Consider the following 57,671-nt stretch of genomic DNA (forward strand, 5'->3'; position numbering starts at 1 on the left):
TGAGTGAGCCGTGGCTCTCGATCGCGTCGAGTCCGCGGGCGGCGGAACCCATCGCGAGGCGCAGGAGCGACACCGGAAAGATCACCAGGTTCATGCCGACGTCTTCGAGCTGCTGCACGGTGTACAGCTCGCCCTTGCCGAATTCGGTCATGTTCGCCAGAATCGGCACCGACACGGCCGCCCGAATGGTCTCGAACTCGGCCAGGCTGCCCATCGCCTCGGGGAAGATCGCGTCGGCGCCGGCATCCTGCAGCGCCTTGGCGCGCGTGACCGCCGCATCCAGCCCGTCGACGGCACGGATGTCCGTGCGCGCCATCACGAGAAAGTTCGGGTCCCGCCGCGCGTCGACCGCCGCACGGATGCGTTTGATCGCGGTGTCGGTATCCACGACCTGCTTGCCATCGAGGTGACCGCAGCGTTTCGGGTTGATCTGGTCTTCGATGTGCATGCCGGCGAGGCCGGCATCCTCGAGGGTCTGGATGGTGCGCGCCACGTTCATCGGCTCGCCGAAACCGGTGTCGGCGTCGACGATCGCCGGCAGGTCGGTCATGCGGGCGATCTGCTGCGACCGGCCGGCCACCTCGGTCAGGGTGGTCAGGCCGATGTCGGGCAGGCCGAGGTCGGCCGAGAGCACTGCGCCCGAAATGTAGACCCCCTCGAACCCCTTCTGCTGGATCAGCTTGGCCGAGAGCGGGTTGAACGCGCCGGGGTAGCGCAGTATCCGGCCGCTCGACAGGCCGGCGCGCAGGGCGACGCGCTTGTCGGCGGCGCTGGCCTTGGCGTACAGCATTAGAAGATACCGTTCGGGGTGGCGATCGACTCGAGCAGTCCCGGCTTGGCCACGATGGTCAGGCCGCCGAGGTCGGCGGCAGTGAGCTCGGGCAGGCGCTGCGCGAGGGCGAGGAAGCGTTCGATCTCGGATTCCTCCATCACCGGCGCGGCGAGGGTGCGGAACTTGGTGATGTACTCGGCGCGGGCGAAGGGTCGAGCGCCCAGCGGATGCGCATCGGCCACGGCGATCTCGTCGACCAGGCGGGTTCCATCGGCCAGCTCGATTTCGACGCGACCGCCGAAGGCCTTCTCGGCCGGGTCGAGGGAGTGGTACCGACGCGTCCACTCCTGGTCTTCGGTCGTGGTGACGGTGTTCCACAGGGCGATCGTGTCGGGGCGGCCGGCACGCTCCGGGCTGTAGGAGTCGACGTGGTTCCAGCTGCCGTCCTGCAAGGCCACCGTGAAGATATAGGGAATGGAGTGGTCGAGGGTTTCGCGGCTCGCGGTGGGGTCGTACTTCTGCGGGTCGTTGGCGCCGGAACCGATCACGTAGTGCGTATGGTGGCTGGTGTGGAGACGTACGCTCTTAATGGCACCGGCCACCAGCAGTTCGGGGTGCTCGTTGTGCAGCTTGCGGGCCAGGTCGATCCAGGCCTGCGCCTGGTATTCGGCCGAATGCTCCTTGGTGTAGCTGTCGAGGATGGCGCGCTTGGCGCTGCCGGCCGCCGGCAGCGACACGTCGTACGAGCCGTCCGGGCCGTCGAGCAGCCAGGCAATGACGCCGTCTTCGCCCTCATAGATGGGGGTCGGGCTGGTCTCGCCGCGCAGCGCCCGGTCGACGGCTTCAACGGCCATCTTGCCGGCGAACGCCGGGGCGTGGGCCTTCCAACTGGAGATCTCGCCCTTGCGCGACTGGCGGGTGGCGGTCGTGGTGTGTAGCGCCTGGCCGACGGCCTGAAAGATGGTCTCCTTGTCGAGGCCGAGCAGGGTTCCGATGCCGGCGGCGACCGACGGGCCGAGGTGGGCGACGTGGTCGATCTTGTGCGCGTGCAGGCTGATCGATTTCACGAGGTCGATCTGAATTTCATAGCCGGTGGCGATACCGCGAATCAGGGCGCTGCCGGTCAGCCCGCGCGACGTGGCGAGGTGCTGGGCGACGGCGACGATCGGCGGAATGTTGTCGCCGGGGTGCGAGTACTCGGCGGCCAGAAAGGTGTCGTGGTAGTCCAGTTCACGCACGGCAACACCGTTGGCCCAGGCGGCCCACTCCGGGGACACCCGGCGGGCCGGCGCGAGGCCGAACACGGTCGAGCCGTCGCCACCGTTGGAACGCGGGTGGGCGAGCGCCTGCGAGCGGGCGGCAATCACCGGGCGACGGGTCAGGCTCGCCGCAGCCACAGAGGCATTGTCGATCACGCGGTTGATGACCATCTCGGTCACGTCCTCGGAGACTAGGGCTGGGTCCGCGGCGACCTCGGCGATCTTCCAGGCCAGCTGGTCCTCGCGGGCCAGATTCTCGTCGCTCTTGTGAACTCGAACGTGGTGAAGCTGCACTGTGGATCCCTTCGTTAGTCGGCCGCAGTCGCAGATCGACTACTGGCCGAGTCCTCATCGATCGCCGCGAGGACGCTCAGGAGGCTTTGGTGAAGATGAATATGGGTGGCGTGGGCTGCCAGCGACGGGTCGCCGGCAATGATGGCGTCGATAATCAGCAGATGCTCCGCCGCTGCAGCACGCAGTCGCAGCGGATTTCTACGAGCAAGCCGGCGGATACGGGCCAAGTGGGTGCGAACGGCGCGCAGGGCGCCGACGAGAAAGGGGTTTTCAACGGCAGCATCGACGGCGTCTTCCAGTTCGTCGATCAGCGCGTAGTAGCGGTGCACGCCGATGTCGCCCTGCTCCAGAAGCTCCGGCGCGGTGAGGAACGCGCCGCGCAGATCCACGAACGGCGCGGGATCACGTCGAGTCGCGGCCAGGCGGATGGCCTGCACCTCGAGCGCCTGACGCAACTCATACAGCTCGGAGATACTGTCGACGGAGATGTCGGTCACTTCGAAGCCCCGTCCACGACGGCCGACCACGAGGCCGTCGGCAATCAGTCGGGCCACCGCTTCCCGCAGCGGGGTGCGGGAGACGCCGATGCGTTCAGCCTGTTCTACTTCGAGCAGGGCAGCGCCCGGGGCGAGGAGTCCGTTGAGAATCTCCCCGCGCAGCTGGCGGTACGCCCGCTCACTGGCGCGAAGCGGTACGTCCAACCCCAACATTGCGGTTTCTGTATACACAAGAGCGATCCTATTCCACATTGTCGGGTTATATGCAATACTTCAACCACTCTTTGTATACAGAGGCTCTTCAATGGAGAAGGTAACTATGAATGGCGCATCAGGTGGGGCCTATCAGGAGGCTTGGCGACGCAGCATTTCGTCGCCGGACGACTTCTGGTTGGACGCCGCCGCGGGCATCGACTGGATCACGCCGCCATCGAAAGCCCTCGACGCCGACGGGCCGGTGACCGGAAGCTGGTTCCCCGGGGGGACGCTCAACACGAGCTATAACGCCCTCGACCGTCACGTCCTGGCCGGGCGCGGCTCCCACACGGCCCTGATCTACGACTCGGCCATGACCGGCACCCGGATTCGTTTGAGCTACCTCGATCTGCTCGGCCGAGTCGCCAAGTTCGCCGGCGCTCTGCGCGCCAACGGTGTCGGTACCGGCGACCGGGTCATCATCTACCTGCCGATGATTCCCGAAGCTGTCATCGCCATGCTCGCCTGCGCACGCATCGGCGCGGTGCACTCGGTAGTGTTCGGTGGTTTCGCGGCCACGGAACTGGCCGTGCGCATCGATGACGCACGGCCGAGTGTCATCGTCACGGCATCCGGCGGGCTGGAACCGGGCCGCGTGGTGGAATATCTGCCGCTGGTCGAGAAGGCACTGGCGCTCAGTCAGGGTTCGGTGCACACCGTCATCGCGCGAAGCCGGGAGAGCATTCCCGGTTCGGCGGCGGACTACCAGGACCGTTCCGGAACGACGGTGCACTGGCTGGACTGGGCCGACGAAGAAGCGAAGGCGGCACCGGCCGACCCGATTGCCCTCCGCTCCGACGATCCGCTGTACATTCTCTACACCTCCGGCACAACCGGTAAGCCCAAGGGCATCATCCGGGACAATGGCGGCCACGCCGTCGCCCTGAACTGGTCGATGCGCAACGTCTACAACGTCGGGCCGGGCGACGTTTTCTGGGCCGCCTCCGACGTCGGCTGGGTGGTCGGGCATTCCTATATCGTCTACGCACCGTTGTTGGCCGGGGCGACCACGGTTATCTACGAGGGCAAACCGATCGGAACCCCGAATGCCGGCGCATTCTGGCGCGTCGTCGACGACTACAAGGTCAAGGTGCTGTTCACCGCACCGACGGCCATCCGCGCAATCCGCCGCGTCGATCCTGACCTGCTCGAACTGAAAAATCACGACGTGTCGAGCCTGACCAGCCTGTTCCTGGCCGGTGAACGTCTCGACCCCGAAACCTTCCACTGGGCCAACAATGGGCTGCACTGCCCGGTGGTCGACCACTGGTGGCAGACCGAGACCGGCTGGGCGATCTGCGCCAACCTGCTCGGCATCGAAGAGCTGCCGACCAAGCCGGGCTCGGCCACGGTGCCGGTACCCGGCTACGACATCGCCATTCTGGATTCCAAGGGCAAGCCGATCGACAAGGTCGGCAAGGACGGCAACATCGCCATTCGGCTGCCATTGCCGCCCGGAACCCTGCTCGGCGTCTGGGGCAGCGCGGAACGTTTCGCGAGTTCGTACCTCACCGCGTTCCCCGGCTACTACGCCACCGGAGACTCCGGGCATTTCGATGCCGACGGCTACCTGTTCGTGATGGGCCGCACCGACGACGTCATCAACGTGGCCGGGCACCGATTGTCGACCGGCTCGCTCGAGGAGGTTCTCACGCTGCATCCGGCCGTCGCCGAATGCGCGGTTCTCGGCGTGCACGACCAGCTCAAGGGTCAGCGTGCCGCTGGTTTCGTCACGCTCAAGGCCGGCAGTACCATCGACCATGGCGTTCTCGCCGCAGAGCTCGTCGCCCTCGTCCGGGAGCATGTCGGCCCGGTCGCAGCGTTTCGCGACGTCACCATACTCGACCGACTGCCCAAAACGCGGTCGGGCAAGATTCTTCGCAAAACCATTCGACAAATCGTCGACGGTGAAGAATATTCCGTCCCTCCCACCATCGAAGATCCCACCGTTCTCGACGATCTGAAACGTGCGCTGTCAGCATCCGTTTCTTAGGCCGTCACGAGCACCCCACCGCGCACCCACAATTTTTCGACACCCACATTTTTCGTCCCTGAGGCAAGGAGGCCCCATGAGTGAAGCAGTGAAAGACGCCCCACCGAAGTCCACGATCGACTACGAGGCGTATGAGAAGACGCCGCAGTTTTTGCACATGAAGAAGACCCGCAACCGTTTCGTGGTGCCGCTGTCGATCTTCTTCCTGGTCTGGTACATCGCCTACGTGCTCGCGGCAGCCTACGCGCGTGATTTCATGGCAACGCCGGTGTTCGGCAGCATCAACATCGGTCTGCTCCTCGGCCTCGCGCAGTTCGTCACGACCTTCGCCATCACGATGAGCTACGTGACCTTCGCCAACCGCAAGATCGATCCCCTGACCGCAGAACTTCGCGGCGAACTTGAAGGGCTGGAACAGCGATGAACGCTTTGCAGATTCTGGCCTCGACGGTCAAACCGGTTGAGAACAACCCCGTTCTGAACATCTCGATCTTTCTCGCCTTCGTGGCGGTGACGCTGATCATCGTCATTCGCTCGGGCCGCAACAACAAGACTGCGGCGGATTATTACGCCGGTGGCCGCTCCTTCACCGGGCCGCAGAACGGGTTCGCCATCGCGGGCGACTATCTTTCGGCAGCGTCGTTCCTTGGCATTGTCGGCGCGATCGCCGTCACCGGCTATGACGGCTTCATGTATTCCATCGGCTTCCTCGTGGCCTGGCTCGTCGCCCTGCTGCTGGTTGCCGAGCTCATGCGCAACACGGCCAAGTTCACCATGGCCGATGTGCTCTCCTTCCGGCTGAAACAGGGCCCGGTGCGCATGGCAGCAGCCACGACCACACTGGCCGTCTGCTTCTTCTACCTGCTCGCCCAGATGGCCGGCGCCGGCGGACTCGTCTCGCTGCTCCTCGGCATCAACGACAAGCTCGGCCAGTCCATCGTGGTCACCGTCGTCGGCGGCCTGATGATCGTCTATGTACTCGTCGGCGGGATGAAGGGCACCACCTGGGTGCAGATCGTCAAGGCCTTCCTGCTGATCATCGGCGCGTTCGCGATGACCATCTGGGTCCTCGCGATCAACGGCTTCAGCTTGTCGAACCTGCTCGACAGCGCCGTCGCGATCTCCGCCTCCGGCGCCGACATCCTCGCTCCGGGACTGAAGTACGGCGCCAACCCGCTCGACTTCATCTCGCTCGCCCTGGCTCTGGTGCTCGGCACCGCCGGGCTGCCGCACGTGCTCATGCGTTTCTACACGGTTCCCACCGCCAAGGAAGCTCGTCGCTCGGTGGTCTGGGCTATCTGGCTGATCGGCGCGTTCTACATCTTCACCCTCGTGCTCGGCTTCGGTGCTGCCTCGCTCGTCGGTGCGGACACCATTGAGGCCGCTCCCGGCGGCGTGAACTCGGCGGCTCCGCTGCTCGCGCTCGCCCTCGGTGGTCCACTGCTGCTCGGCTTCATCTCCGCCATCGCCTTCGCGACGATCCTGGCAGTGGTAGCCGGAATCACCATCACGGCGGCCACGAGCTTCGCGCATGACATCTATGGCTCCGTAATCAAAAAGGGCAAGGGAAATCCGGACGACGAGGTCAAGGTTGCACGTCGCACCGTCGTCGTCATCGGAATCCTGGCCATCGCCGGTGGTATCGGTGTACAGGGTCAGAACATCGCCTTCCTGGTAGCACTGGCGTTCGCCGTCGCGGCGAGCGCCAACCTGCCGACCATTCTCTATTCCCTGTTCTGGCGTCGGTTCACGACCCGCGGCGCGGTCTGGAGCATGTACGGCGGCCTGTCCTCGGCTGTTCTCCTGATCATCTTCTCGCCGGTGTTCTCGGGCACCGACACGTCGATGTTCGGTGCCGGTGTCGACTTCGCGTTCTTCCCGCTGAGCAACCCCGGTATCGTCTCCATCCCGCTCGGCTTCTTCCTGGGCTGGCTCGGATCGGTCACCAGCACCGTGAAGGAGAGCCCGAAGCTCGCCGCCGAAATGGCCGTGCGCTCGCTCACCGGCCACGGCGCCGAAAAGGCCGTCGAGCACTAACCCTCGCAGTCCCACGAACGGGCCGGCCAGGAATTACATCCTGTCCGGCCCGTTCTGTATGCCAACACGAGGAGCGACGGGGGCGGGTTGTTCGCGGGGTTGCGAGTTTTGAGGTGTTTCAGGGGTCTTGCGCACGCTTTTCGCGCAAGGCCGCTGGAACGCCTCAATGTTTGAGCGAGGAGCGGATGACCCGTCCCAGACGCGGGCCGCGATTAGGGCTCGCGCACCGTCAGCTCGCCGCGGGCGATGCGGGTCGGCGCGGCCTGGGCGACCGGCTTGATCACGATCAGGTCGAGGTTCACGTGCGCCGGGCGCTCAACGCTCGACACGATCGTCTCGGCCACGTCCTCCGCCGACAGCGGATCTGGCACGTTGTCGTAGGCCGCGAATGCCTTGTCGGCGTCACCGTTGAAGCGAACCAGGCCGAACTCATCCGTTTTGACCATGCCCGGCGCGATCTCGATCACCCGGATCGGCTCCCCTGAAAGCTCGAGGCGCAGCACCTCGGTCATCGCGTGCGCGGCGAACTTGGCCGCGTTGTACCCGCCGCCGCCGAGGTAAGCGACGTGCCCGGCGATCGACGTGACGGTGACGATATCGGCCGACCCTGCCCCCGAGCGGATGCCGGCGCGCAGCAGCGGCAGCAGGGCCGTGGTGACCCGTTTGACGGCGAGCACGTTGATCTCGAACATCCAGGCCCAGTCTTCGATGCTGCCGGCCTCGACCGAATCGAGTCCCTTGGCGCCGCCGGCGTTGTTGACGAGGGCGTGCACCGGGCCGGTCTCGGCCAAATAGTCGCGCAGCGCGTCCACATCCGCTTGCACGGTGAGGTCGGCGGTGAAGACATCCGCTCCCGTTTCCGCCCGCAGTGCGGCCAGGCGATCGGCACGCCGGGCGACTCCCACCACATCCCAGCCTCGAAGCCGGAACAGACGAACGGTCGCCGCTCCAATTCCTGAACTTGCTCCGGTTACAACGACTCGTCGAGTACTCATTTCTCCATTGTGGCGGGAGAATGGATTGAATGAGCACCGCACCGACGAACTCAGTGGGAAACACCACCAGCCAACCAGTCAAGCGCCGCGTACCCCTCTGGGACAACGCACGCTGGATCGCGATCACCCTCATGGTGGTCGGCCACGCGATTCTCAAACTCATCGGCGAAGCGGATGTCGCGTACACGCTGTACCTGTTCATCTACGCGTTTCACGTACCGGTTTTCGTGGCGGTGAGCGGCTATTTTGCCAAGAGCGGGCCGCCCGACGCGCGGCAGATGCACCGGCTGCTCAGCGACATCATCATTCCGTACGTCATCTTCGAGACGATCTGGACCGGCCTGCGCTGGATTCTCGGCGGCAAGCTCCTGCTTGACTACTCCACCGCGAGCTGGACCCTGTGGTTTCTGCTCGCCCTGCTCGTTTGGCGCATCGCGCTGCCCTATCTCGTTCTGCTGCGCTACCCCCTGCTGATCAGCATCGTGATCTCCATCGGCGCCGGGTACCTGCCCAACATCGACGGAACCTTCACCCTTTCTCGTACCCTCGGCCTGCTGCCGTTCTTCGTGTTCGGCTGGAAACTGCGCCAGTGGCTGCTGACCGACACCTGGCTGGAACTGCGCGCCGGCCTCATCTGGCGCTGGCGGACCGGAGCGCTCGGGCTGTTCGCCGCGCTCTACCTGATCATCGCGCTGAACATCCAGACGCTGCGCGACCTGCAGGTGCGCCGGTTCCTGCTCTACGACGAGGCCTACGGGGTCTTCGACTATTCAGAGTTCTGGGCCGGCGGCATCCGTTTGGCGGTGATGCTGCTCGCTTTCACGCTGATCGTGGCCTTTTTGATGCTGATTCCCCGGCGTTCGACCTGGTTCACCCACCTGGGAGCGGCGACGATGTACATCTACCTGCTGCATACCTTCGTGCTGTACCCGCTGCGGGAGTCGGGAGTACTCGACGGGCCGCAGCCGGCATGGGTGCTGCCCGGCATGATCGTGCTGAGCGTGGCCATCTCGATCGTGCTGTCGATGCCCGTCGTTCGACGGGTGTTCCGGCCGCTCGTCGAGCCGCGGGCCCGGTGGCTGTTCCGGCCCGATGCTGCCACACCGACGGGAACGATCGTGCTGCCGCACGAGAATCGCACATTGCCGCCAGCGAGAAAATGACGCTGTGTTTCGCCCGTTGTTGCACGGCCATTCGGGCCTCTTTATGATCGGGGCCAGAGCGTTGGAGAGTCCGCGCTGTATGAGCCGGAGGCTATCGTGACCGACAATTCTTCATCGTGGAAGTTTGAAACCAAGCAGGTTCACTCCGGCGCTCGTCCCGACCCGGTCACCAACGCCCGGGCCACCCCGATCTACCAGACCACGTCGTACGTGTTCAACAGCGCCGAACACGCCCAGAACCTGTTCGCGCTGGCCGAATTCGGCAACATCTACACCCGCATCCAGAATCCCACCCAGGCGGTCGTCGAGGAGCGGGTCGCAGCGCTCGAGGGCGGCACGGCGGCGCTGCTGCTGTCCAGCGGCCAGTCGGCATCCACTTTTGCGGTGTTGAACATCGCCCAGGCCGGCGACCACATCGTGTCGTCGAGCTCGATCTACGGCGGCACCTACAACCTGTTCAAGTACACCCTGGCCAAGCTCGGCATCGAGGTCACCTTTGTGGAAGACCAGGATGACGTCGCCGAGTGGGAGCGCGCGGTGCGCCCCAACACCAAACTGTTCTTCGCCGAGACCATCGGCAACCCGCGCATCAACGTGCTCGATATCAGCCTGGTAGCGGATGTCGCCCACGCGAACGGTATTCCGTTGATCGTAGACAACACGATTGCGACGCCGTACCTCATTCGCCCGTTCGAGCACGGCGCCGATATCATCGTGCACTCGGCCACCAAATTTCTCGGCGGCCACGGCACCATCATCGGCGGCGTTCTCGTGGACGGCGGCAAATTCGAGTGGTCCAAGAACGTCGAGAAGTTTCCCGGTCTGACCGAACCCGACCCGTCGTACCATGGCGCGAGCTACACCACCGCGGTCGGCGACGGCATCGCCTACGTCATCAAAGCGCGCGTGCAGCTGCTGCGCGACCTCGGCAGTGCCATCGCCCCGGCGAGCGCCTGGCAGCTCATCCAGGGCATCGAAACGCTCAGCCTGCGCATCGAACGGCATGTGCAGAACGCCCAGGACATCGCAGAGTGGCTCGACAACCACGACGACATTGCCTCGGTGAACTACGCCGGCCTCCCGTCGAGCCCCTGGTACGCCACCGCCAACAAGTACGCCCCGCTCGGCGTCGGCGCGGTGCTCTCGTTCGAGCTCAAGGGCGGCGTCGCGGCCGGCCGCGCCCTCGTCGACAACCTGAGCCTGTTCAGCCACCTCGCCAACATCGGCGACGTGCGCTCCCTGGTGATTCACCCGGCCTCGACCACACACGCCCAGCTCACCCCCGAGCAGCAGCTGACCGCCGGCGTGACGCCCGGCCTGGTACGCCTCTCGGTGGGCATCGAGAACGTCACCGACCTGAAAGCCGACCTCGAGGCCGGCCTGGCCGCCGCCCGCGCCATCGTCAAGCGCGACCGCGCCGACGCCTGAGGTCGGTCATCGCCCGGGCGCACAACGTAACATGCGCCCGGGCCGGTCATTCCACCGACAGAATGGACGGGTATGGAATGGCAATCATCAGCGGACACGGTCCCGTCGAGCTTCATCACCGAAGCCCAGGCGCGCTCGGTCCTCGGCAAACCCCCGGCGACCGGCGCCTGGCGCGACGGCGACCCGGTCGGCCACCGACAGTTCCTGAATCTAGGCCCGCTCACCTTCGAGGCCGGCGGTCGCCTGCCGGCAGCCCGCCTCGCCTATGAGACCTGGGGAACCCTGAGCCCGGCCGGCGACAACGCCGTGCTCGTGCTGCACGCCCTCACCGGTGACAGTCACGTGGTCGGCGCGCCCGGCCCCGGGCACGAGACGGGCGGCTGGTGGGACGGCATCGTCGGTCCCGGCCTCGCCATCGACACCGATCGCTGGTTCGTCGTTGCACCGAACATGCTCGGCGGCTGTCAGGGCAGCACCGGGCCGGCCTCGCTCGCGCCCGATGCGCTGGAGTGGGGCATCCGCTTTCCCTATCTGACCATTCGAGACCAGGTCACCGCGCAGCGCGTGCTCAGCGACCGGCTCGGTATCGACCGCTGGGCGGCAGTCATCGGCGGGTCCATGGGCGGCATGCACGCCCTCGAATGGGCCATCGAGACCCCCGACCGGGTTGACCGCCTCATCATCCTGGCTGCGCCGCCCGTCACCACCGCTGACCAGATCGGCCTGAACTCGGTGCAGATCGAGGCCATCCGTACCGACCCGGCGTTTCGCGCCGGTGACTACTACGACGAAGCGGATGGCGACGGCCCGACCCGCGGTCTGGCCCTGGCCCGCCGCATGGCCCTGTTGAACTACCGCAGCCCGGCCGAACTGAACGCCCGCTTCGACCGGGGCTGGCAGAGCGGCATCAGTCCGCTCGGCGCCAACGGCCGCTTCGCCGTGGAATCCTACCTCGACTTTCACGGTAATAAATTCACCAGACGGTTCGACGCCAACAGCTACATCGTGCTCGTCGAAGCCATGAACTCCCACGACGTCGGTCGCGATCGCGGCGGCGTCGCGGCCGCTCTCGGGCGGGTCACCGCCCGCTCGGTCGTGGTCGGAATCGACAGCGACCGACTGTTTCCGGCCGACGGCCAGCGCACCATCGCCGCCCATCTGCCGAACAATATTGACGGCCCCACCGCGGTGGTGCTCGAATCCGGGTATGGTCACGATGGCTTCCTGATCGAGAACGAAGCGATCGGCGCCCAGATTCGGCGGGTATTGCACTAGGGGGGACCCGTGTCGGTGGCGCCCGGTATGGTGCTGTTAGACACGTTCATCTCCAATCGGACAGGCACCCATGCAACGCATTTTCAAGGAGCGCGACCGCCTCCTGCGAAGAGCGGTGCAGGCGGCCGGGCTCACCGGTTCGGCCACGACCTTCGCGTGCCTGCTGGTTCCGGGCGGTCTGGAGGCCGACGCACGTCTGTGGGCCGTCGTGCTCGTGCTGGTCATGGTGGCCGGCCAGTACCTGCTCGGCAGCACGGGGGCCCTGCGCTGGGCCGTCCTGATAGTGCTCTGCGGCCTGGCCATCATTCTGGTCGTCGGCTTCACCAGCCATCCCGGCGTGCCCCCGAACCTGATCGAGGAAAGTGTCATCGGCATGGTCTCGACCGCACCGATGTGCGCCGTCGCGGCCGTGCTGCTGACCAGCCCGCGCCGGCTGCTGCTGCTCGTGTTGTTCTTCGTGCTCACCGTCACGAGCGTGGCCGTCGTGACGGTCGATGCGCCCGACCGCACCGTGCTGCTGGCCCTGACCGTGAGCATGTGGCTGGCCTTCACTCTGGCCTCCTGGTGGATCGCGCAAAGCGTGCCCCGCGTCATGCACCGCATCGCCGCGATCGGCCGCGCCCACCGGGCCGAACGACACGCGAGCGAGCTCGAAGCCCAGCGCCGCCAGGACGCCCGCCTGCTGCACGACACCGTGCTGGCCACCCTCACCCTGCTCGCACACTCCGGTGTCGGGGTCAGCCCGACCGCCCTGCAGAAACAGGCCGGCGACGACGCCCGGCTGCTGCGCCAGCTGCGCCTCGGCGGCCTGCCGACCCCGCGCCGGTCCGGGGCGTACAGCCTCGAGCCGGCCACGGTACTCACCCTCGGCGACACCCTCGACGCGGTGCGCCAACGATTCGAACGCATGGGCCTCACCGTCAACTGGCACGGCTGCGGCCAGGTGCAGCTGCACAGCAACGTGCTCGACTCTTTCTTGCTGGCGCTCTCCGAATGCCTCGAGAACGTGCGCCGCCACTCCGGCGTCGACCACGCCGACGTGACCATAACGGATGACGCCACCACCGTTCGCGCGATGGTCACCGACACCGGGGTCGGCTTCGATCTCGGCCAGGTCGGCTCCGAGCGGCTCGGCGTCGCCGAATCGGTCATCGCCCGGCTGCGCGACGTGGGCGGCAACGCCCGCCTGTTCTCCTCACCGGGCGCCGGGACGACGGTCGTCCTGGAGGTTCCCAAGTGAGCCAGTTCAGCGATACAGCGCCAATCGCCACCCACCCGCGGGGTGTCGGTTCGCGTCTGCTCGGCGGCCCCGTTGAACGCAGCTGGCCGCCGGCATCCGCTGATCGACGCAGCCGCGCCGACCTCCTACCGCTGCGGTTTCCGCGCACAATTCTGCGTGGTGACGGCCGCATCACCGTGTTCCGGTCGGACCAGAACGGTTTGGGCGCCCGTCATCTGGGCATCGGCATGAGCGTCAGCGGTGCCTGCATCGTGCTGTTCCTCATGGTGCGACTGATCATCCAGGCGCAGCCGGGCCACCTTCCGGTGCTCAGCATTCTGGCCTGGGTGATTCTGCTGGCCACCGCCGTGACCGTGCACCTCGCCGTGCACAAGCTGGCCTCCCGCCTGCCGCTCTGGCTGTTTCTGGCGGCCCTGGGCGCCTGCTCGGTCGTGCTGGCCCTGGATCTGGCCGGGTCGTGGGGGCTGGCCGGGGCCGGCGACTTTCCCACCGCGGCCCCCGCCGTCGGCGCCTTTCTGCTCTCGATCGTGACACTGCGGGAGACCGGGGACATCACCATGGCCACCGTCGTCCTCGGCGTGGTTATGAGCGTGGTGACCCTGTTCGAAAAGCGCACTGACCTGCTCACCCTCGGCCCTGACATTCTGTCCATTGCCCTCGCGGTGGCGCCGCCGCTGGTCGGGGCGAGCATCGTGCAGGCGTTTCGGCGCATGGTGCAGCGCGAACTCGACCTGGTGCTGGTGCAAAGCACGGTCTCCCAGCCCCGGTTCGCGGTGGGCATGCTCGCTTCCGAGCAGCTGGCCCGGCTCGACCTCGACGCTGAGACTCTGCTCGACGATGTGGCCCAGGGCCGCACCGCCCTGCCGCTGGCACCGTCGACGGCGACAACGGCAGCGTCACTGGCCACCCAGTTGCGGTTGCACCTGATCGAGGGCCGCACCGAAACCTGGCTGCACCATGCCATCACCGAGAGCGAATTCCTCGGCCCGGTCGTCGCGCTGAGCGACCCGGCCGGCCTCGCCGGCCTACTGTCACCGCCGCAACGCGACGGGCTGCTGCTCACGATTTGGCTACTGATCGGGGATACGGCGCGGTCGGGGGCATCCGTTTCGCTGAGACTTGGACCGATTGCCCCCACACATGGGGCAGGTCCGCACCACAAGGTACGTTTTCCGATCGAACTGACCACAACGGGGGTCGCCCGGCGGCGTGTCGATCCGGAAACCTGGCAGGCGATTCGTGCCGTCGGCCCGCATGTGGACTCAAATCGGTCCGGAAGTCTGCGGGTAGACATCGAGTGCAGTGTGGACAATCCCGCGGATGCCTAATATTGGGGATTTTGACGATAAGGTGCAGGCAGTAGGAGGCAGAAAATGACGACAACAGACCGTCCCATTCGTTTGGCCCTGGTTGATGACCACAGAATGCTTCTGGGGGCACTCACCGAGTGGATCCGGAGCGCCGCTGATGACATCGAGATGGTAGCGGCGGTGACCACCTGGCCCGAGCTGCTCACGCATCCCGAGTTTCCGGTGGATGTCGTGCTGCTCGACCTCGATCTCAAAGACAACATCCCGGTGTCCCTGAAGATTTCCACGCTCAAGACGACCGGCGTCAAGACGGTGCTCATGAGCACCTATTCCGAGCCGGCCCTCGTGCGCGAGGCCCTCGCGGCCGGAGCGCTCGGCTACCTCGTGAAGAGCGAGGAGGCGAGCATGATCGTCGACGCCATTCGCGCCGCGTACAACGGCAAGTCGTATATCTCGGCTGAGCTCGACTACGCGCTCAACTCCACCGAGAACGTCGAAGGTCCCCGCCTCAGCGCGCAGGAACGCCGGGTCATGGCGCTCTACGGTGCCGGCGAGCCGGTCAAGGCCGTCGCCTACCAGCTTGGCATCTCCGAGGAGACCGCCAAGAGCTACCTCAAGCGCATTCGCGAGAAGTACCGCCTCGCCGGGTACGACGTGGGAACCAAGGTCGCGCTGCGTAAGCGCGCCATCCACGACGGCATCCTGCTGCAGACGGACTGACGCCCCCTCTGAAACCTGACCGGCCCACCCGGCGACAGGCGGGCCGGTCAGTGTGCGTTAACGTGAGCGTTCGACCGGGATGAGCGGGTCTCAATTGGTCAGGCCGAAACGGCACGCCCCGGGCTAACGGGAGCGTACGACGGGGATCAGCTGCGTGCCGTACGGAACGTGGTGGCCGGCGTGGCGGCGTCGCCGGTCGATGCTGAAGGTGAGCAGGGTCAGCAGCACGCCGATGACGCTGAGCCCCACACCGATCCAGACCGGCGCGAGATAGCCGAGCCCGGCAGCGATTGCGACGCCGCCGAGGGCTGCACCGAGCGCATTCCCGACGTTGAGCGAGGAATGATTGAGCGCCGCGGCGAGCGACTGGCTCTCGTGGGCGACGTCCATCAGGCGCGCCTGAATGGTCGGTGAGAGAGCGGATGCCGCCGCACCGACCAGGAACACGCCCACCAGCAGCCCGGCCAGGAACTGCGCCGACAGGCCGAGGGTGACGAGCGCGAGAATGAGCACGCCGAAGGCGATGTACATGGTGCGGCGCACGCTCCAGTCGGCCAGCGCTCCCCCGGCGAAGTTGCCCGCCGTCATGCCGAGGCCGATGACCACGAGGATGAGCGGTACCGCGGCCGCGGCCAGCCCGGTGATTTCGATCACGAGCGGCGCGACATAGGTGTAGACGGCGAACAGCCCGCCGAAGCCGATCGCGCCGATCGACAGGGTGATCCACACCTGCAGTGTGCGGAAGGCCCGCAGCTCGGCCCGCATGGTGGCCTTCGGGTTGCCGGCCTGGAACGGCACGAACACGGCGACCGCCACAAAGGTGAGCGCGAAAATGGCGGCGACGACGAGGTAGGCGACGCGCCATCCGCTCATCTGGCCGATCCAGGTGATCGTCGGCACCCCGATCACGTTGGAAATGGTCAGGCCGGAGAGCACGATGGCGATGCCGCGGGCTCGCTTGCCCGGTCCCATCAGGTGGGCGGCGACGAGCGAAGCGATGCCGAAGTAGGCGCCGTGCGGCAGCCCGGCCACGAAGCGGGCGGCGAGCACGGTCTCGAAGGTGGGTAGCGCGGCCGAGGCGATCGTGCCGAGGGTGAACGCGGTCAGCAGGCCGAGCAGCAACTGTTTGCGCGGCCAGCGGGCGGCGGCCGCTGCGACGGTCGGCGCGCCCACGACGACGCCGAGGGCGTAGGCGGAGATGAGCCAGCCGGCCTGCGCGTTGGCGGCATCCGGTGCGCTCGCGTACAAGCCGGGCAGCAGGTCGGCGGCGAGGTTCGGCAGCAGACCCATAGCGACGAATTCGGTCGCGCCGATGCCGAAGCCGCCCAGGGCGAGGGCGAGCAGGGCAAGACGAATACGGGTCGACGGCAGCGGCGTCGACCCGTCAGGTGTGAGGGGCATGCAATCAGCCTAATCGCCAGCCTGCTCGCGCGGGAGGTCTAACCGTCGAGTGCGGTCTCCAGGCGTTCGAGCTTGCCGGTGAGCTCGCCGGTGTGGCCGGGGCGGATATCCGCCTTCAACACCAGGGACACGCGCGGCCCGAACGCGCCCACCGCCTCGGTCGCCGCCTTGATGACGGCGAAGACTTCGTCCCAGTCGCCCTCGATGGTGGTGAACATGGAATCGGTGTGGTTGGGCAGGCCGGAGGCCCGAACGACACGCACGGCAGCGGCGACCGCGTCGTGCACGGATCCCTGCGAGTCGGCGGCGACGGACGGTGCGACAGAGAATGCTACGAGCATGGGTGACTCCTTCGGTGGGATGATCGGAAAGGTGACGATTATTTCTCGGCCGAGCCGAGCCGGCGGCGCACGGACGCCCGCACGACGGCCTTACCGGTTTCCTCGACCCAGAGGGCGGACGACCCCACCAGCACCGCCACACCCCACTGGGGCGCGGTGAGCGCTGTGGTGTCGAAGAGCCCCTGAAGCACCTCGAGCTGAACCACAGCGACCTGCAGCACGATGACCGCGACCAGGGCAACCCAGATGCTCCGGTTGGTCAGGGTCTGGGCGGAGAAGACGGAATGGGTGTCCGAGCGCACGTTGAGCAGGTTGAACACCTGATAGAAAACGAACGTCGTGAAGGCCAGGGTACTGGCGAAGGCGGCGTCATCGGCGCTGTCCGGGAACACCACCGGGGCCAGGGTCAGTACGGCCAGGGTTCCGGCGGCCATGACGAGACCCAGTCCGAGGATTCGGACGAGCCGGGCCCGGGTCAGCAGCCGTTCATTCGCCGGGCGAGGCTGTTGCTGCATCGTGCCCGGTTCGGCCGGATCCACGCCGAGGGCGAGGGCGGGCGGGCCGTCCATGATGATGTTGACCCAGAGGATCTGCAGGGCGGTGAACGGCGCCCCGCCGGCCAGCCCGGTCACGCCGGCGACCAGGAAAATCAGTACGAACCCCCAGGCCGTGGTGAGCTGGAACCTGACGAATTTCAGGATGTTGGCGTAGATGCCGCGGCCTTCCCTGACCGCGGCCACGATGGTGGCGAAGTTGTCGTCGGTGAGGATCATGTTCGCGGCGCCCTTGGCCACATCTGTGCCGGTGATACCCATGGCGATCCCGATGTCCGCCTGCTTCAGCGCCGGCGCATCGTTGACACCGTCCCCGGTCATCGCCACGACATTGCCCTCCCTTTGCAGAGCCTTCACCATGCGAATCTTGTGTGCGGGAGTGACCCGGGCGAGCACACCGAACCCGGCAGCACGTCGGCCGAGCTCGCCGTCGTCCAGCTCGTCGAGGTCAAGACCGGATGCGGCGGCGCCGGGAATGCCCAGGTCCTTGGCGATGGCCGATGCGGTGACCAGATGGTCGCCCGTGATCATGTGCACCTGGATTCCCGCTCCGCGCGCCTCCGCGATGGCCTGAGCCGCCTCGGTTCGGGCCGGATCGACGATTCCTACGATGGCGTAGATCGTCAAACCGGTGACCAGCGCCTGCAGCGATTTCTCGTCGTCGGGGAGAGCCGTGTGCAAACGCCGCCCGGCCAGCATGAGGGTGCGCAGGCCCTCGCCGGCCAATCCCTGGATGGCCTCATGAATATTGCGGCGATGCAGGTCATCGATCGGCCGGATGCCGTCCGCGGTGAGCACCGAGTCGGTCACCTGCATCAAGGCCACCGGGGCCCCCTTGGCCAGGCATCGGTAGCCGATGACCGGCGCGGACTGGCTCGCATCCGCCGTGGAATCTGTCAGCCGGTGGAAGGTGGCCATGTACTTGTAGTCCGCGTCGAACGGGACCTCCGCCAGGCGCGGGTGATCCCGCCGCGCTGCGGCAACATCCAGACCGCCCTTTTCGGCCAGTACGACCAGTGCGCCCTCCGTCGGATCGCCGACCAGCTTGCCGTCACCGATGACGGCATCGTTACACAGCGCCATCGTCAGCAGCGCCTCGGTCAGGTCGGGCAGCCCGCCCTCGCTCAAAATTTCCCCGTCGGTTGAGTACCCGGTGCCGGTGATCTGAAAGTCGTGTCCGTGGATGTTCAGGCGGTGGGCCGTCATCTCGTTCATCGTCAACGTGCCGGTCTTGTCCGTGGCGATGTGCGTGACGCTGCCGAGGGTCTCCACCGCCGAGAGCTGCTTGAGAATGGCCCCCCGGCCGGCCAACCGCGCGGCCCCCATCGCCAGCGTGAAGGCGACGACCGCCGTGAGCCCCTCGGGAATGGTCGCGACGGCCAGCGACACCGAGATGATCAGCAGATCGGACCACGACTGCCCGCGCAGCAGACCCAGTGCGAACACCACCGCGACCACGATCAGGGCAACCAGGGTCAGCGTCCGGGCCAGCTGGTCGATCCGTCGCTGCAGCGGGGTGCGTTCGCGTTTCACCTCACCGATCAACGCCGCAATGGCACCGACCTCCGTGCCCAGGCCGATCGCGGTGACGACCATGGTCGCCCGGCCACGGGTGACTTCGGTGTTCATGAAGAGCATATTGTCGCGGTCGCCGAGTGGCAGGTTCTCCGCGGCGAGCGGATGCGTCGACTTGCCGACGGGTTCGGATTCGCCGGTCAGCGTGGCCTCGGCCACCTGCAACCGCGATTCCTCCAGGACGCGACCGTCGGCCGGAATGGAATCTCCGGCATCGAGCAGAACGATGTCGCCGGGAACCAGGGCGCTCCGGGCCACCTCCTGCTCGCTGCCGTCACGGCGGACCACCGCCATGCCCGCCGACATGATCCGCAGCGCCTGGAGGCTGTTTTCGGCGCGGCGTTCCTGCAGATAGTTCAGGGCCGTGTTGAGCATGATCACCGCCAGGATGACAACCGGTGTCTCCCATTCCCGGGACACGACGGCACTGACCACCGCGGCGATCACCAGCACGAGCGTCATTTTCTCGGCCAGCAGGCCGATAATTTTACGCCAGGCTGCAACTTTCGCGGGCTCGGGGAGCAGATTGGGGCCATATTCCCCCTGCCGGGCCAAGGCCGTCCCGGCCGTCAGACCGATGGTCGGATCAACCTGCAGCCGGCTCGCGACGACCGTGGCGGCGAGGGTATGCCACGCCACGAGCGGGGCAGCGGGCTCAGCACCGACACCGGCGGCTGACGACGCGCGGGATCTGGCACTCACAAGGACACTCCGGGAGCTCGCCGGTACAGTGCCCAAAGCGCCCAGCCGAGCAGCACGAATTCGAGCAGATTGCGCAGGCTCAGCACGAGCACCATGAGGGGGTGTGCCTCGATCACCCAGTCATACAGGGACGGGTAGATCACCTGCGTGAGCGCGGCGAGCGCAAGGCCGAGCAGCGCGGGGGTGCGCCAGGCACGACCGTTCAGAACGAGTCCGAAAATGATCGGTGCGGCCAGCCAGCTGATGAACTGCGGCGAACCCACCTTGTTGAACGCGATCAGGGTCAGAGTCAGCGCGAGGGCCAGGGGCGGCAGTACTGCCAGCACGTCGGTTCCCCGGCGCCCTGCCCGCAGACCGAGCAGCAGCACCACGCCGGCGGCGAGCGCCAGCAGCGGGGTCATCGCGGCGCTCACGGCGGTGACGCCCGCGCCGGCCACCTGAAACGTGAGAATCTGCTGGTCGTAGTAGATGGCGCTGCCCGGCACGCCGAGGGCCGCCTGCCACAGCCACGGCACGGCCACGGGTGACTCGATCTGAATTCCCCGCCCCGTCTGCTCGGCGACGAAACTCAGCACGTGGATTCCGCTGCCCCGGCTCAGGCTGAGCAGCGCGGCCATCCCGATCACCGTCACGGTGACCGCGGCGGCGACTGCGAGCATCCGCCAGCGTAGTTTCGACGCCACGAACAGGGCGGCGAGCGCGGCGACCGGCCAGATCTTGATCCAGGCGATGATCGTGAGCAGCATGGTGCCCCAGAGCGGGCGGCGGCGCAGCCAGAGCAGGGCGACGATGACGAGCGGCACCGTGACCGCGTCGATGCGCAACACCGCGATCGGGCCGAGCAGCGTCAGAAAGGCCAGCCACCACCAGGCCGCCGCCCGGTGCGAGCACGCGAGCACCCGGAAGGCCGCGGCGTTCAGCCCGGTCACCAGCAGAAACCAGGTGGCGAGGTAGGCCGGGCCGCCCAGGGTGAAGGCCGCCAGGATCGGTACGAGGGCGAGCACCGGGTAGACGAAATTCTCGGTGATTCCCACGATGTTGCCGGTGGCCGCGCTCTCGGCCCAGCCGCGGTAGACGACCTCCACGTCGCCGAGCGGATACCCCGGCCCGAACAGGGCCAACAGAATCAGCAGCAGGTGCACGATCGCAAAAGCCGACCACAGCCCGGCGAGCGGATGCCGCAGTGCCGGCCGCGCAGGCCCGGTCACGGCCCTGCTCTCCTCATGAATGTGCACGCTTTACCTTTGCACGCTTTTACCTTGGCACAACCGGCCGGTTCTCGTACCGGTCAGCGGGTTGGGCGTGGCCCCGGATCGACCCCGTGGTCGAGCAGAGCGGCGACGGCCCGCGGCACGGCGTCGGCAATGTCGAGGGCCGCGATCGGGCCGCCGGCGGAGGCCAGATTCGCGGCCGCAGCGTGCAGGAGCGCGGCGGTGGCGGCGAGCGGGGCGAGGGAGGCCGCATCCGTTTCGAGCTGATCGCAATGGGTGGCCAGGAGTGCGCCCAGGATGCCGCCGAGCACGTCGCCCGAGCCGGCCGTGGCCAACCAGGCCGGCCCGGTGGAGACGGTCAGGCGGGCGCCAGCCGGCGAGGCCACGTGGGTGACGGCGCCCTTGAGCAGCACCGTCACGTCGAACAAGCGGGCGGCGCGAATGGCCCACTCCCCCGGGTTGGCGGCGATCTGCGAGGCGGAGCCCGGCTTGGCCTCGCCCTCGAGCATCGCCGCGAGCTCACCGGCGTGCGGGGTGATCACGGTGGGCCCGATCGCGCGCGACACGAGGTCAAGGGCGCCGGCGTCGATGACGGTGGGCAGGCCCTCGGCGAGTGCGTGCTGGAGGGCGGTGGTGACGGCATCCGTTCTCGTGGTGGTAGAGATGCCGGAGCCGAGCAGCCAGGCCTGCACCCGGCCGGGCCCAATCACGATCTCGGGGCGGCGCTGCAGCACGAGGGTGGCGGCGCGGCGCGGGCCGAGATAGCGCACCATGCCGAGGCCGGTGCGCACGGCCGCGTCGACGCCGAGCACCGCGGCGCCCGGGTAGTCCTTGGAACCGGTACGCACACCGAGCACGCCGCGCGAGTACTTGTCGTCGCCGGCCTGGGGCCGGGAGATCCAGTCGCGGGCCTGTTCGGCCTCCCATTCGAGCCAGCCGCGCGGTTTCACCATGTCTCCACGATAGGACGTTTCCGAACGGCGCGCGCCTGCGACGTGTACGCCTGGTCGCGCCCCCCGGTCGCGACCGCGTCCGGTACCGGCGCGCGCTACGGTAACGGTCGTAGCGGCCACCCGTCTCGGGCGCGGTCATCCGTTCGGACGTGTCGCGGCGGGTCAGTCACTGACCGTTGAGTTGGCGGTGCCCTCACGCTCGCGCGCTTCGCCGCGGCCGAAGGCGACGGTCTGCGACACGCAGATGATGTTGCCCTCGGTGTCCGTGAACCAGGCCGCACGATCCTCGTTGGTCGTCGCGATGCCGTTCTCGGTCTTCAACCCCGGAAAATCGTATTCCTCAAACGTGACGCCGCGCCCACGCAGCACCGCAACCTCGGCATCGATGTCGTCGGTGTCGAAGCCGATCGCAGTGTTCGTCGCGTTTCCGGCATTCTCGGTCTCGTAGACCATGATGGCGGCGCCCTTCGGGGTGCGGTAGAGCAGCCCCTCCACGCGTTCCTCCACCGGTTCCATACCGAGCACGTCCTTGTAGAAGCGCCGGGCGCGCGCGAGATCACGCGCGGGAAGCACGGAGTAGGTTTCCAATTGACTTAACATGAGCGTTCCCTTTCTGCACCGAATGTGCATTTTTCAGGAAGCATTTTACGCCCGTGTCGCCGCCTTGGCGAGGCGTGCAGCCGGGCGGGGCCCGGGCCCCGTCCAGAAACGTGAGGGGCTACTCGCGGCGGGTGGCGTCCTGCACTTCGCCGACGAGTTCCTCGATGATGTCCTCGAGAAAGAGCACCCCGGTGGTCTCGCCCTCCGCGGTGAACGACCGCGCCAGGTGCGCGCCGGAGCGGCGCATGGTGGCGAGGGCATCCTCGAGGTCGGTGTCTTCGAAGATTGAGATCAAGGCACGGATGCGCTTGGCCGGGATCTGCCCCGCGTAACTGTCCGGCGCGGCCAGCGTTGCTTCCCCGGCCGGAGCGACTTCGAGGTCGAGCACATCCTTCAAGTGCACATACCCGGTGAGGAAGCCCTCGGCGTCGGCGAGCACGTACCGCGAGAACCCGTGACGCGTGACGGCTTTCTCCACATCGGCCGGTGTGGCCGACTCCGGCAGGCTGACCAGCTTGCCGAGGCTGACGGCCACGTCGCGCACCTTGAGATTGGTGAACTCGAACGCCGCGCTGAGCGCGCCGGTTCCATCGCTCAGCACACCCTCCCGGGTGGACTGGGTGACGATCGTGGCGACCTCGTCGAGCGTGTACGCGCTCGTCGCCTCGTTCTTCGGCTGCACGCCGAACAGGCGCAGCACGCCGTTGGCGCAGGCGTTGAGGGTGACGATCAAGGGTTTGAAGACGCGGGCGACGAAGACGAGCGGCGGCGCGAGCAGCAGCACAGCGCGGTCCGGCACCGAGAACGACAGGTTCTTCGGCACCATCTCACCGAACACGACGTGCAGGTAGGAGACCAACAGCAGCGCGACGATGAACGCGATGGTGCCGATGTACCCGTCGGGCAGTCCGGTCAGGCCGAGCGGCACCTCGAGCAGATGATGGATCGCCGGCTCTGACACGTTGAGAATGAGCAGCGAGCACACCGTGATGCCCAGCTGGGAAGTCGCGAGCATGAGGGTCGCGTGTTCCATCGCCCACAGCGCGGTTTTTGCGCTGCGTTTTCCGGCTTCGGCGAGCGGTTCGATCTGCGAGCGGCGGGCCGAGATGACGGCGAATTCCGCTCCGACGAAGAAGGCGTTGGCGGCGAGGAGCACAACCAGCCAGGCAAGTCCGGCCCAGTCGCTCATTTGTCGCTCACCTTCTTTCGATCAGTCTTGGTGTCGGCCATCAGCGCGGGCTCCACAACGGCTTCGGGGGTGAAACGCAGCCGGTCGATGCGGCGTCCCTCAAGCCGCTCGACGGTGAGGAATCCGCCGCCCACCGGCACCCGGTCACCGATCACCGGCAGTCGACCCAGCTCGCTCATGACGAAACCGGCCACGGTCTCGTACGGGCCCTGCTCCGGCACGGTGACGCTCGTACGTTCGAGTAGTTCGTCGGGGCGCAGCATGCCGGGAAAGGTCAGCGAATCGGGGGAACGCACCACACCGGCGCGGGCCCGGTCATGCTCGTCGGCGACCTCGCCGACGAGCTCTTCGACCAGGTCTTCGAGGGTGACGACACCCGCCGTTCCGCCGTATTCGTCCACGACGATCGCCATCTGGTAGCCGCGGCCGCGCAGTTCGCCGAGCAGGTCGTCGAGCTTCATCGTCTCGGGGACGCGCACCGGGTCGGTCTGCAGGGCCGATACCGGCACATCCGCTCGTCGCCCGCGGGGCACGGCCACGGCCTGCTTGACGTGCACGACACCCACTACGTCGTCGGCGCTCTCGTCGACGACCGGAAACCGCGAGTAGCCGGTGGCGCGCGTGAGGTCGATGACGTCCTGCGCCGAGTCGGTGCGATGAATGCTCGCCACGCGCGGCCGGGGCGTCATCACGTCGGAGGCGTCGTGGCCGGAGAACAGCAGCGTGCGGTGCAGCAGGGTGGCAGTGTCCTTTTCGAGCAGCCCGGCGCTGGCCGATCGACGCACGAGGGAGGAGAGTTCTTCGGCGGTGCGGGCGCCGGACAGCTCCTCTTTCGGTTCAATGCCAATGGCGCGCAGCAGCCCGTTGGCGCTGTTGTTGAGTACCAGCACGGCCGGTTTGAACACGGTCGTGAACACGGTCTGGAACGGGATCACCAGGCGCGCGGTCTGAATCGGCAGGGCGAGGGCGAAGTTCTTCGGAACCAGTTCACCGATCACCATCGACACCAGGGTCGCCGTCACGATGGCGATGGTGGTGCCGAACGCCGGAATCAGGTCGACGGGCAGTCCGATCGAGGTGAGCGGGCCGCGCAGCAGCGACGACAGGGCCGGTTCGATCGTGTACCCGGTGAGCAGCGTCGTGAGGGTGATGCCCAGCTGCGCGCTCGACAGGTGCGTCGACGTGATCTTCAGCGCGGAGATGGTGAGGTGGAGGCGGGTTTCCCCACGATCGCGCCTGGCTTCGAGGTCGGCGCGATCGAGATTCACCAGGGCGAATTCACTGGCGACGAAGAGGCCCGTTCCGACGGTCAGGAGAAGTCCGAACCCGAGCATGATCAGCTCAGACAAGGAGGTCACCGCCAGCGGCTACGGGCGAAGGTTTGTGAGAAGCGGGTTCAGCGGTGGGAGGGTCGTCCATTATTCCTCCGAGTATACCGGGCGCACCTGGCCGCGCACCCGGCAGCAGCGCTACCAGGAAACCGGCAGCGCCTTGCCCTCTTCATAGCCGGCGGCCGACTGGATGCCCACGAGCGCCTTCTCGTGAAAATCGGCGACAGAGGTGGCCCCGGCGTAGGTGAACGAGGAACGTACCCCGGAGGTGATCATGTCGAGCAGGTCCTCGATCGACGGCCGCAGCGGGTCGAGGTAGATCTTCGAGCTTGAAATCCCCTCCGCAAACAGGGTTTTGCGGGCGAGGTCGTAGGCGTCGAGGCGCTCGAACCGTGCCTGAACGGCCTTGGTCGAGGCCATTCCCCAGCTTTCCTTGTACAGCGCGCCGCGGGCATCCGTATTGAGGGTGCCCGGAGCTTCGGCCGTTCCGGCGAACCAGGAACCGATCATGACGGATGCCGCGCCCGCAGCCAGCGCCAGCGCCACGTCCCGCGGGTAGCGCACCCCGCCGTCAGCCCAGACGTGTGCCCCCAGTTCGCGGGCGGCGGTGGCCGTTTCGAGCACCGCGGAGAACTGCGGCCGGCCGACGGCGGTCATCATGCGGGTGGTGCACATGGCGCCGGGGCCGACTCCGACCTTGACGATCGTGGCGCCGGCGCCGACCAGGTCGCGCACGGCGTCCTTCGTCACGACGTTGCCGGCCACGATCGGAAGCCCGAGGTTCAGGTCGGCGACGATGCCGAGCGCACGCAACATGCCGTCCTGGTGGCCGTGCGCGGTGTCGATCACGAGGATGTCCACGCCGGCGGCGGCGAGCGCCCTGGCTTTCGCGGCGACGTCGCCGTTGATGCCGATCGCCGCGGCGACCTTGAGCCGGCCGTGCGTGTCGAGGGTCGGCTGGTAGAGGGTGGAGCGCAGGGCGCTCTTGCGGCTGAGCGTTCCGACGACGACGCCGTGGTGCAGCACCGGGGCGAAGTCGATATCGGCCTCGGTCATCAGGTCGAAGGCGCGGCGCGGTCCGTCGACGTCATCGGCGTCGAGCGCGGTCAGTTCACCGTGCAGCAGGTCGCCCAGGCGAGCATCGGGCAGAGCGGTCGCCAGACGACTCGCGACGATGCAGCCGAGGTAGTCACCGCTGTCGGAATGAATTACGATGCCCTGCCCGGCCACGGCCGGAACCTGACGTAGTGCGCGTTCCACGGTGTCGTCCGGGGCGAACACGAACGGCGTGTCGAAACGAACCGACTGGTCTTTTACCCAGTGGATGGCCGCGTCCAGGTCTTGCAGGTGCATGTCCTGCGGCAGCACCCCGAGCCCGCCACGCCGGGCGAGCGAGGCCGCCAGTCGCGGACCGGTGACCGAGTTCATGTTCGCCGACACGATCGGGATCGTGGCTCCGGTGCCGTCATTCGGGGCCAGTGAGACGTCCAAACGGCTGGTGACGGCCGATTGACCTGGCACCAGAAACACGTCGGAATAGGTCAAATCGTGGCTGGGCGTCGTTCCATAGAACTGCATACCAAGAACGCTAGCCGTTCAGGGGGGTGTTCATGGTCGCGCGGGATGGGATTAGGCTAGATGGGCAGACTGACCTGACGGTCGATATCGTCAGCGACAGCCGCACTGAAAACGCAGATTGCCCGGCGAATGACCGCGCCGAGGGCATCCAAATTCAAAGCAGAGAGTGGGCGATCCCACGGTGTCAAGCCAGGTAACCGGTGGAGCTTCTGACGAGACAACGTCAGGCGAATTCGGAGCAAACGAGTGGCTCGTTGACGAATTGTATGAACGATTTCTCATCGACAAGCAGTCGGTGGATGAATCGTGGTGGCCCGTGCTCGAGAGCTACCACCAGACCGCCAACACCCCGGCGGCTGCCGTGACGGTTCCGCAGGCGGCCCCGCCGGCAGCATCCGCTCCCCCGGCAGCAGCGCCCGTCGCTGCAGCGCCGGCAGCAGCGCCGGCCACCGTCACCGAGACCCAGAAGACGGCCCGCACCACGTCCAGTGCGCCCAAGCCGGCCCCGGTTCCCGCCGACGCTCCCGTCACCAGCCCGCAGGCCGTCGTCACCGATGAGTCCGAACCGGTCAAGAACGACAAAGTCTCACCGCTGCGCGGTATGGCGAAGTCCCTCGCGACCAACATGGTCACGAGCCTGACCGTACCGACCGCCACGAGCGTGCGCACCATTCCGGCCAAACTGCTCATCGACAACCGCATCGTCATGAACAACCACATGAAGCGGGCTCGCGGCGGCAAGGTGTCGTTCACCCACCTCATCGGGTGGGCGCTGATTCGCGCGCTCAAGATGTTCCCCAGCCAGAACGTGTACTACGACGAGGTCGATGGCAAGCCCTCCGTCGTCGCCCCCGCGCATGTCGGCATGGGCCTGGCCATCGACATGCCCAAGCCCGACGGCACCCGCGCCCTGCTCGTTCCGGCGATCAAGCGCGCCGACACGATGACCTTCGGCGAATACCTCGCCGCCTACGAAGACCTCGTCACCCGCGCACGCAAAAACAAGCTCACCGCCGACGACTTCGCCGGCGCGACCCTGTCGCTGACCAACCCGGGCGGCATCGGCACCGTGCACTCGGTGCCCCGTCTAATGAAGGGTCAGGGCTGCATCATCGGCGCCGGCGCCCTCGACTACCCGGCCGAATTCCAGGGGTCGAGCGTCAAGACGCTCACCGGCCTGGCCATCTCCAAGACCATCACCCTCACGAGCACCTATGACCACCGCGTCATTCAGGGCGCCGGTTCGGGCGAGTTCCTCAAGATTGTGCACGAGCTGCTGATCGGCCAGCACAACTTCTACGAAGAGATCTTCTCGGCGTTGCGCATTCCCTACGACCCGATTCACTGGGCACCGGACATCAGCGTCGACCTCACGAGCGCCGTCGACAAGACCGCTCGTGTGCAGGAACTGATCAACTCGTTCCGCGTGCGCGGCCACCTGATGGCCGACATCGACCCGCTGGAGTACTCGCAGCGCAGTCACCCCGACCTCGACATCGCCACCCACGGACTCACCTTCTGGGACCTCGACCGCTCCTTCGTGACTGGCGGATTCGGTTCGCAGCGCCAGATGCTGCTGCGCGACATCCTCGGTGTGCTGCGCGACTCGTACTGCCGCACCACCGGCATCGAGTACATGCACATCCAGGACCCGGCCCAGCGCAAGTGGGTGCAGGAGAAGATGGAAAAGTCCTACGTCAAGCCCACGCACCACGAGCAGATGCGCATTCTCGCCAAGCTCAACGAGGCCGAAGCCTTCGAGACGTTCCTGCAGACCAAGTACGTCGGGCAGAAGCGTTTCAGCCTCGAGGGCGGCGAGTGCACCATTCCGCTGCTCGACACCATTCTGCAGGGCGCTGCCGAGCAGGGCCTCGACGAGGTCGCGATCGGCATGGCCCACCGCGGTCGTCTGAACGTGCTCACCAACATTGCCGGCAAGACCTACGGCGAAATCTTCCGCGAGTTCGAGGGAACGCAGGACCCGCGCACCGTGCACGGTTCCGGCGACGTGAAGTACCACCTCGGCACCACGGGCATGTTCCGCGGTGAGGACGGCGCGGAGATCCCGGTGTCGCTGGCCGCCAACCCGTCCCACCTCGAGGCCGGAGACGGCGTGCTCGAGGGCATCGTGCGGGCCAAGCAGGACCGCAAGCCGATCGGCACCTTCTCCACCCTGCCCATCCTCATCCACGGCGACGCCGCGATGGCCGGCCAGGGCGTCGTGCTCGAAACCCTGCAGATGTCCCAGCTGCGCGGTTACCGCACCGGCGGAACCGTGCACATCGTCGTCAACAACCAGCTCGGTTTCACGACCCTGCCGCAGGATGCCCGCACCAGCGTCTACGCGACCGACGTCGCCAAGACCATCCAGGCACCCATCTTCCACGTCAACGGGGATGACCCCGAAGCCGTCGTGCGTGCCGGCGAACTCGCGTTCGCCTACCGCCAGGAATTCAAGAAGGATGTCGTCCTCGACCTCATCTGCTACCGCCGTCGTGGTCACAACGAGGGCGACGACCCCTCGATGACGCAGCCGCTGATGTACAACCTGGTCGAGGCCAAGCGCAGCGTGCGGAAGCTCTACACCGAGGCGCTTGTCGGCCGTGGTGACATTACAGAGGAAGAATACGAAGCCGCTCACCGCGACTTCCAGGACCGCCTCGAGCGCGCCTTCATGGAGACGCACGCCGCGCAGACCGCGTCGATTCCGATCATCACTCCGGAGATGGCCGCTGCGGCCAAGGCCGAGTCTGAAGCGCAGGCCAGAGAAGACGCCGCCGGCGAGCCGGAGACGACCGGTGTTCCCGAGAGCGTCATCCAGCTCATCGGTGACGCGTTCAACAACAAGCCGGCCGGGTTCACCGTGCACAACAAGCTGCAGCAGCTGTTGCAGAAGCGTCTCGACATGAGCCGCAACGGCAACATCGACTGGAGCTTCGGCGAACTGCTCGCACTCGGTTCGCTGCTGGTGGAGGGCACCCCCGTGCGTTTCGCCGGCCAGGATGCCCGCCGCGGCACGTTCGTGCAGCGTCACGCGGTGCTGCACGACCGGGTGAACGGCCAGGAATGGCTGCCGCTGGCCAACTTGAAAGACAACCAGGCCAGGTTCTGGATCTACGACTCGCTGCTGAGCGAATACGCCGCCATGGGCTTCGAGTACGGGTATTCGGTGGAACGCGCCGACGCCCTCGTGCTCTGGGAAGCTCAGTTCGGTGACTTCGCCAACGGCGCGCAGACCATCATCGACCAGTTCGTCTCGTCTGCCGAGCAAAAGTGGGGGCAGCGGTCATCCGTCGTGCTGCTGCTGCCCCACGGGTATGAGGGCCAGGGGCCCGACCACTCGTCGGCTCGCATCGAACGGTTCCTGCAGCTGTGTGCCGAGGAAAACATGACCGTAGCGCGCCCGTCGACGCCTGCGTCGTACTTCCACCTGCTGCGCCGCCAGGCATACACGCGCCCGCGCCGTCCGCTGATCGTGTTCACGCCCAAATCGATGCTGCGTCTGCGCGGCGCGACGAGCGCCGTGGCCGAACTCACCAGTGGCAAGTTCGAGACGGTCATCGACGATGCCCGCATCAGCGACAAGAACGCCGTCAAGCGCGTTCTGTTCATGGCCGGAAAGATCTACTACGACCTGCTGAACGAACTCGACAAGAACCCGAACCCCGAGATCGCCCTCGTGCGTGTCGAGCAGTATTATCCGCTTCCCGCCGTGGAGTTGAAGAACGTGGCCGCCCAGTATCCGAACGCCGAACTGGCCTGGGTGCAGGACGAGCCGGAAAACCAGGGAGCCTGGCCGTTCTTCTACCTGGAAACCAGCAAGCTCGGCCCGCGCGCCATGCGGTTGTTCTCGCGTCCCGCGTCGGCCTCTCCGGCCGCCGGTTCGGCCAAGCGCCACGCGATCGAGCAGGCCAAGCTGCAGCGCGAGGCGTTGACGCTGTAACAGCGACACCGATGCGGCAATGGAGGGTGACTGCGGTCACCCTCCATTGCTGTATCCGTTGCTCAATGACACGGCCGATTTTCGGTACAGCACCTTCGACCACGTCGAGTCGATGACGGGCGGAGTGTACGACGCCGACGCCATACTGCCGGAGGGCGTGCCGTCACGCTGGCAGGTCTATCTGGGCGTTGCCGACATTCGGGCGGCCGCAGCGCGGATGCCCGAACCGGGCGGCACGGTGCTGCGGGAGCCCTGGGATTTCCGATTTCCGAACCGTCGCCCAGCTAACCGATGCGACCGGCGCCGCTTTCCTTCTCGGCCAGGTCGAACCGTCGCCGCGCTGACTAGTGCGAGGCCTGCAGGGCGCGCAATTTGATCAGGACCTGATCGCGCAGGTCTTCCGGCGCGGTCTCCTTGCAGGCACGCTGCATCACCTCGGTCAGGGTGCGCCCGACAAGGTGCTCGCTGCTGCAGTCGGGGCAGCTGGCGAGGTGCTCCTGAATGTCGGCCGCATCATTTTTGCGAAGTTCGTTGTGCAGGTATTCTTCGAGCTCGGCCTTGGCCTTCTCGCAACCACAATCGGTCATTTGTCTGCGCTCCTGGATGTTTTCTGGCCCTGGCCCAGCCCGCGCTCAGCCGCGTAGCCGGCCAGCAGTTCGCGCAGGAGTCGCCGGCCACGGTGCAGGCGGCTCATCACGGTGCCAATAGGGGTTTTCATGATTTCGGCGATCTCCTGGTAGGAGAACCCTTCGACGTCGGCGAAGTACACGGCGAGTCGGAAGTCTTCGGGAATGGACTGCAGGGCGTCCTTGACGGCACTGTCGGGCAGATGATCGATCGCCTCGGCCTCGGCCGAACGCCCCGACGTGGCCGTGGTTGATTCGGCGCCGCCGAGCTGCCAGTCTTCGAGGTCGTCAATGGTGCCCTGATAGGGCTCGCGCTGCTTCTTACGGTACTGATTGATGAAGGTGTTGGTGAGGATGCGGTACAGCCACGCCTTGAGGTTGGTGCCCTGCTCGTACTGCGCGAAAGCGGCGAAGGCCTTCACAAAAGTCTCCTGCACGAGGTCCTGCGCGTCGGACGGATTGCGCGTCATGCGCATGGCCGCCGCGTAGAGCTGGTCGAGAAAAGGCAGCACCTGCTCTTCGAACAATCCGCGGGTCTGCTCGCGCAGTTCGGCCTTGGTCGGTGCAGGAGGCGTGAGTTCTGGGTCGCTGCTCGAAGGGTGTTCAGCGGAAACCGGCGTGTCTGAAGTCATCACGGGCAATTCTAAGCTGATACCCACAGCCGGGGGTCGTTCCAACAGCATTGACACCGTTACGGATCTCCCTCAGATTGTTATCACCGACTATTCTGATAACCGATGTTGATCTCGAGATATTCCAAGCCGGAGTTCGATCCGTACGGCGACAATTCACCGACCGAAGCGGATGCCTGGTGGCCGGCGCCGACCACCGCCGCCCCCCTGCAGGCGGTCCTGGCCCTGCCGGGCTCGAAATCGTTGACCAACCGGGAGCTGGTGGCATCCGCTTTGGCCACTGAACCGTCCCTGTTGCGGTCGCCGCTGCACTCTCGCGACAGCGACCTCATGGTCGACGCGCTGCGGCAACTCGGCGCCACGATCGAGGCCGTCCCCGGTGCGGGCGCGTTCGGCGCCGACCTGCGCGTGACCCCGCCGGTCGAACTGCTCGGGTCTACCACGATCGACTGCGGCCTGGCCGGCACCGTCATGCGGTTTCTGCCGCCGCTGGCTGCCCTCGCTCTCGGCCCGACCACGTTCGACGGTGATGCCGGTGCGCGCCGGCGCCCGATGGGTCCCATCATCGGGGCGCTGCGCGACCTCGGCGGCGACATCAACGATGACGGCAAGCGCGCCCTCCCGTTCACCGTGCACGGCCGTGGAGCGGTCACCGGCGGCGCCGTGACCATCGACGCCGGCACGTCGAGCCAGTTCGTCTCCGGGCTGCTGCTGGCCGGCGCCCGCTTCGAGCAGGGCCTGCACCTGACCCACTCGGGCGACCGGCTGCCGAGCCTGCCGCACATCGAGATGACCATCGAGGTCCTGCGCGCCCGCGGAGTGATCGTGGCCACTCCCAACGTCGGCGAATGGATCATCGAACCCGGTGAACTCGCCGGCCGAACAGTCGACCTCGAACCCGACCTTTCCAACGCCGCGCCGTTCCTCTGCGCAGCGCTCGTGGCCGGCGGCAGCGTCACGATCACCGGCTGGCCGCCCCACACCACGCAGGTCGGCGCCGACCTCGAGCAACTGCTGCCACGCTTCGGTGCCACCGTCACTCGGGTCGGCGACCGCCTCACCGTCACCGGCGGCGAGCACATTCAGGGCGTCGCGCTGGATCTCTCCACCGGCGGCGAACTCGCCTGCACCCTCGTGGCGCTGGCCGCCCTGGCCGAGACTCCCAGCACGATCACCGGCATCGGACACATACGCAACCACGAGACCGACCGTCTCACCGCCCTCGCGACCGAGATCAACCGGCTCGGCGGCAACGTCACCGAACTGCCCGACGGCCTCCAGATCGAGCCGGCTCCCCTGCACGGCGGGCAGTGGCTGAGCTACGACGACCACCGCATGGCCACGGCCGGCGCGCTGATCGGGCTCGCGGTGGCCGGTGTCGACGTGGAGAACATCGGCACGACCGCCAAGACCCTCCCCCAGTTTCCCGAGTTGTGGCACGCGATGCTCACCGAAGCGGCACTGTAAATGGCCGCGCTTCCGCCCGCCTCAGACCGAGGCGACAGTGACCTCGATCCAGCCTCCGGCCGGCACAGCGAGGCCGACGACCTGGCCGGGGAGGCCGGCGACACCTGGTGGTCCTCGGCCGACGACGACGAACCCGAGTTCGACGAGTCGAGCGTGCGCGTGCGCCCCGGCCGTAAGGGCAGTAAGCCCCGTTCCAAGACCCGGCCGAGCCATCAGGACGCCCTGACCGGACGCATCCTCTCGGTCGACCGCGGACGCTACACCGTCATGCTCGACGAGAACCTGCCCACCGAACGGCGCATTACGACCGCGAGGGCGAGCGAGCTGCGCAAGAAGGCCGTCGTCAACGGCGACCGCGTCGACATCGTCGGCGACACCACCGGCGCCGAGGGCAGCCTGGCTCGCATCGTACGGATCGTGCCGCGGGACACCCTGCTCCGGCGCAGCGCCGACGACACCGACGCCGTCGAGCGCGTGATCGTCGCCAATGCCGACCAGATGCTCATCGTGGTCGCGGCCGCCAACCCGGAGCCGCGCATCCGCTTGGTGGATCGCTACCTGGTCGCGGCCTACGACGCCGGCGTGAAGCCCATTCTGTGCATCACCAAGACCGACCTCGCCGACCCGGCCGCGTTCCTGGCCAACTTCGCCGGCCTCGACCTGCCCGTGTTCCAGAGCGGTGAGGGCGGCATGCCGATCGAGGCGATCTCGGCGGCGCTGATCGGGCACGACACGGTCTTCGTCGGGCACTCCGGCGTCGGCAAATCCACCCTCGTGAACGCGCTCGTGCCCGGCACCAACCGGGCCATCGGCGTCGTCAACACCGTGACCGGCCGCGGACGCCACACCTCGTCGTCGACCGTGTCACTGCGCCTGCAAACGGATGCCGGCCGCGGCTGGGTCATCGACACCCCCGGCGTGCGGTCCTTCGGCCTGGGCCACATCAACACCGACAACATCCTCAGGGCGTTCACCGACCTCGCTGCGATCGCCGAGCGCTGCCCGCGCGGCTGCACCCACCTGCCCGGCTCGCCGGACTGCGCGATCGTCGATGCCGTCGAGGCCGACGAGCTCGGCGACACCGGCCGGGTGCGCCTCGACTCGCTGCAGCGCCTGCTCGCGACGTTCGCGCCCGCCCGCTGAGCCGGCTCGCCAGGTCGGCCGCGGATACGATGGAAACATGACGGATTCAGCACGCCTCGCAGTCGGCGACACGGCCCCCCAGTTCACTCTGACCGACCAGGATGGGGCATCCGTTTCGCTGAGCGGTTTCGCCGGCAGCAAGGTCGTCGTGTACTTCTACCCGGCGGCGATGACCCCCGGCTGCACAACGCAGGCCTGCGACTTTCGGGACAACCTCGGATCACTCAAGTCGGCCGGCTATCAGGTGCTCGGCCTGTCCAAAGACGCCCCGGCCAAGCTTAAGAAGTTCCAGGAGCACGATGCGGTCAACTTTCCGCTGCTCAGCGACACCGACCTCGCCGTGCACCGCGCGTATGGCGCGTGGGGCGAGAAGAACCTGTACGGCAAGATCGTCACCGGCGTGCTGCGGTCGACCTTCGTGATCGACGAGGCCGGCGTCATCACGCACGCGCTGTACAACGTGAAGGCCACCGGGCACGTCGCGAGCCTGCGCAAGAAGCTCGGCATCGACGCCTGAGGTTGAGCGACCGGGCCGTCACGGCCCGCACACGGCCGCTCTGGGCCCAGCCGGTCAGTCGGTTTCGGACTCGGGCTCGTGGCTGGTCGCGGCAACGACCCGGGGGTTGAAGACCAGCACGAGCACGATGATCGAGGGCAGCAGCAGCGCCCAGCCCACGTCGGGCCGGGCGTAGATCCCCTGAAAACAGCCGATGGCTATCATGACCTGCACGAGCTGCCAGGTCACGGCGGCACCGCGAATCCACGGCCGTCGACGCAGTGCCCCGACGGTGATGGCGCTGACCCACACGGCAGCGACCACGGTGAGGGCCAGCAGGGCGAGCGAGGCGCCTACCGAGTTGGGGGTGTCGATGAGCAGTTCGAGCACCCACCAGGCGCTCAAGACCCAGAGGGCGAGTGCTTCCAGCGTGAGCAGCACGATGAACACCCCCAACATGGGGGCACGACGAAGCGCCTGGAGGTCAATCCAGGCTGGGCGCCCTGTACCAGAGCCGCTGTTCACAGCGAAAAGCCATACAAAACTATTGATTTGATACCTCTATTATGGGACGATATTTGAGGCCCGGTTGACGCTCACAGGGACGTGAGCTGTTTCAACGCGGTTATCGCGCAGATCCCATCTTCCTGCAACCGGTCATCACCCCTGCAACTCTGGCCAATCGGCCGTGCACCCATGTAATAAAAGGAGCATCCCTATGGACTGGCGCGATAAAGCTGCCTGCCTCACCGCTGACCCGGAACTTTTCTTTCCGGTCGGTAACACTGGACCCGCTGTGGACCAGATCGAGAAGGCCAAGTCGGTGTGCGCTCGATGCAACGTCACCGAGGTGTGCCTCCAGTACGCCCTCGAGACCGGCCAGGACTCCGGAGTCTGGGGCGGTCTGAGCGAAGACGAGCGCCGCGCGCTCAAGCGCCGCGCCGCACGCGCCCGCCGCGCCTCCTAGCGAGCCAGCGCACCGACAGAACGCGAGCCTACGGCCCTCCGGTATTCCCGGAAGGGCCTGGGCTCGCTTTTTTATGCCCGCCGGCGCCCTCGTGCGGCGCCCCCGGGGCGCGCGACGGGCATCCGCTGCCGGGCGCACCTTATGCAACCGGGCCCATGATCTAATCTGGGCCCAGTTTCCGGGACCGGGCCCGGAAACATGTCCACGCGGGCCGTCTCCGGAAGTGCCACGGTCCGTTCCGGCCGCGCGACCGGCATCCGCTTGCTGGGCCCACCCTATGAACGTGGGCCCAGTTTCTAAACTGGGCCCATGGACGGGGCCCGGGCCCCGTCCACGAAAAAGGCGGGGCTAATTCTCCTGCATGAAACGCAGGGGGATCTCGATGGTGACCTCGGTGCCGCTGCCCATCATGGTGTGCCAGTCGATAGTGCCGCCGAGTTCGCCCTGAATGAGGGTACGCACGATCTGCGTGCCGAGGCCCGAACCGACCTTGCCCTCCGGCAGGCCGGCGCCGGTGTCGCGCACCATCACGGTGAGGGTCTCGTCGCTGCGCTGCGCCTCGATCGACACCTCACCTTCGCGTCCGGCCAGGCCGTGCTCGACCGCGTTGGTGACGAGTTCGGTCAGCACGAGCGCGAGCGGTGTCGCGTACGCGCTCGGCAGCGTTCCGAAACTGCCAAAGGACTTCGGATGCACGGTGGTGTTGTGAGCGGATGCGACCTCCACCGTCAGCAGCAGCACCCGTTCGAAGACGGCGTCGAAGTCGACGATCTGGCTGAGCCCCTCCGAGAGGGTGTCGTGCACGACCGCGATGGCCGCGACCCGCCGCATCGCCTGGGTCAGCGCCTCGCGCGCGCGGTCGGACTGGGTGCGCCGTGCCTGGATGCGCAGCAGCGACGCGACGGTCTGCAAGTTGTTCTTGACCCGGTGATGAATCTCCCGAATGGTGGCATCCTTGGTGATCAGCTCCCGTTCCTGATGCCGCAGCTCGGTGACGTCTCGGGAGAGAATGATCGCGCCGACCCGTTCGCCGCGGTTGCGAATGGGAATCGCGCGCAGCGACACCGTCACCCCGCGCGCTTCGATATCGGTGCGCCACGGCGCGCGACCGGTAACCACGAGGGGCAGAGACTCGTCGACGACGGCGGTGCCGGTGAGCAGGCCGGTGGTGACTTCAGCGAGCGACTCGCCCTCGAGTTCCTCGGCGAAGCCCATGCGGTTGAATGCGGAGAGCGCATTCGGGCTGGCAAAGGTGGTCAGGCCGTCGACATCGAGCCGCAGCAGGCCGTCCGATGCGCGCGGGGCGCCGCGGCGCGGCCCGGTCGGGGCGCCGAGGTCGGGAAAGTCGCCGGAGGCGATCATGGCGAACAGATCGTTTGCGCAGTCGTTGAAGGTGAGCTCCTGACGGCTCGGCGTACGTGCCTCACTCAAGTTGGTGTGGCGGGTGAGCACCGCCACCGGGGAAGGCGCCACCTCGGCACCGGTCGTGCTCAGCCGACGCAGCACCGGGATGGCACGCACCCGAGTGGGAGTTTCCTCGTACCAGTCGGGGGCCGTGGTATCGACGATCTTGGCGGTCTCGAACGCTTCGGTGACCTGATTGCGCCACTCGGCCTTGACCTGCTGACCGACGAAGTCCCGATAGAACAGGGTGGCGGCACTCGACGGGCGTGCGTGCGCGACCGCCACGAAGTTGCCGGAACTCGTCGGAACCCACACGACGATATCCGCGAAGGCGAGGTCAGCCAGCAGCTGGCCGTCCGCAACGAGCATGTGCAGCCAGTCCACATCTTCCGCGCTGCTGCGGCCCTGGGCAAGTACGAGATCACTGAGAGTCGACACCCTCACTAGCCTAGATCCCCGCGCGCTCCCCCGAAGCCCGCTGTGGTGGCAGTACAAAATTGGGTCCATGATGTGATCATGCACACGACGCCGGCACCGAAGGATCGCACCTTGATTCTCATCCTCAGCATCATCGGCGTCCTCGTGCTCGTCTCCCTTGTTGTGGTCTTCACGCGGGGGGCACCGGAAACGCTCGATCCGACCACTCCGGAAGGCGTGGTGCAGGCCTATTCCGCGGCCGTGATCGACGGTGATGAGGCGGCCGTTGCCGCATTCCTCACGGAGGACGCCGCGGTGGGCTGCAGCCAGGGTGAGCGCGGTCCGACCGACAACCTGCGGGTCGTCCTGGTGTCCACGACGGTTCGTCCCGATTCGGCCGATGTCATCGTGTCGCTGGTCACCTCCTACGACGACGGTCCATTCGGTGCCTCCGAGTATGAGTTCGAGAGCAACTTCGACCTGGTCAGGGTCGACGGCGACTGGTTGATCGCTCAGGCCCCGTGGGAGCTCACCATCTGCCCGAACCCGACGTTGACGAAATGATCGTGACGACATGACGGTGACGCGATAATGTCCGTTCTGGTTCTCCTCGTTCTTCTCGTCGTGTTGGGCGCCGGCATCACCGCCATCGTTGTGGTCGTGCGCCGATCAGCCGGGCAACCCGGCAGCGCCTCGGCCCCGGCTGCGCGCCGAGTGGTGGTGTACGTTCTGCTGTTCGCGCTGGTGGTCATCGGCGCGATCGGCCTCAGCGGCCTTCTGGGACGCCTCCTCGACACCAGAAATCTCCCGACCGGCCCCAACCTGGCCGGGAGCGATGTGTCAGCGCTGGCGCGGTCGCTGGCCTTCACCCTGATCGCCGGCCCGTTCGCCTCGTTGCTGTGGTGGGTGCTCTGGCGGCGATTGGCCGGCGCGGAGCGTGAGTCGATCGCCTGGGGGCTGTACCTCGCCGGCATGCAGACTGTTGCGCTCGTGACGGCGACCTCGGCCCTGCTCTCGACCCTCGCCGCGCTGGTGCGCACCGACTGGCAGCCGCGCAGCTTCGCGATCGCGCTGGTCTGGGCTCTGGTCTGGGCCTGGCACCGGTGGATGTCCCGGCATCACGCCAAAAGCCCCACCCGGCTGACCGGCGTCGCGCCGATCCTCGGCGCGATTTTCGGCCTGCTGATCGGGGCCGTCGGCGCAGTGACCGCCGTGGCGTCCGTGGTGAACGCGGCCGTCGACGCCCTGCTCTTCTCGACCGCCGTCGGCGACCCGTGGTGGCGGCTGACGCTGCAGGCCGGCGTCTGGCTGCTCGGCGGCGGCCTGATCTGGTGGTGGCAGTGGATGCGTGAGCACGCCCAGCTGGTGCGCGGCGTACTGGCCGATCTCGTGCTCATCGTCGTGGGTATCGCCGCCGCAGCCGCCACAACTCTGGTCGGAACGGGAACGGTGCTGTTCGTGCTGCTCCGGCTGGCTTTCGCCCGGGAGTCCTCGCTCAACGATATTCTCGACCCGGTCGGTACCGCCATCGCGGCGGCGCTCGTGGGCGCCCTGGTCTGGTCCTACCACCACGGCCTGCTGCGGCAGCGCCCGGTGCTGAGTCGGCTGGCCGCGAGCCTCGTCGTTTCCGGTTTCGGACTGGTGGCGGCCGCGACCGGGCTGGGCATCGTGGTCAACGCCCTGCTGGCTGGCCTGGCACCGGTCGTGGTCGGGTCGGACACCCGCTCACTGCTGCTCGGCGGCCTCAGCGCGGCACTCGTCGGCGGCCCGGTCTGGTGGGCCACCTGGAAGCCGCTGCGCCCGGTCGATCCGGTGTTCGCGCAGGTGACGGGCCGCCGGGTTTACCTCATTCTGATCTTCGGGCTCAGCGCGATCGTGGCGATCATCACCCTGCTCGTGATCGGCTACCGGGTGTTCGAGTTCGCCCTCGACGATCTGAGCGGGCAGAGCCTGCTCGACCGGGTGCGAGCACCGCTCGGGCTGCTCGTCGCCACCGGCCTCGCCGCCGGATACCACTTCTCGGTCTGGCGACGGGACCGGTCGGACCTGGCCGCGGCCGGCCTGCCAGGCCGTGCCATCCACCGGGTGATCCTGGTCACGGCCGGAGACCCGACCGCACTGCGTGACCTCATCGCCGATCTGACCGGAGCCGCCATAACCGTCTGGTCGCGCGCTGACTCGCCCGCTGATTCTTTGCCGTCGGTCGAGCGCCTCAGGCTGGCCTTCGCGGGAGTGACAGCACCGCGCGTGCTGGTCGTCGTGGGTGCCGGCGGCAGTGTCGACGTGGTCCCGCTGCGGAATTGATCCGGTCACTGCGCCGGGGCCGCCTTGCGGGCGGGCCACCACGCGCGCCGCGGCATCCGCTTTGATGCCTGAGCCGGAGCGACGATGAGTTCTTCCAACACAAAACGACGGATGCCCAGGCGCACCGGAGACTTCGGGCTCGCGTCCCGCAGGGTGCGACCGGTGAGTATCGCCACGTCGAGGGCTCCCTGGTCGTGCGGCACCAGAACGGGATCCTGGATACTGCCGTAACGCAGCAGCATGGCCGCCACCTGACCGCGTGGATTCAGCCCGACAGCGCTCGACCGTACCTGGTTCATCACGACGCTGACCGTGGTGCTCCCGATCGTTTCGGTGAGGTCGCTCCAGGTGCGCAGAAACCGGGCCATGCCGACCGGGTCGGCCAGCCCGCAGGCGACGACGTGATCGGCCACGCGCAGGGCCGTGATGGTGGCCGCATTGCGGCGGGGTGCCCGAAGGTCGCTGGACAACTCTTCGTCGCTCTCGAGGTTGAAGCCGGTGTCGAGCACCACGTAATCCGTCCAGTGCCGCAGCGCGTCGATGGTGCGGGTGACGCGCTCCGTGGAGAGTTCGGGCCAGCGTGACGACAGGCCGAGGCCGGTGAGCACCCAGAAGGCGCCCTTGGGCGAGTTGTACCGCTGAGCGATGCGTTCCAGTTCCGATTGGTTCAGGCTGCCGCTGCCGGCCAGCCGGCACGCGGCCGCGAAGCCCGGTGCCTCATCGAGCATGCCGAGGCTCGGTGCGATCGAGGCACTGTAGGTGTCGAGGTCGGCCAACACCACGGTGTGGCCGGCCGCGGCGATTTCCGCGGCGATGTTGATGGCGAGGGTGGTCCGTCCGGGAGCGCCCGACGGCCCCCAGACCGCGATCACCGAACCGGTATTGAGCGCGCCGCCGGTGAGTTGCCGCTCCCCCACACGCAACGGAACGACGACGCCCGACACAAGCAGGTCCTCGATGTTCGACCAGTCGCAGGGGATCGCTACCGTTTCGTAGAGGCCGAGCGTGCCGGCGTGGCGCCGTTCCTGTTCCGTCGCGGTGAGGGCGACCACCCGGATTCCGCGTTCGTCACAGGCGGCGATCAACTGACCGGTCAATGATTCCCGGCGGCCGCTGACCACCACGACGTGCGGCTGTCCGTGGGAGAGAGTCTCCAGAAATTCGCGGGCGGTGTCAACGCGCGTGACCACGCTGTGATTGCAGTCGATGATGTCGGACAGCATGCGCTGTTCGGTGGCCCGGTCCAGAACGAGCGCGAGCCGGGCCATCACGCACCTGCCGGGGTGTTCACGGGAACGATTGCGAGGGCGTCGCCGTTCATGACGGCTTCGAGCACCGCGCCCACCGTGGCCTTCGGCACGAGCATCTCGACCGATTGGCCGCTGGAAGCCGCGATGATGCCGGTCGGTTCGACGATACGCACGACGACGGCCTGCCCCACCAGGATCGTCGGCGGCGCGTATTCGCTTGGTCCGGTCGCGCGCGCCGACCAGATATCGACGACGGATCCGGCCGAGATGGACCCGGCCAGTCCGCCGGGGATGTCGACGACGACGCTGGTGACGTCGCTCCCCGACGAGTCACCGACCGCTGACCGGGCCACGAGTTCGCCGGCCAGAATGGTCTGGGTGACCAGCAGCCCACCCTTCAGGTCCGCTGAGGGCACAAGATACAGGTCCGTCGCGCCGCCGAGCTGCACGCGGGTCAGGGTGACGTCGGCTGTCTTCAGATGGTCGCCGACGGTCAGCGTGTGCCGTGCGGTGTAGACCGCCGTGGTGCGATCACTGCCGGCGACGATCATTCCGACTCCCGCGATCGACGCGGCGACGAGTACCAGACCGATGACGAATCGGGGATCGACCCAGAATCGGCGGCGCGTGCGGGTGGGACGGGGTGTTTTCATCCGTTTCCTCGCTTGTCGGTATCGGGTTGCTGAATAGGTGGGCGGAACGAGTGGGCACTAGTGCAGGCGAACGATATGGATCTGCCAGAACGGGACCAGGTTGTAGTGCAAAACGTCGGGCGTGCGGCGCAAGGTTCCCAGCGGATGCACCGCCAGATCGAGGTGGTCACGCGCCACCCGGTCGATGGTGCCGATCAGGACACCGCCCTTGGTATGGAGTTCCACGGTGCGTCGTCGGCGGCACAGGCTGCTCAGCACGAAGGGGAATCCGACGCGTTCGGTCTGCCTGCCGGCGGCCTCTGACTCGATGGCGAGCGAGGCCTGACTCTGCTGTTCGGTCAGCAACACACCGGCAACGGCCGACAGCGGGATCACACACTCCACCGGATTGTTGGCCGCACCCGGCAGGTCGGCCGCCAGCCAGTCCAGCCCGAGCGTCGTCGGGCGGAGGGTGAGAGTCTCGCCGGTCACCAGCACCACGCGGATCTGAAGTGCACCGCCGACACCGGCGGAACGCAGGACGTTGCTGATCCGGGTGCGCAGGGAGAGTTTTTCCAGGCGCTGGCGTTCCGCTTGCAGGCTGAGGTCAGCTGCCGCGGAGCTCAGCGCGCGGTCGAGCTGCCCTTCGAGGTCGTCAAACAGATCATCCCAGCGCACAGGTAGAAAGTAGCCGACACCGAGCATTCTCGCTGGCCTTATACACAGGCTCTTTAAGCGCTCGACAGCGCTCCGACCGGGCTGCTTAGGTTTTGCGCCAGAGAAGTTGCAGGTTCGATGGCAGGAGATACGATGACATCACCGGGTTTCAGCGCTCCGCGGTTGCGGGATGACCGAGGGGAACAGCGTCCCGACGGTCCCGGCACGGCCCCGCAAGCGATCGTTCCCGCGCTACCGCTCGAAGCGGAGCGGTTCCTGCGCTCCCTCGCCCTGAGCGCTGTCGAGATCATCGCCGGGGCCAGGAATCTCGAGCAGATTGCTCGCTGGGTCACCGACGACGTCTACGCCCATCTTCGTGTTCGCGTCTCGATCGCGGCCCGGGCCAGAGCAGTCACGGGGACCGTCGCCCACCGCCCGATGCTCTGGATCGAACACGTCACTCTGTCACCGACCGCCACCGGCGGCTTCGACGCCGTCATTCTGGTGCACGACAAACGCCGACCGCATGTCGTCTCATTGCAGGTGGAAGGCGCGACCCGGCATCTGCGCGGCACCGTGCTCGTCGTCTTGTGATGCACCACCGGCACATGTAGCCCACGGCCCGGTGACACGCGCCCGCGGTTGGGCGTGCGTCACCGGGGTGTTCGACGCGTTAGGTCGTCTTCTTGCCCTGGGCGCGGCGTTCGGCCCGATTCACCGGGGCTGCGCCCTCAGTTTTCTGCCCAAACGCTCCCCGCTGGGGCGGGCCGGCGGCTTCGGCCGGCTCGTCGTCGCTCGCCGCGACGGTAGCTGTGCGCCTGGCCCGGTCCGTGGCGGCCTGTTGGATCTGGCCGCGCTGGTTGCGCACCTCGACTCCGCCGGAATCGCTCGGTGCGGTGTAGCTGAGCTTCTCCTCGGGGGCGTCGGCCGGGGCGAGTCCCTTGGCCGCGACGACCGGTCCGGCGACGGCACCGGCACCGGCGGTCACCTCGACGTCGAGATTGAACAGGAACCCGACGGTTTCCTCACGAATCTGACCCATCATCTGCTGGAACATGGCGAAACCCTCGCGCTGGTATTCCACCAACGGGTCACGCTGGGCCATGGCGCGCAGTCCGATGCCGTCCTTCAGATAGTCCATCTCGTAGAGGTGGTCGCGCCAGCGACGGTCGATCACCGAGAGCACGACGCGGCGCTCCAGTTCGCGCATAGCGGGTGCCCCGAGGGACTCTTCGCGGCGTGAATAGGCGAGCTTGGCGTCGGAGAGGATCTCACGGCGCATGAAGTCGCGGTTGATCCTGCCCTTGTCGCCGGCCTCGGAAACGACCTCGTCGATGGTCAGGCCCACCGGGTAGAGGGTCTTGAGTTCCGTCCACATGGCGTCGAAGTCCCAATCATCTCCATTGCCGTCGCCGGCGTGCACATCGAGCACCTCGTCGATGACGTTGGTGAGGAAGGTCTGGGTGCGCTCGTGCAGGTCGTCACCCTCGAGGATGTGGCGGCGGTCACCATAGATGGCCTCGCGTTGCCGGTTGAGCACGTCGTCATACTTGAGCACGTTCTTGCGAATCTCAGCGTTGCGCCCCTCGACCTGGGACTGGGCGCTGCGAATGGCTCGGCTGACCACCTTGGATTCGATCGCCATGTCGTCCGGCACGCCCTGCCGGCCCATGAGGGCCTCGGCGGCACCGGCGTTGAACAGCCGCATGAGGTCGTCGGTGAGCGACAGGTAGAACCGGCTCTCGCCCGGGTCGCCCTGACGCCCGCTGCGACCGCGCAGCTGGTTGTCGATGCGGCGCGACTCGTGCCGTTCGGTGCCGAGCACGTAGAGTCCGCCGGCCGCGATTACTTTCTCCGCTTCTTCGGCGACGTCGGCCTTCACCGCGGTGAAGACGTCGTCCCAGGCGAGTTCGTATTCGTCGGGCGTTTCGACCGGGCTGAGGCCTTTGCCGTTCATCTCGGCGACGGCGAGGAATTCGGCGTTTCCGCCGAGCATCACGTCGGTACCACGACCGGCCATGTTGGTGGCGACGGTGACCGAACCGAGCCGGCCGGCCTGCGCGACGATCGCGGCCTCCCTGGCATGGTTCTTGGCGTTGAGCACCTCGTGGCGCACGCCCTTCTTGGCGAGCAGCCGCGACAGGTATTCGCTCTTCTCGACGCTCGTCGTGCCGACCAGAACCGGCTGGCCGGCTTCGTGGCGTTCGACGATGTCTTCGACGACCTGACGGAACTTGGACTCTTCGTTCTTGTAGATCAGGTCGGACTGGTCGATGCGCTGCATCGGCTTGTTGGTGGGAATGGCGACGACACCGAGCTTGTACGTGCTCATGAACTCGGCGGCTTCGGTCTCGGCTGTTCCGGTCATGCCGGAAATTTTCGAGTACAGGCGGAAATAGTTCTGCAGGGTGACGGTGGCCAGGGTCTGGTTCTCGGCCTTGACCGCAACGCCCTCCTTGGCCTCGATCGCCTGGTGAATGCCCTCGTTGTACCGTCGTCCCATGAGAATACGGCCGGTGTGCTCGTCAACGATGAGCACCTCGCCGTTCATGACGACGTAGTCTTTGTCTTTCTTGAACAGGGCGTTGGCCTTGATGGCGTTGTTCAGGAAGGAGATCAGCGGTGTGTTGGCCGACTCGTAGAGGTTGTCGATGCCGAGGTAGTCCTCAACTTTTTCAATGCCGGGTTCTAGCACGCCGATGGTGCGTTTCTTCTCATCGACCTCGAAGTCTTCGTCGGCGACGAGACGCTTGGCCAGGCTGGCGAATTCGTTGAACCAGCGGTTCGCTTCACCCGACGCCGGCCCGGAGATGATCAGCGGGGTGCGTGCCTCGTCGATGAGGATCGAGTCGACCTCGTCGACGATGGCGAAGTAGTGTCCGCGCTGCACCATGTCGCTGGCCTGCCAGGCCATATTGTCGCGCAGGTAGTCGAAGCCGAATTCGTTGTTGGTGCCGTAGGTGATGTCGGCCGCGTACATCTCGCGACGCTGCGCCGGGGTCTGACCGGAGAGGATGCATCCGGTCGTCATGCCGAGAGCGCGGAAGACGCGACCCATCAGTTCGCTCTGATAGCTCGCGAGGTAGTCGTTGACCGTGATGACGTGCACGCCGCGGCTGCTGATCGCGTTGAGGTACGCGGCGGTAGTGGCGACGAGGGTCTTGCCCTCACCGGTTTTCATTTCGGCGATGTTGCCGAGGTGCAGGGCTGCTCCGCCCATGAGCTGCACGTCGAAGTGACGCAGCCCCAGGGTGCGGGTGCTGGCCTCCCGCACGGCAGCGAAGGCCTCCGGCAGCAGGTCATCGAGCGATTCGCCATTGGAGTACCGTTCCCGCAGGGTGACGGTCTCGTTTTTCAGCTCGTCGTCGGTGAGCTCATGGAAGTCTTCTTCCAGCGCGTTGATGGCTTTCGCATAGTTTTCCAGGCGGCGCAGAACGCGGCCTTCACCAACACGAAGAACCTTTTCAAGAATTGACGCCACGAATGTACTCCACTAGTCAAACGGTGCGGGCAGGTACTGCGGCAGCCCAATCGAACTACCGCAGCACACGCCTGCACCTCTCGTCTGGCAGATGCCAGAGCACCGACCTGGTCGGCGGCTAAGGCAATGCTAGTTGGTCAGTTGGCACGCCCGCTGGCAACGGGCACAGCCTCCTGCAGCTCCTCGCCCGAACCGTCGAGTTCGATGACCCCGTAGTCCCAGCCCTTACGCCGGTACACCACGCTGGGACGTTTGGTCTCCAGGTCCTGGAATAGGTAGAAGTCGTGGCCGACGAGCTCCATGAAGTACAGGGCATCGTCAACGGACATCGGGGCTGCCGCGAAGACTTTGCGACGGATGACGACGGGGCAGTATTCTTCCTCTTCGGCGACGGCGGGAGCATCCGCTTGCACGATGGGAATCGCGCCGGTGCGTACCCGTTCGAGAGTTTCCGGGTTGGCCGGTGTGATGTCGATGACGCTGAAACCGACCGCGGACGCCTCGTGCAGCGAGGTGGGACGGTGGGCGCCGCCGCGGTGCACCTTCTTGCGGTCCTTGGCCCGGCGAACCCGCTCGAGCAGACGGCCAAGAGCCACATCAAAAGCGGCGTACTTGTCGGATCCGTCAGCTTCGGCCCGCACCAGAGGACCCTTGCCGATCAGGGTGAGTTCGACTCGATCGTTGCCGGCGGCAGCACCGTTCTTCTCGTGGTGGCGGCTGACCTTGATCTCGAGCGCGAGGGCTTTCTCGGCGAGGAGGGCGATTTTCTCGGCCTTCTCCGTGGCGTACTCGCGGAAGCGATCAGTGATCCCCAGGTTGCGTCCGACGATGTTAGTTTCCATGACGACCTCCAGTTTGGCGGACCGCCCCAAAACCGGGCGATCATTGCGCGCCTTTGTCTCCACCGTAGCCGTGGCGGTGAGATATGTCACAGTATTTGTCGATCAGTTTGCCCAGAGCTCGAAGACGGCGGCAGCCGACGCCGTGTTTGCGCCAGTGTGGCCAGGCCGACGACGATACCGCCCGCAGCGAACACGGCGCGCCGCGCCTCGAGCAGGGTCGCACCGGTGGTCACGATGTCGTCGACGAGGATCACCCTCGTTCCATTGAGCGGATGCCGCGCGACGAGGCTGTTGCTTTTGTTTGCGACGCGCGCCGCGCGGCCGAGGCCGACCTGGTCGACGGATTCCCCGCGCTGCGCGAGCGCCGGGATCGGGTACAGCCCAGCCCGGTGCAGCAGGGCATCGACCGGGTGGTAACCGCGCAGGCGCCAGGCCAGGCGGGACGAGGGAATGGTGACGAGCTGGATGCCGCCGCCGTTCCCACGCGGGACGGCGGCGAGCGCGGCCACGATGGCCGCTCGCAGCGGCGCGGCGAGCGCACCGGCGGCATCCGTTCGACCACCGTCTTTGTAGGCGGCGATCACGTGGCGGGCCACCCCTTCGTAGCTCAGGGCCGCCCAGACGAGTGCATCGTCGCGCGTGACCGAATGCACCGCCGGGAGCAGGGCCAACCGGCAGCTTGAACACAGGGCGCGGTCGAGGGCACCGCAGCCGCTGCACGCGGTCGGCAGGACCGTGGCCCAGGCATCCAGTCCCGCAGCGGTCAGTCGAGTGCGCAGCCCTCGCATCATCGGGCCAGTCTTCCGCGTGCATGCGGCGTGCGGGGCGCCAACTCTCCACCCGTGCAGGAACGCCTCTGGCACCGCCTGGGGAGGAGACGGCCGACCGGCTAGCTGCCGAGGCCCTGTTGGGTGGCCAGCAGGATCACGTCGTCGATGCGGGCCTGCCAGCCCGCTCCCCGCTGCACCTCCAGGCTGCCGGTGTCGGTGATTACGCGCAGGTCGCGCACGGAGTTGCTGCCGACGATGAACCGGCTGCTCGCCGGGGATTCCAGGACGGAGCTGACGCCGCCGATCTGCTGCGCCACGATGCGTGCCTCACCGCTCGGCAGGGTGCTGAGCGACGCCACGGTCAATTCGTCGATCCAGGTTGCGTCGAGGCCGGCCCCGCCGCCCGCCGCCAACAGCACGGGCGCGCCGAGGCCGGTCGGCGCCTGCTCGGTGCGAATGATGGACGCGACGACGAAACGGGTCTCCGAGCCGGTGCCGAGCAGGGCGATCAGCCGGGCGCCGTCCCTCGAGATTTTCAGGGCCGTGATCGAGGTGGCTTCGGGCCACGGCGTCGGCAGCACGGTCGCCTCTCCCGTTGGGCTGTAGACGACCAGGGCGGTCGGATCGTTTGACGGCACCGACCAGACGAAGCGGTCGTTGTCGATCGACGGCGCCAGGAGCCCAGCGCGCGCGTCGAGCAATTCGGGCTCGCCGCCGTCACGCACGACGTAAACGCCGTCGCTGTTCAGCACGGCGGCTGAAGCCTGGCCAGACGCCAGCGTCACCGCGGTGGGGGCCAGTTGGGCGATGGTCGCAGACAGCCCGTCCAGCGGGGTGACGCTCTGCCCGGTGGCGGCCAGAAAACCGAATTCGTCCCCGCGCAGCACGAGGGCGCGGGCGTCCACGCGCGGATCGATGACGGGAGCCCCGGTCTCGACGTCGTCGATGGCCTGGAAGTTCTGGTCGATGGTGATCTCGACCGTGAGGCCGGACGGCAGGCTCGCCGCCAGCTGCGCTTTCATGCGCTGCAGCGTCTGCCGGTCAGCGTTGAGTGCTTCGCTGTTCAGGTCGACCATGGCCTGGCGCCCAACCACCTGTACGGCGTCGGCGGTGAGCTTGGAGCCTTCCGGAAACGCCGTGGCGACCGCTCCGGTCAGCCAGGCGCTCGGTCCGTTCAAGACGGCGTTGACCAGCTTGGTGGGAGCGGATGCCCCGCGCGGAAACCAGCGCAGGTCCGGAACCAGGAACCGAAAGCCGGGATCGTAGAAGTACACGGGTTGGGCGCTAAACACGTCGTTGAACGTGTTTTCGTCGATCACGGTGCCGTTCGGGGCAGAGCTGATGCGCCATTGGCCGCCGATCTGCTGAAACTCGTAGCGTAATGGGACCGGACTGGCGTCGACCTCACGGTATTCCCCCGCCTGGTCGACCTCGGCCACCGGCGTGACGGCAACCAGGGTGGTGCCGTCGTCGATGACCGTCAGGGTGCGCCCGGAGCCGTTGTCGACGGTGACCCCCGCCGTGGCATCCCAGCTGGATTGGAAGGCCGGGGCCAGGAACTGGCGGGCGATGTCGTAATTGTTCTCAGGGCTCGAGGAGGCGTCGATGAAGCCCCGCAGAATCGATTCCGGCGCGGCATCCTTTTGCGGCAGCGCCGGCAGAAATACCGGGGCTGGATTGTCGTCGGGTGCGATGTCGTTGCCGGCGTGCACCGCACCGTCGCGCGGAATGCCGGTGCAGCCCCCCAGACCGACGGCGAGGCTGATGGCGACGAGCAGCGCCGGGAAGACGCGGCGGCGAGGTGTGCGCTCAGTCATGTCGCCCTCCGCCCGGCACGGGCATCTGCCCGGCGTCGCCGAGCACGGCGGTGGCGTCGGCGGTGGCGTCGGCGGGCGGCAAGGGGATCGGTGACGCTTGCAGCACGGCACCGGCCACGCGGGGCAGCGTCAACCGAAAACACGATCCTTCTCCCGGACTGGACCAGACCTGCAGCCAGCCGTTGTGCACACTCGCGTCCTCGCGGGAGATGGCCAGCCCGAGGCCGGTGCCGCCGATCGTGCGTTGGCGCGAGGGGTCGGCCCGCCAGAACCGGTCGAAGACGTGCGCGACCTCGGCCTGGCTCATTCCGAGGCCGTAGTCGCGTACGGCGAGCGCGACAGCATTCGCATCGCTGTCGACCGACACGACGACGGTTTTACCCTCACCGTGCTCGATGGCGTTGCCGATGAGGTTGTGCAGCACCCGGCGGATGCGCCGCGGATCGACGTCCGCGTTCAGATACCCGCCGGGAGCCACCAGGCGCAGGTCGCTGCCCTTGGACTCGGCGAGGGATCGCAGACTGTCGATGGCGTCTTCGGCGAGGTAGACCAGGTTGGTCGGTTCACTCTCGAGTTCAACGGATCCGGCGTCGTAGCGGCTGATTTCGAGCAGGTCGCTCAGCAGCAGCTCGAACCGTTCGACCTGGGTGTGCAGCAGCTCAGCGGTGCGGCCGGTGGCCGGCGCAAAGCTCGCCCGCTGGTCGTACAGCACATCGCCGGCCAAACGGATGGTCGTCAGTGGTGTGCGCAGTTCGTGCGAGACATCAGACACGAACCGTTGCTGCACCTCGGACAGGTCGGCGAGTGCACGAATCTGGCTTTGCAGGCTGTCGGCCATGCCGTTGAAGGAACGGGCCAGCGTCGCAATGACGTCCTCACCTTTTTCGGGAATGCGCACCTCGAGATCACCGGAGGCGAGTTTCTGGCTCGTCTCGGCGGCCACCCGCAGGGGCGTCACGACGAAGCGAACGACGATCCAGGTCACGGCGCCGATCAGCAGCATGAGGGCAACGCCGGCCACCCCGAGGGTTTGCTGCACGAAGAGCAGGGTCTCTTCCGCGTCCTTCAGGCTGTAAGCGATGTACAGCTCGTAGCGGCCGGCCACCGGAACGGTGATCTGCGACCCCACCACGATGCCGGGAACGGTCGTGGCGTCATCGCCGGTGAGGGTGACCGACTGCCAGAACTGGTCGCCGATATTGGCCTGCACCTCGGTGCGCAGTTCGGCCCCGATCACGCCGGTGGACTGTCCGAAGGTCGACGAGTCGAGCGGTGCAACGGTTGACGAGTCCTGGCCGGGCACCCGCAGTACGGCAACCAGTCGGCTCGATGAGGCCGCCGAGATCGAGGTGCGCGCCGCGCTGAGCAGGTTTTGCACCTGCACCCGGTCGGTGGCATCGGAAGAATCCAACAGGCTCTGCGCTGCACTGGTCGCGCGGTCGGATTCGAGCAGCACCTGGCTGAGTCGCGATTGGAACAGGTCGTTGCCGATGCTGGCCGACATGTACACGCCCACCAGCAGAATCGCCACGCCGGAGAGAGCGACAGAGATGGTCACCGTACGGAATTGCAGGGACGAGCGCCACGACGCGCGCACCAGCCGGGGCCAGTTGCGCGGCCGTCGCCAGTAGGTCAGCTGGGGCATGGTGCGGCCAACCGTTTCTGCGGGGGTCGCCGGGGGGCCATCTGCGGTTCCGCCTCGCTAGCTGGCCGTGCCGGCGCGGTAGCCGACTCCGCGCACCGTCATGACGATCCTGGGATTGTCCGGGTCGTGCTCGACCTTGGCGCGCAGCCGTTGCACGTGCACGTTCACGAGCCGGGTGTCGGCCTTGTAGTGGTAACCCCACACCTGTTCCAGCAGCATTTCGCGGGTGAACACCTGCTGGGGTTTGGAGGCGAGGGTCAGCAGCAGGTCGAATTCGAGCGGAGTGAGGTTGATCGCGGCCGTTCCGCGGGTGACTTCGTGCCCAACCGCGTTGACCACGAGGTCGCCGATGTGCAGCGCGAGCGCCCCGTCGGCCGCGGGCGGGCGCAGACGGGTGCGAATGCGGGCGACGAGCTCTTTGGGGTTGAACGGCTTGACCATGTAGTCGTCAGCCCCCGACTCGAGCCCCTTCACCACGTCGGTGGTGTCGGACCGGGCGGTCAGCATGATGATCGGCACCCCAGATTCGGCGCGGATCAGCCGGCACACTTCAATGCCGTCGAGGCCGGGCAGCATGAGGTCGAGCAGTACCAGATCTGGCTTCTCGGTGCGAAACGTCTCGAGGGCGAGCGATCCATCGGCACAGAAGCCCGGGGTGAAGCCCTCTCCTTGCAAAACGATGCCGATCATCTCGGACAGGGCGGTGTCGTCGTCGATCACCAGAATGCGTGCGGTCATGGGTCTCTTTCCAGAACAATTTCGTGGTGTGTTCTGATTGTGCGCTCAGCAGATTGCCCGATGAGTAGGGCAAAGTCTGGCATAAGAGTAGCCGAGCGCGCTGACAGAGTGCCTCAGAGCGCATTTCTCGATCGACCTGTGCCAGCATTGAATAGTGACAGACTCCTGGCAGGCTCCCGACGCCCCCGTTCCCCCGCGCTACGGTCAGTTCGCGGCGCCCGCCACGCCCGATCAAGGCGGTCCCTTCAGCAGTGACCCGGGGCAGGGCTGGGCTCCTCCGCCCAAGCCGGGTTTGATTCCGTTGCGGCCGATCGGGTTCGGTACGTTGCTCGGCGCATCCTTCCAGGTGCTGCGTCGCAATCCGAAGGCCACCTTCGGGAGCGGCCTCATCGTGCAGGCGGCGATCATGCTCGTCACCGTGGTCATTGTCGGCCTCGTCACCTTCTGGGCGCTTGATCGCATCGACAGCGCTCCGCTCGACCAGAAAGATGCCGTCACGGCCGGATCGGTACTGATCGGCGCGCTGTCTTTGATCATTCCGGTGGCGCTGTCCCTCATCGGGTCGGCGCTGTTGCAGGCTGTCATCGTGCTCGAAGTGGCCCGCGCGACCCTCGGCGAGAAGCTTCGCCTCGGCGCCCTGTGGCGCCGTGCGGCGACCCGCCTCTGGCCGCTGACCCTATGGACTCTGCTGCTCACCCTCGCGCTGCTCATCGGCGTGGCTGTGATCGCCGGCATCGTCGTGTTGTTGGTCAGCGTGGGCGATGTCGCCGGCATCGTCGCCGGCGTGCTGGTCGGAATCTTCGGCGGCCTGCTGCTCGCGGCGGCGAGCGCCTTCATCTATACCAAGACCAGTGCCGTTCCGAGCCTGATCGTGCTGGAGAAGTTGGGGGTGCGGGCATCCGTTTCTCGGTCGTGGTCACTGACCCGCGGCTACTTCTGGCGCACCCTGGGCGTGCTGCTGCTGGCCGGCCTGATCGTGCAGGTGATCAGCCAGATCGTCACCACCCCGGTCTCGTTATTGTTCGGTGTGGGCACCGTGCTGGTGGACCCGACCGGCGCGTTCGCCGAAGAGTCATCGATTCTCAGCGTGGTCGTCAGCCTGATCATCGCCATTCCGGTGGCGGCCGTCGCGGCCGTCGTGCAGTCGGCGGCCGTGGCCCTGATCTACCTTGACCTGCGCATGCGCAAGGAGGGCCTCGATCTGGAACTGGCCCGCTATGTCGAATCCACCTCGCAGGGCGGCGACGTGCCCGACCCCTACCTGATACCGGCCGGTTCCGGCGGATACCCGGCGGCATGACCGCGTTCGGCCTGGCGCAGCTCACAGCGGTGGCCGGGCGGAGGATTGTCGGCCTCGCCGGTGATGTACCGGTGGCTCCCGACGCGCCCGAGGCCCGCCGGTGGTTGCGGGAGGAACTCGCCAAGGCTCCCTACGAAGCGGCCAGGCCGACCTGGTTCGACCGGGCGTCGCAGGGTTTTCTGGACTGGATCAACTCGCTCGCCATCAGCGGCGACGGCAGCCTCGCTGACTGGTTGCCGATCGTTGTGGTCGTTCTCATCGTCGCGGCGCTCGTGGCGGGCTGGCTGCTGTTCGGCGCCCCCCGGCTGGCGCGGCGACGCCGGGCCGGCAACGACCTGTTCGGCACAATCGACCAGCGCAGCAGCGCCGAGATGCGCACGGCGGCCGACGCTGCGGCCAGTCGCGGCGACTGGAGCCTGGCCTGCGAGGAGATCTTTCGCGCCCTGGCCAGGGGCCTCGCCGAACGCACGGTGCTCTCGGTCACCCCCGGCACGACCGCTCACGACTTCGCCGCGCGAGCCCGGCTGGCCTTCCCGCCAAGCGGCCCCGCCCTCGCCCTCGCTGCGGACACCTTCGACCGGGTGCGCTATCTCGAGCAGACCGCGCTCGAGCACGACTATCGATCCCTGGCCGCGCTCGAGGCCGAGCTGCGGGCCGCGTCGCCCGTCACACTCGCCCCGCTGGCCGCGGCAGGCCGGCCATGAGCGCAACACTCACAACGGATGCCGCCGCCCTGAGTTCCGCCGGTGGCACTCCCACGACCGTGGCAACACCGACCCTGCGCGCGTTGCTGCGCCGCTCCTCCTTCTGGATTTTCGCTTTCGCCGGCATTGTGATTGTCGCCATCGTGGGCGTGTTCCTCTCCGGCGGCAGCAATGCGGCCGGCCGCGCCCTGGCCGGCGACAACGCGGCGCCGGCCGGGTCGATGGCGCTCGTGGAGGTGCTGCGTCAGCAGGGCGTCACCGTGACCCTGGCCGACTCGCTGGTCGAGGTGCGCGACGCCGTCGGCGCTGATTCCACCGTGCTGCTCTACGACGAGAACGGCTACCTCGACGCCGGGCAGCTGACCGAGCTGGCCGAGGGAGCGGCGCGTACCGTTGTCGTCGCGCCCGATTTTCTGGCCCTGCAGGCGCTCGCCCCGTCCGTGGGTTTCGGCGGTGTGTCCGACACCGCATCGCTCACAGCTGACTGCTCGGTGTCGGCCGCGAACCGTGCCGAAAACCTCCTGCCGGGCGGGGACACCCTCTCGATACCGGAGGGCGGGCATCCGCTCCTGACCGGCTGTTTCGCCAGCGACGCCGAGACCTTCTCGCTGGTTCAGGTAGAGAGCGCGACCGGCGGCCTCGTCTCGCTCGTGCCGGACGCACGCGTCTTCAACAACGAGAACGTGACCGGCTACGGCAACGCGGCGCTCGCCCTCGGACTGCTCGGGGAGAGCGACTCGCTCGTCTGGTACCTGCCGACGCTGGCCGACCTGCCCCGAACCGGGCCGCCGTCGCTCGCCGAGCTGACGCCGGGCTGGGTCAGCCCCGTGGCCGTGCTGCTCGTGCTCGCCGCCGTCGCCGCCGCGTTCTGGCGTGGCCGCCGGTTCGGGCCGCTCGTGGCCGAAAATTTGCCGGTCACGGTGAAGGCGAGCGAAACCATGGAGGGACGGGCGCGGCTGTACGCGCGCAGCAACGCTCGACTGCGCGCGCTCGATGCGCTCCGCGTCGGCGCCGTGCAACGCCTCGCCCGAGCCGTCGGCCTCGGCCGCCTCGCCCAGCTGGACGAGGTCATCGGCACGGTCGCCCGGATCACCGGCAGCGCACCAGCCGAGGTGCGGCGGGTGCTGGTCGACGCGATTCCACACTCCGACGCGCAGCTGATGGCGCTCTCCGACGCCCTGCAGGCCCTCGAACAGGCGGCCTGCCGGGCCGTCAAGGCCGGAGTGGTACCTGCTGCCGAGGCGGCGGCATCCGCTTCTCGTGAATTCTCACCCCCTCCAGCCGAGAGAATGGAACCATGACGACTCCCACGGACCTGATCAACACAGCGCCGACCGGCGCAACGGATGCCGCAGCGCTGCGGGCCGCCCTCAACCGGGTGCGCACCGAGGTCGGCAAGGCCGTCGTCGGGCAGGACGGCGCGGTGACCGGGCTGATCATCGCCCTGCTCGCTCGCGGCCATGTGCTGCTCGAGGGCGTGCCCGGCGTCGCCAAGACGCTGCTGGTGCGCACGCTCAGCCACGCGCTGAGCCTCGACACCAAGCGCATCCAGTTCACACCCGACCTGATGCCGGGCGACGTGACCGGGTCGCTCATCTACGACGCCCGCGCCGGGGAGTTTGAGTTTCGCCAGGGGCCGGTGTTCACGAATATCATGCTGGCCGACGAGATCAACCGCACCCCGCCGAAGACGCAGTCCGCGCTGCTCGAGGCGATGGAGGAGCGGCAGGTCAGCGTTGACGGCGAGTCGCTGAAGCTGCCGGAGCCGTTCATCGTGGCCGCGACGATGAACCCGATCGAGTATGAGGGCACCTACACGCTGCCCGAGGCGCAACTCGACCGGTTTCTGCTCAAGCTCGTGCTCGAGGTGCCGCAGCGGGTCGATGAGATCGAGGTGCTGCGCCGCCACGCGGCCGGCTTCAATCCGCGCGACCTCGCCGGAGCCGGCGTTGCCGCGGTGCTCGGCGCGGCCGAACTCGCCGCAGCGCAGGCAGCCGTCGCCCGCGTCGGGTCGAGCGCTGACGTGCTCGCCTACATCGTCGATCTGGCCCGCGCCACGCGCACGAGTCCCTCGGTCAAGCTCGGCGTCAGCCCCCGCGGAACGACCGCCCTGCTCGCCGCCGCCAAGGCGTGGGCCTGGCTGAGCGGCTACGACTCGATCACCCCCGATCACGTGCAGGCGATGGCGCTGCCGGTGTGGCGGCACCGCGTGCAGCTGCGCCCGGAGGCCGAACTCGAGGGCGTCGCGGTCGATGCCATTCTGCGCGGCGTGTTGCAGCAGGTTCAGGTTCCGATCTAACGATGACGCTCAGCGGACGGTTCGTTCTTCTCGTCGCCCTCGGCGTGGTGCCCATCGTGTGGTTCGGGTCTTCCAGCGAGCAGGCTGCCGGCGTGCTCCTGCTCTGGCTGGTGTTCGTGCTCACGCTCGGCGCCGTCGACCTGGCGTTGGCGGCGTCGCCACGCGTAGTGACGATCGAACGGATGCTGCCGGCCCGGGTTCGACTCGGCGAATCCGTCACGAGCGAGCTGTATCTGACCAACACCGGGCGCCGCCGCCTGGTGGGCGTGGTGCGGGATGCCTGGCAGCCGTCGGCGGGGGCCGGTCGAAATCGCAGCCGGATCGTGGTTCCGCGCGGCGAGCGCCGGCTCGTTTCGCTCACGCTCACCCCGTTTCGTCGCGGGGAACGGCGGGTCGAGCAGGTAACGGTGCGCACGCGCGGTCCGCTGGGTCTCTGGAACCGCCAAGCCACGCTTAATGCGCCGGGGCGCATCCGCGTGTTGCCGCCCTTTCACGCCCGCAAACACCTGCCGTCCCGCATTGCCCGGCTCAAAGAGCTCGACGGGCGCACCAGCGTGATGGTGCGCGGGCAGGGCACCGAATTCGACTCACTGCGCGAATATGTGCTCGGCGACGACGTGCGCTCGATCGACTGGCGAGCGACAGCCCGGCGTAACGACGTGATGGTGCGCACCTGGCGGCCGGAACGGGATCGCCGTGTCGTCATTCTGCTCGACACCGGGCGCACTTCGGCCGCGCGGGTCGACAACGAGCCGCGGCTGGACACCGCGTTCGAGGCCGCCCTGCTGCTCGCGGCGCTCACCTCGGTCGCCGGCGACCGGGTGGATTTTCTCGCCTTCGACCGCCGGGTGCGGGGCCGGGTGCAGGGCGCGACCGGCGCGGCCCTGCTCTCGCAGATGGTCGATTCCATGGCCATGATCGACCCAGAACTCATCGAAATGGACTGGGCTGCCGTTCCCGGCCAGGTGCGATCGATTACCAGCCAGCACGCCCTGATCGTGGTGCTCACCTCCATCGACGCTGCGGGCGCATCGACCGGGCTGCTTTCGGTGCTGCCGCAGCTCACCAAACGTCACACGGTGGTCGTGGCCTCCGTGCTCGACCCGGCCACCGTGCTCGCCGCGGCCACCCGCGGCGGTCGCACCGAAATCTACCGGGCGGCAGCTGCCGAGCGGGCCCTGCTCGACGTGGCCCGGGTATCGGCCGCCATCCGCCAGCTGGGAGCGGATGTCGTCACCGCCTCGCCCGCGCAGCTTCCGCCGGCCCTCGCCGACCGGTACATCGCTTTGAAGGCCGCCGGACGGCTCTAGCGCCGGCGCACCCTCCGACCTCAATTCGTTGGGCGAAATCTCAAGGCTCGATCCACGGCTTGTCGCGACCGCCAGAGGAATGACCGCACCCAGATGGCGCTGCCGGTCAGGCCCCGTAAATGCGCGTGCTGCCCGCTTCGAACTCGCTCAGGTC

Annotated in this window: 49 protein-coding genes (2 of these 49 cut by a window edge); 22 read left to right on the forward strand and 27 right to left on the reverse strand. The window is 67.1% G+C overall.

From position 1 onward, the window contains the following. The 3 genes in view from prpB to E3O25_RS08670 are tightly spaced (at most 14 nt apart) and all read right to left on the reverse strand, a layout consistent with a single transcriptional unit that may run on beyond the window. Positions 1-790, reverse strand: the 5' portion of a protein-coding gene (gene prpB, locus E3O25_RS08660) for a methylisocitrate lyase (protein WP_092111566.1). It extends 140 nt beyond the left edge of the window; 790 of the gene's 930 nt are visible here — the first part of the coding sequence; its start codon is at positions 788-790; its stop codon lies beyond the left edge, outside the window. Continuing rightward, positions 790-2,325 (reverse strand): MmgE/PrpD family protein, encoded by a 1,536-nt coding sequence (locus E3O25_RS08665; RefSeq protein ID WP_092111568.1) that lies wholly within the window; start codon positions 2,323-2,325, stop codon positions 790-792. Before E3O25_RS08665 ends, prpB begins: the two co-directional genes overlap by 1 nt. A gap of 14 nt (positions 2,326-2,339) precedes the next feature. Continuing rightward, on the reverse strand, positions 2,340-3,035 hold the full coding sequence (locus E3O25_RS08670; protein WP_134360944.1) for a GntR family transcriptional regulator: 696 nt from the start codon (positions 3,033-3,035) through the stop codon (positions 2,340-2,342). 106 nt (positions 3,036-3,141) lie between these two features. Here E3O25_RS08670 and E3O25_RS08675 point away from each other — a divergent pair, with 106 nt between their 5' ends. The 3 genes from E3O25_RS08675 to E3O25_RS08685 all read left to right on the forward strand — a co-directional run bounded on the left by E3O25_RS08675 (position 3,142) and on the right by E3O25_RS08685 (position 7,107). Then, entirely contained in the window at positions 3,142-5,070 is a 1,929-nt protein-coding gene (locus E3O25_RS08675) for an AMP-binding protein (RefSeq protein WP_134360945.1), read from the forward strand. Positions 5,071-5,146: 76 nt separating this feature from the next. Continuing rightward, positions 5,147-5,494: a DUF485 domain-containing protein gene (locus tag E3O25_RS08680; RefSeq protein WP_092111575.1), complete on the forward strand. Its 348-nt coding sequence runs from the start codon at positions 5,147-5,149 to the stop codon at positions 5,492-5,494. After that, positions 5,491-7,107: a cation acetate symporter gene (locus tag E3O25_RS08685; RefSeq protein ID WP_134360946.1), complete on the forward strand. Its 1,617-nt coding sequence runs from the start codon at positions 5,491-5,493 to the stop codon at positions 7,105-7,107. Before E3O25_RS08680 ends, E3O25_RS08685 begins: the two co-directional genes overlap by 4 nt. Before the next feature lie 212 nt (positions 7,108-7,319). On the opposite strand, the gene E3O25_RS08690 is transcribed toward E3O25_RS08685, so the two are convergent. Further along, complete coding sequence (locus E3O25_RS08690; protein WP_092111579.1) at positions 7,320-8,102, reverse strand: SDR family NAD(P)-dependent oxidoreductase; 783 nt, start codon at positions 8,100-8,102, stop codon at positions 7,320-7,322. A 29-nt stretch (positions 8,103-8,131) separates the two neighbouring features. Here E3O25_RS08690 and E3O25_RS08695 point away from each other — a divergent pair, with 29 nt between their 5' ends. From E3O25_RS08695 to E3O25_RS08720, 6 genes are all read left to right on the forward strand, one after another. Beyond that, positions 8,132-9,265, forward strand: coding sequence for an acyltransferase family protein (locus E3O25_RS08695; RefSeq protein WP_092111581.1), 1,134 nt, complete (start codon positions 8,132-8,134; stop codon positions 9,263-9,265). A gap of 96 nt (positions 9,266-9,361) precedes the next feature. Next, positions 9,362-10,693 carry a bifunctional o-acetylhomoserine/o-acetylserine sulfhydrylase gene (locus E3O25_RS08700; RefSeq protein ID WP_092111583.1) on the forward strand — a complete coding sequence of 444 codons (1,332 nt, stop codon included), beginning with the start codon at positions 9,362-9,364 and terminating at the stop codon, positions 10,691-10,693. Positions 10,694-10,765: 72 nt separating this feature from the next. Then, the gene (locus tag E3O25_RS08705) at positions 10,766-11,968 is read left to right on the forward strand and encodes a homoserine O-acetyltransferase (protein WP_092111584.1); all 1,203 of its coding nucleotides are present in this window, start codon (positions 10,766-10,768) and stop codon (positions 11,966-11,968) included. Positions 11,969-12,038: 70 nt separating this feature from the next. Next, on the forward strand, positions 12,039-13,208 hold the full coding sequence (locus E3O25_RS08710; RefSeq protein ID WP_092111586.1) for a sensor histidine kinase: 1,170 nt from the start codon (positions 12,039-12,041) through the stop codon (positions 13,206-13,208). Further along, positions 13,205-14,536, forward strand: a complete 1,332-nt coding sequence (locus E3O25_RS08715) for a hypothetical protein (protein WP_092111588.1) — start codon at positions 13,205-13,207, stop codon at positions 14,534-14,536. Before E3O25_RS08710 ends, E3O25_RS08715 begins: the two co-directional genes overlap by 4 nt. A gap of 45 nt (positions 14,537-14,581) precedes the next feature. Then, positions 14,582-15,238 carry a response regulator transcription factor gene (locus tag E3O25_RS08720; RefSeq protein WP_092111590.1) on the forward strand — a complete coding sequence of 219 codons (657 nt, stop codon included), beginning with the start codon at positions 14,582-14,584 and terminating at the stop codon, positions 15,236-15,238. A gap of 123 nt (positions 15,239-15,361) precedes the next feature. Here the strand turns inward: E3O25_RS08720 and E3O25_RS08725 are convergent, their stop codons facing one another. The 9 genes from E3O25_RS08725 to E3O25_RS08765 all read right to left on the reverse strand — a co-directional run bounded on the left by E3O25_RS08725 (position 15,362) and on the right by E3O25_RS08765 (position 26,673). Continuing rightward, a complete protein-coding gene (locus tag E3O25_RS08725; RefSeq protein WP_134360947.1) occupies positions 15,362-16,639 on the reverse strand; it encodes an MFS transporter in 1,278 nt (425 codons plus the stop codon). Positions 16,640-16,677: 38 nt separating this feature from the next. Further along, the gene (locus E3O25_RS08730; RefSeq protein WP_092111594.1) at positions 16,678-16,980 is read right to left on the reverse strand and encodes a thiamine-binding protein; all 303 of its coding nucleotides are present in this window, start codon (positions 16,978-16,980) and stop codon (positions 16,678-16,680) included. Between the two features lie 38 nt (positions 16,981-17,018). Continuing rightward, positions 17,019-19,811 carry a cation-transporting P-type ATPase gene (locus E3O25_RS08735; protein WP_241988546.1) on the reverse strand — a complete coding sequence of 931 codons (2,793 nt, stop codon included), beginning with the start codon at positions 19,809-19,811 and terminating at the stop codon, positions 17,019-17,021. Then, positions 19,808-21,019 (reverse strand): glycosyltransferase 87 family protein, encoded by a 1,212-nt coding sequence (locus E3O25_RS08740; protein WP_166806004.1) that lies wholly within the window; start codon positions 21,017-21,019, stop codon positions 19,808-19,810. Before E3O25_RS08740 ends, E3O25_RS08735 begins: the two co-directional genes overlap by 4 nt. Positions 21,020-21,099: 80 nt before the next feature. Then, positions 21,100-21,975: an ADP/ATP-dependent (S)-NAD(P)H-hydrate dehydratase gene (locus E3O25_RS08745; RefSeq protein ID WP_134360949.1), complete on the reverse strand. Its 876-nt coding sequence runs from the start codon at positions 21,973-21,975 to the stop codon at positions 21,100-21,102. Positions 21,976-22,137: 162 nt separating this feature from the next. Further along, positions 22,138-22,575, reverse strand: coding sequence for a VOC family protein (locus tag E3O25_RS08750; protein ID WP_134360950.1), 438 nt, complete (start codon positions 22,573-22,575; stop codon positions 22,138-22,140). A gap of 118 nt (positions 22,576-22,693) precedes the next feature. Next, positions 22,694-23,764, reverse strand: a complete 1,071-nt coding sequence (locus tag E3O25_RS08755) for a hemolysin family protein (RefSeq protein WP_092111602.1) — start codon at positions 23,762-23,764, stop codon at positions 22,694-22,696. Further along, the gene (locus E3O25_RS08760; protein ID WP_134360966.1) at positions 23,761-25,098 is read right to left on the reverse strand and encodes a hemolysin family protein; all 1,338 of its coding nucleotides are present in this window, start codon (positions 25,096-25,098) and stop codon (positions 23,761-23,763) included. Before E3O25_RS08760 ends, E3O25_RS08755 begins: the two co-directional genes overlap by 4 nt. 135 nt (positions 25,099-25,233) lie before the next feature. Beyond that, positions 25,234-26,673, reverse strand: coding sequence for a GuaB1 family IMP dehydrogenase-related protein (locus tag E3O25_RS08765; protein WP_134360951.1), 1,440 nt, complete (start codon positions 26,671-26,673; stop codon positions 25,234-25,236). Between the two features lie 181 nt (positions 26,674-26,854). On the opposite strand from E3O25_RS08765, the gene E3O25_RS08770 reads away from it, so the two are divergent. After that, positions 26,855-30,616, forward strand: a complete 3,762-nt coding sequence (locus tag E3O25_RS08770) for a multifunctional oxoglutarate decarboxylase/oxoglutarate dehydrogenase thiamine pyrophosphate-binding subunit/dihydrolipoyllysine-residue succinyltransferase subunit (protein ID WP_134360952.1) — start codon at positions 26,855-26,857, stop codon at positions 30,614-30,616. Between the two features lie 344 nt (positions 30,617-30,960). Here the strand turns inward: E3O25_RS08770 and E3O25_RS08775 are convergent, their stop codons facing one another. Both E3O25_RS08775 and E3O25_RS08780 read right to left on the reverse strand, forming a co-directional pair. Then, the gene (locus tag E3O25_RS08775) at positions 30,961-31,203 is read right to left on the reverse strand and encodes a zf-HC2 domain-containing protein (RefSeq protein ID WP_092111606.1); all 243 of its coding nucleotides are present in this window, start codon (positions 31,201-31,203) and stop codon (positions 30,961-30,963) included. Next, positions 31,200-31,874, reverse strand: coding sequence for a sigma-70 family RNA polymerase sigma factor (locus tag E3O25_RS08780; RefSeq protein ID WP_134360953.1), 675 nt, complete (start codon positions 31,872-31,874; stop codon positions 31,200-31,202). The genes E3O25_RS08775 and E3O25_RS08780 overlap by 4 nt, the downstream gene beginning before the upstream one ends. Positions 31,875-31,979: 105 nt before the next feature. Here E3O25_RS08780 and aroA point away from each other — a divergent pair, with 105 nt between their 5' ends. From aroA to bcp, 3 genes are read left to right on the forward strand one after another with little or no spacing between them, the layout of a single operon-like run. Further along, complete coding sequence (gene aroA, locus E3O25_RS08785) at positions 31,980-33,341, forward strand: 3-phosphoshikimate 1-carboxyvinyltransferase (RefSeq protein ID WP_134360954.1); 1,362 nt, start codon at positions 31,980-31,982, stop codon at positions 33,339-33,341. Then, positions 33,342-34,484, forward strand: a complete 1,143-nt coding sequence (rsgA, locus tag E3O25_RS08790) for a ribosome small subunit-dependent GTPase A (protein WP_092111611.1) — start codon at positions 33,342-33,344, stop codon at positions 34,482-34,484. A gap of 37 nt (positions 34,485-34,521) precedes the next feature. After that, a complete protein-coding gene (bcp, locus tag E3O25_RS08795; protein WP_092111613.1) occupies positions 34,522-35,001 on the forward strand; it encodes a thioredoxin-dependent thiol peroxidase in 480 nt (159 codons plus the stop codon). A 54-nt stretch (positions 35,002-35,055) separates the two neighbouring features. Here bcp and E3O25_RS08800 read toward each other — a convergent pair whose 3' ends face one another. Next, positions 35,056-35,439 carry a hypothetical protein gene (locus tag E3O25_RS08800; RefSeq protein WP_092111615.1) on the reverse strand — a complete coding sequence of 128 codons (384 nt, stop codon included), beginning with the start codon at positions 35,437-35,439 and terminating at the stop codon, positions 35,056-35,058. Positions 35,440-35,698: 259 nt separating this feature from the next. On the opposite strand from E3O25_RS08800, the gene E3O25_RS08805 reads away from it, so the two are divergent. Then, positions 35,699-35,947 (forward strand): WhiB family transcriptional regulator, encoded by a 249-nt coding sequence (locus E3O25_RS08805; RefSeq protein ID WP_035837005.1) that lies wholly within the window; start codon positions 35,699-35,701, stop codon positions 35,945-35,947. 348 nt (positions 35,948-36,295) lie between these two features. Here E3O25_RS08805 and E3O25_RS08810 read toward each other — a convergent pair whose 3' ends face one another. Beyond that, entirely contained in the window at positions 36,296-37,789 is a 1,494-nt protein-coding gene (locus E3O25_RS08810; protein WP_092111617.1) for a sensor histidine kinase, read from the reverse strand. A 78-nt stretch (positions 37,790-37,867) separates the two neighbouring features. Here E3O25_RS08810 and E3O25_RS08815 point away from each other — a divergent pair, with 78 nt between their 5' ends. Then, complete coding sequence (locus tag E3O25_RS08815) at positions 37,868-38,332, forward strand: hypothetical protein (RefSeq protein WP_092111660.1); 465 nt, start codon at positions 37,868-37,870, stop codon at positions 38,330-38,332. Between the two features lie 27 nt (positions 38,333-38,359). Further along, the gene (locus E3O25_RS08820; RefSeq protein WP_241988547.1) at positions 38,360-40,072 is read left to right on the forward strand and encodes a DUF5671 domain-containing protein; all 1,713 of its coding nucleotides are present in this window, start codon (positions 38,360-38,362) and stop codon (positions 40,070-40,072) included. A 5-nt stretch (positions 40,073-40,077) separates the two neighbouring features. Here the strand turns inward: E3O25_RS08820 and E3O25_RS08825 are convergent, their stop codons facing one another. The 3 genes from E3O25_RS08825 to E3O25_RS08835 are packed head-to-tail and all read right to left on the reverse strand — an operon-like array spanning position 40,078 to position 42,659. After that, positions 40,078-41,340, reverse strand: coding sequence for a regulator (locus E3O25_RS08825; RefSeq protein WP_134360955.1), 1,263 nt, complete (start codon positions 41,338-41,340; stop codon positions 40,078-40,080). Continuing rightward, entirely contained in the window at positions 41,340-41,975 is a 636-nt protein-coding gene (locus tag E3O25_RS08830; RefSeq protein WP_092111621.1) for a hypothetical protein, read from the reverse strand. Before E3O25_RS08830 ends, E3O25_RS08825 begins: the two co-directional genes overlap by 1 nt. A gap of 57 nt (positions 41,976-42,032) precedes the next feature. Continuing rightward, positions 42,033-42,659: a hypothetical protein gene (locus E3O25_RS08835; RefSeq protein ID WP_092111622.1), complete on the reverse strand. Its 627-nt coding sequence runs from the start codon at positions 42,657-42,659 to the stop codon at positions 42,033-42,035. Positions 42,660-42,764: 105 nt separating this feature from the next. Between E3O25_RS08835 and E3O25_RS08840 the strand changes: the two genes are divergently transcribed. Further along, positions 42,765-43,205 carry an Rv3235 family protein gene (locus E3O25_RS08840; protein WP_134360956.1) on the forward strand — a complete coding sequence of 147 codons (441 nt, stop codon included), beginning with the start codon at positions 42,765-42,767 and terminating at the stop codon, positions 43,203-43,205. Between the two features lie 79 nt (positions 43,206-43,284). Here the strand turns inward: E3O25_RS08840 and secA are convergent, their stop codons facing one another. From secA to mtrA, 6 genes are all read right to left on the reverse strand, one after another. After that, positions 43,285-46,092: a preprotein translocase subunit SecA gene (gene secA / locus E3O25_RS08845; RefSeq protein ID WP_092111627.1), complete on the reverse strand. Its 2,808-nt coding sequence runs from the start codon at positions 46,090-46,092 to the stop codon at positions 43,285-43,287. A gap of 137 nt (positions 46,093-46,229) precedes the next feature. Continuing rightward, positions 46,230-46,934 (reverse strand): ribosome hibernation-promoting factor, HPF/YfiA family, encoded by a 705-nt coding sequence (hpf, locus tag E3O25_RS08850; protein WP_092111664.1) that lies wholly within the window; start codon positions 46,932-46,934, stop codon positions 46,230-46,232. 86 nt (positions 46,935-47,020) lie between these two features. After that, positions 47,021-47,725: a ComF family protein gene (locus tag E3O25_RS08855; protein ID WP_092111629.1), complete on the reverse strand. Its 705-nt coding sequence runs from the start codon at positions 47,723-47,725 to the stop codon at positions 47,021-47,023. A gap of 98 nt (positions 47,726-47,823) precedes the next feature. After that, positions 47,824-49,521, reverse strand: a complete 1,698-nt coding sequence (locus tag E3O25_RS08860) for an LpqB family beta-propeller domain-containing protein (protein WP_092111631.1) — start codon at positions 49,519-49,521, stop codon at positions 47,824-47,826. Next, entirely contained in the window at positions 49,514-51,166 is a 1,653-nt protein-coding gene (gene mtrB, locus E3O25_RS08865; RefSeq protein ID WP_134360957.1) for an MtrAB system histidine kinase MtrB, read from the reverse strand. The genes E3O25_RS08860 and mtrB overlap by 8 nt, the downstream gene beginning before the upstream one ends. A 57-nt stretch (positions 51,167-51,223) precedes the next feature. Continuing rightward, positions 51,224-51,904: an MtrAB system response regulator MtrA gene (gene mtrA / locus E3O25_RS08870; protein WP_092111635.1), complete on the reverse strand. Its 681-nt coding sequence runs from the start codon at positions 51,902-51,904 to the stop codon at positions 51,224-51,226. A 154-nt stretch (positions 51,905-52,058) separates the two neighbouring features. Between mtrA and E3O25_RS08875 the strand changes: the two genes are divergently transcribed. The 5 genes from E3O25_RS08875 to E3O25_RS08895 are packed head-to-tail and all read left to right on the forward strand — an operon-like array spanning position 52,059 to position 57,517. Continuing rightward, positions 52,059-53,204: a hypothetical protein gene (locus tag E3O25_RS08875; RefSeq protein ID WP_134360958.1), complete on the forward strand. Its 1,146-nt coding sequence runs from the start codon at positions 52,059-52,061 to the stop codon at positions 53,202-53,204. Then, complete coding sequence (locus E3O25_RS08880; RefSeq protein ID WP_134360959.1) at positions 53,201-53,908, forward strand: DUF4129 domain-containing protein; 708 nt, start codon at positions 53,201-53,203, stop codon at positions 53,906-53,908. Before E3O25_RS08875 ends, E3O25_RS08880 begins: the two co-directional genes overlap by 4 nt. Beyond that, positions 53,905-55,209 carry a DUF4350 domain-containing protein gene (locus E3O25_RS08885; RefSeq protein ID WP_134360960.1) on the forward strand — a complete coding sequence of 435 codons (1,305 nt, stop codon included), beginning with the start codon at positions 53,905-53,907 and terminating at the stop codon, positions 55,207-55,209. Before E3O25_RS08880 ends, E3O25_RS08885 begins: the two co-directional genes overlap by 4 nt. Next, positions 55,206-56,207, forward strand: coding sequence for a MoxR family ATPase (locus E3O25_RS08890; RefSeq protein WP_092111641.1), 1,002 nt, complete (start codon positions 55,206-55,208; stop codon positions 56,205-56,207). The genes E3O25_RS08885 and E3O25_RS08890 overlap by 4 nt, the downstream gene beginning before the upstream one ends. Positions 56,208-56,209: 2 nt before the next feature. After that, the gene (locus tag E3O25_RS08895) at positions 56,210-57,517 is read left to right on the forward strand and encodes a DUF58 domain-containing protein (protein WP_092111643.1); all 1,308 of its coding nucleotides are present in this window, start codon (positions 56,210-56,212) and stop codon (positions 57,515-57,517) included. A gap of 106 nt (positions 57,518-57,623) precedes the next feature. On the opposite strand, the gene E3O25_RS08900 is transcribed toward E3O25_RS08895, so the two are convergent. After that, positions 57,624-57,671 carry the end of a stage II sporulation protein M gene (locus tag E3O25_RS08900; RefSeq protein ID WP_092111645.1) on the reverse strand. 948 nt of this gene lie beyond the right edge of the window, so the window shows 48 of its 996 coding nt (coding positions 949-996); its start codon lies off the right edge, out of view; it ends in the stop codon at positions 57,624-57,626.

This window comes from Cryobacterium sp. TMT1-3, from assembly GCF_004402315.1.
Classification (GTDB): Bacteria; Actinomycetota; Actinomycetes; order Actinomycetales; family Microbacteriaceae; genus Cryobacterium; species Cryobacterium luteum.

Coding starts and splice junctions, on each gene's coding strand:
- E3O25_RS08670 (WP_134360944.1), bottom strand. CDS start 3,035: ATGTTGGGGTTGGACGTACCGCTTCGCGCCAGTGAGCGGGCGTACCGC.
- E3O25_RS08675 (WP_134360945.1), top strand. CDS start 3,142: ATGAATGGCGCATCAGGTGGGGCCTATCAGGAGGCTTGGCGACGCAGC.
- E3O25_RS08680 (WP_092111575.1), top strand. CDS start 5,147: ATGAGTGAAGCAGTGAAAGACGCCCCACCGAAGTCCACGATCGACTAC.
- E3O25_RS08685 (WP_134360946.1), top strand. CDS start 5,491: ATGAACGCTTTGCAGATTCTGGCCTCGACGGTCAAACCGGTTGAGAAC.
- E3O25_RS08690 (WP_092111579.1), bottom strand. CDS start 8,102: ATGAGTACTCGACGAGTCGTTGTAACCGGAGCAAGTTCAGGAATTGGA.
- E3O25_RS08695 (WP_092111581.1), top strand. CDS start 8,132: ATGAGCACCGCACCGACGAACTCAGTGGGAAACACCACCAGCCAACCA.
- E3O25_RS08705 (WP_092111584.1), top strand. CDS start 10,766: ATGGAATGGCAATCATCAGCGGACACGGTCCCGTCGAGCTTCATCACC.
- E3O25_RS08710 (WP_092111586.1), top strand. CDS start 12,039: ATGCAACGCATTTTCAAGGAGCGCGACCGCCTCCTGCGAAGAGCGGTG.
- E3O25_RS08720 (WP_092111590.1), top strand. CDS start 14,582: ATGACGACAACAGACCGTCCCATTCGTTTGGCCCTGGTTGATGACCAC.
- E3O25_RS08725 (WP_134360947.1), bottom strand. CDS start 16,639: ATGCCCCTCACACCTGACGGGTCGACGCCGCTGCCGTCGACCCGTATT.
- E3O25_RS08730 (WP_092111594.1), bottom strand. CDS start 16,980: ATGCTCGTAGCATTCTCTGTCGCACCGTCCGTCGCCGCCGACTCGCAG.
- E3O25_RS08745 (WP_134360949.1), bottom strand. CDS start 21,975: ATGGTGAAACCGCGCGGCTGGCTCGAATGGGAGGCCGAACAGGCCCGC.
- E3O25_RS08750 (WP_134360950.1), bottom strand. CDS start 22,575: ATGTTAAGTCAATTGGAAACCTACTCCGTGCTTCCCGCGCGTGATCTC.
- E3O25_RS08755 (WP_092111602.1), bottom strand. CDS start 23,764: ATGAGCGACTGGGCCGGACTTGCCTGGCTGGTTGTGCTCCTCGCCGCC.
- E3O25_RS08760 (WP_134360966.1), bottom strand. CDS start 25,098: ATGCTCGGGTTCGGACTTCTCCTGACCGTCGGAACGGGCCTCTTCGTC.
- E3O25_RS08765 (WP_134360951.1), bottom strand. CDS start 26,673: ATGCAGTTCTATGGAACGACGCCCAGCCACGATTTGACCTATTCCGAC.
- E3O25_RS08775 (WP_092111606.1), bottom strand. CDS start 31,203: ATGACCGATTGTGGTTGCGAGAAGGCCAAGGCCGAGCTCGAAGAATAC.
- E3O25_RS08780 (WP_134360953.1), bottom strand. CDS start 31,874: ATGACTTCAGACACGCCGGTTTCCGCTGAACACCCTTCGAGCAGCGAC.
- aroA (WP_134360954.1), top strand. CDS start 31,980: ATGTTGATCTCGAGATATTCCAAGCCGGAGTTCGATCCGTACGGCGAC.
- rsgA (WP_092111611.1), top strand. CDS start 33,342: ATGGCCGCGCTTCCGCCCGCCTCAGACCGAGGCGACAGTGACCTCGAT.
- bcp (WP_092111613.1), top strand. CDS start 34,522: ATGACGGATTCAGCACGCCTCGCAGTCGGCGACACGGCCCCCCAGTTC.
- E3O25_RS08800 (WP_092111615.1), bottom strand. CDS start 35,439: ATGTTGGGGGTGTTCATCGTGCTGCTCACGCTGGAAGCACTCGCCCTC.
- E3O25_RS08805 (WP_035837005.1), top strand. CDS start 35,699: ATGGACTGGCGCGATAAAGCTGCCTGCCTCACCGCTGACCCGGAACTT.
- E3O25_RS08815 (WP_092111660.1), top strand. CDS start 37,868: ATGCACACGACGCCGGCACCGAAGGATCGCACCTTGATTCTCATCCTC.
- E3O25_RS08820 (WP_241988547.1), top strand. CDS start 38,360: ATGTCCGTTCTGGTTCTCCTCGTTCTTCTCGTCGTGTTGGGCGCCGGC.
- E3O25_RS08825 (WP_134360955.1), bottom strand. CDS start 41,340: ATGGCCCGGCTCGCGCTCGTTCTGGACCGGGCCACCGAACAGCGCATG.
- E3O25_RS08830 (WP_092111621.1), bottom strand. CDS start 41,975: ATGAAAACACCCCGTCCCACCCGCACGCGCCGCCGATTCTGGGTCGAT.
- E3O25_RS08835 (WP_092111622.1), bottom strand. CDS start 42,659: ATGCTCGGTGTCGGCTACTTTCTACCTGTGCGCTGGGATGATCTGTTT.
- E3O25_RS08840 (WP_134360956.1), top strand. CDS start 42,765: ATGACATCACCGGGTTTCAGCGCTCCGCGGTTGCGGGATGACCGAGGG.
- hpf (WP_092111664.1), bottom strand. CDS start 46,934: ATGGAAACTAACATCGTCGGACGCAACCTGGGGATCACTGATCGCTTC.
- E3O25_RS08855 (WP_092111629.1), bottom strand. CDS start 47,725: ATGATGCGAGGGCTGCGCACTCGACTGACCGCTGCGGGACTGGATGCC.
- E3O25_RS08860 (WP_092111631.1), bottom strand. CDS start 49,521: ATGACTGAGCGCACACCTCGCCGCCGCGTCTTCCCGGCGCTGCTCGTC.
- mtrB (WP_134360957.1), bottom strand. CDS start 51,166: ATGCCCCAGCTGACCTACTGGCGACGGCCGCGCAACTGGCCCCGGCTG.
- mtrA (WP_092111635.1), bottom strand. CDS start 51,904: ATGACCGCACGCATTCTGGTGATCGACGACGACACCGCCCTGTCCGAG.
- E3O25_RS08880 (WP_134360959.1), top strand. CDS start 53,201: ATGACCGCGTTCGGCCTGGCGCAGCTCACAGCGGTGGCCGGGCGGAGG.
- E3O25_RS08885 (WP_134360960.1), top strand. CDS start 53,905: ATGAGCGCAACACTCACAACGGATGCCGCCGCCCTGAGTTCCGCCGGT.
- E3O25_RS08890 (WP_092111641.1), top strand. CDS start 55,206: ATGACGACTCCCACGGACCTGATCAACACAGCGCCGACCGGCGCAACG.
- E3O25_RS08895 (WP_092111643.1), top strand. CDS start 56,210: ATGACGCTCAGCGGACGGTTCGTTCTTCTCGTCGCCCTCGGCGTGGTG.